General features: G+C 68.1%; 37 protein-coding genes and 3 pseudogenes. 27 read left to right on the forward strand and 13 right to left on the reverse strand.

Annotated elements, in window-relative coordinates; translation table 11 throughout:
- From H3O04_RS11575 to H3O04_RS11585, 3 genes and pseudogenes are all read left to right on the forward strand, one after another.
- A pseudogene (locus H3O04_RS11575) lies at window positions 1-139 on the forward strand (AzlC family ABC transporter permease); the annotation flags it as partial.
- Window positions 136-459 carry an AzlD domain-containing protein gene (locus tag H3O04_RS11580; RefSeq protein ID WP_006477942.1) on the forward strand — a complete coding sequence of 108 codons (324 nt, stop codon included), beginning with the start codon at window positions 136-138 and terminating at the stop codon, window positions 457-459. The pseudogene H3O04_RS11575 and the gene H3O04_RS11580, both read left to right, overlap by 4 nt.
- A gap of 281 nt (window positions 460-740) precedes the next feature.
- Complete coding sequence (locus tag H3O04_RS11585) at window positions 741-1,937, forward strand: phosphoglycerate kinase (RefSeq protein ID WP_006481732.1); 1,197 nt, start codon at window positions 741-743, stop codon at window positions 1,935-1,937.
- A gap of 157 nt (window positions 1,938-2,094) precedes the next feature.
- Here H3O04_RS11585 and H3O04_RS36540 read toward each other — a convergent pair whose 3' ends face one another.
- On the reverse strand, window positions 2,095-2,223 hold the full coding sequence (locus tag H3O04_RS36540; protein ID WP_023476234.1) for a hypothetical protein: 129 nt from the start codon (window positions 2,221-2,223) through the stop codon (window positions 2,095-2,097).
- On the opposite strand from H3O04_RS36540, the gene pyk reads away from it, so the two are divergent.
- The 6 genes from pyk (at window position 2,222) to H3O04_RS11615 (ending at window position 9,030) form a co-directional block, all read left to right on the forward strand.
- The gene (gene pyk / locus H3O04_RS11590) at window positions 2,222-3,658 is read left to right on the forward strand and encodes a pyruvate kinase (protein WP_202587725.1); all 1,437 of its coding nucleotides are present in this window, start codon (window positions 2,222-2,224) and stop codon (window positions 3,656-3,658) included. The genes H3O04_RS36540 and pyk overlap by 2 nt on opposite strands.
- A 317-nt stretch (window positions 3,659-3,975) precedes the next feature.
- Window positions 3,976-5,040 carry a class II fructose-bisphosphate aldolase gene (fba, locus tag H3O04_RS11595; RefSeq protein ID WP_006481730.1) on the forward strand — a complete coding sequence of 355 codons (1,065 nt, stop codon included), beginning with the start codon at window positions 3,976-3,978 and terminating at the stop codon, window positions 5,038-5,040.
- Between the two features lie 234 nt (window positions 5,041-5,274).
- Entirely contained in the window at window positions 5,275-6,165 is an 891-nt protein-coding gene (locus H3O04_RS11600) for a phosphoribosylaminoimidazolesuccinocarboxamide synthase (protein WP_006477945.1), read from the forward strand.
- A gap of 16 nt (window positions 6,166-6,181) precedes the next feature.
- A complete protein-coding gene (gene purE / locus H3O04_RS11605; RefSeq protein WP_006477946.1) occupies window positions 6,182-6,703 on the forward strand; it encodes a 5-(carboxyamino)imidazole ribonucleotide mutase in 522 nt (173 codons plus the stop codon).
- Window positions 6,704-6,793: 90 nt separating this feature from the next.
- A complete protein-coding gene (locus H3O04_RS11610) occupies window positions 6,794-7,990 on the forward strand; it encodes a 5-(carboxyamino)imidazole ribonucleotide synthase (protein ID WP_006477947.1) in 1,197 nt (398 codons plus the stop codon).
- 11 nt (window positions 7,991-8,001) lie between these two features.
- Window positions 8,002-9,030: an L-threonylcarbamoyladenylate synthase gene (locus H3O04_RS11615; protein WP_202587726.1), complete on the forward strand. Its 1,029-nt coding sequence runs from the start codon at window positions 8,002-8,004 to the stop codon at window positions 9,028-9,030.
- Window positions 9,031-9,128: 98 nt separating this feature from the next.
- Here H3O04_RS11615 and H3O04_RS11620 read toward each other — a convergent pair whose 3' ends face one another.
- The 3 genes from H3O04_RS11620 to dacB all read right to left on the reverse strand — a co-directional run bounded on the left by H3O04_RS11620 (window position 9,129) and on the right by dacB (window position 13,144).
- The gene (locus H3O04_RS11620; RefSeq protein WP_006477949.1) at window positions 9,129-10,268 is read right to left on the reverse strand and encodes an SGNH/GDSL hydrolase family protein; all 1,140 of its coding nucleotides are present in this window, start codon (window positions 10,266-10,268) and stop codon (window positions 9,129-9,131) included.
- Window positions 10,269-10,363: 95 nt separating this feature from the next.
- Entirely contained in the window at window positions 10,364-11,278 is a 915-nt protein-coding gene (locus H3O04_RS11625) for a sterol desaturase family protein (protein ID WP_023476233.1), read from the reverse strand.
- 333 nt (window positions 11,279-11,611) lie between these two features.
- Window positions 11,612-13,144 carry a D-alanyl-D-alanine carboxypeptidase/D-alanyl-D-alanine endopeptidase gene (gene dacB / locus H3O04_RS11630; RefSeq protein WP_077221001.1) on the reverse strand — a complete coding sequence of 511 codons (1,533 nt, stop codon included), beginning with the start codon at window positions 13,142-13,144 and terminating at the stop codon, window positions 11,612-11,614.
- A 183-nt stretch (window positions 13,145-13,327) separates the two neighbouring features.
- Between dacB and H3O04_RS11635 the strand changes: the two genes are divergently transcribed.
- The 6 genes from H3O04_RS11635 (at window position 13,328) to H3O04_RS11660 (ending at window position 18,702) form a co-directional block, all read left to right on the forward strand.
- Window positions 13,328-13,990 (forward strand): response regulator, encoded by a 663-nt coding sequence (locus tag H3O04_RS11635; RefSeq protein ID WP_006481728.1) that lies wholly within the window; start codon window positions 13,328-13,330, stop codon window positions 13,988-13,990.
- Window positions 13,991-13,993: 3 nt separating this feature from the next.
- Window positions 13,994-15,340 (forward strand): ATP-binding protein, encoded by a 1,347-nt coding sequence (locus H3O04_RS11640; RefSeq protein ID WP_011546100.1) that lies wholly within the window; start codon window positions 13,994-13,996, stop codon window positions 15,338-15,340.
- 113 nt (window positions 15,341-15,453) lie between these two features.
- Entirely contained in the window at window positions 15,454-16,935 is a 1,482-nt protein-coding gene (locus H3O04_RS11645) for a DegQ family serine endoprotease (RefSeq protein ID WP_006477953.1), read from the forward strand.
- Window positions 16,936-17,039: 104 nt separating this feature from the next.
- Window positions 17,040-17,477 carry a carboxypeptidase-like regulatory domain-containing protein gene (locus H3O04_RS11650; RefSeq protein ID WP_202587727.1) on the forward strand — a complete coding sequence of 146 codons (438 nt, stop codon included), beginning with the start codon at window positions 17,040-17,042 and terminating at the stop codon, window positions 17,475-17,477.
- 129 nt (window positions 17,478-17,606) lie between these two features.
- A complete protein-coding gene (locus H3O04_RS11655) occupies window positions 17,607-17,966 on the forward strand; it encodes a DUF427 domain-containing protein (RefSeq protein WP_006477955.1) in 360 nt (119 codons plus the stop codon).
- Window positions 17,967-17,994: 28 nt separating this feature from the next.
- Window positions 17,995-18,702 (forward strand): CoxG family protein, encoded by a 708-nt coding sequence (locus tag H3O04_RS11660; protein ID WP_011546097.1) that lies wholly within the window; start codon window positions 17,995-17,997, stop codon window positions 18,700-18,702.
- A gap of 58 nt (window positions 18,703-18,760) precedes the next feature.
- On the opposite strand, the gene H3O04_RS11665 is transcribed toward H3O04_RS11660, so the two are convergent.
- Window positions 18,761-19,777, reverse strand: coding sequence for a helix-turn-helix domain-containing protein (locus H3O04_RS11665; RefSeq protein ID WP_202587728.1), 1,017 nt, complete (start codon window positions 19,775-19,777; stop codon window positions 18,761-18,763).
- Window positions 19,778-19,929: 152 nt separating this feature from the next.
- Here H3O04_RS11665 and H3O04_RS11670 point away from each other — a divergent pair, with 152 nt between their 5' ends.
- Window positions 19,930-20,595 carry a cysteine hydrolase family protein gene (locus H3O04_RS11670; RefSeq protein WP_011546095.1) on the forward strand — a complete coding sequence of 222 codons (666 nt, stop codon included), beginning with the start codon at window positions 19,930-19,932 and terminating at the stop codon, window positions 20,593-20,595.
- Window positions 20,596-20,638: 43 nt separating this feature from the next.
- Here H3O04_RS11670 and H3O04_RS11675 read toward each other — a convergent pair whose 3' ends face one another.
- Window positions 20,639-21,280, reverse strand: coding sequence for a TetR family transcriptional regulator (locus tag H3O04_RS11675; RefSeq protein ID WP_006486802.1), 642 nt, complete (start codon window positions 21,278-21,280; stop codon window positions 20,639-20,641).
- A 400-nt stretch (window positions 21,281-21,680) separates the two neighbouring features.
- On the opposite strand from H3O04_RS11675, the gene H3O04_RS11680 reads away from it, so the two are divergent.
- From H3O04_RS11680 to H3O04_RS11690, 3 genes are read left to right on the forward strand one after another with little or no spacing between them, the layout of a single operon-like run.
- On the forward strand, window positions 21,681-22,919 hold the full coding sequence (locus H3O04_RS11680; protein ID WP_202587729.1) for an efflux RND transporter periplasmic adaptor subunit: 1,239 nt from the start codon (window positions 21,681-21,683) through the stop codon (window positions 22,917-22,919).
- A 15-nt stretch (window positions 22,920-22,934) separates the two neighbouring features.
- Window positions 22,935-26,126 (forward strand): efflux RND transporter permease subunit, encoded by a 3,192-nt coding sequence (locus H3O04_RS11685; RefSeq protein ID WP_202587730.1) that lies wholly within the window; start codon window positions 22,935-22,937, stop codon window positions 26,124-26,126.
- A 2-nt stretch (window positions 26,127-26,128) separates the two neighbouring features.
- Entirely contained in the window at window positions 26,129-27,655 is a 1,527-nt protein-coding gene (locus H3O04_RS11690) for an efflux transporter outer membrane subunit (RefSeq protein WP_124591838.1), read from the forward strand.
- A 106-nt stretch (window positions 27,656-27,761) separates the two neighbouring features.
- Here the strand turns inward: H3O04_RS11690 and H3O04_RS11695 are convergent, their stop codons facing one another.
- The 3 genes from H3O04_RS11695 to H3O04_RS11705 form a co-directional block, all read right to left on the reverse strand.
- A complete protein-coding gene (locus H3O04_RS11695) occupies window positions 27,762-28,475 on the reverse strand; it encodes a dienelactone hydrolase family protein (protein WP_027809700.1) in 714 nt (237 codons plus the stop codon).
- A gap of 287 nt (window positions 28,476-28,762) precedes the next feature.
- The gene (locus H3O04_RS11700; protein WP_011549372.1) at window positions 28,763-29,074 is read right to left on the reverse strand and encodes a DUF4148 domain-containing protein; all 312 of its coding nucleotides are present in this window, start codon (window positions 29,072-29,074) and stop codon (window positions 28,763-28,765) included.
- 288 nt (window positions 29,075-29,362) lie between these two features.
- A complete protein-coding gene (locus tag H3O04_RS11705) occupies window positions 29,363-30,328 on the reverse strand; it encodes a GlxA family transcriptional regulator (RefSeq protein WP_202587731.1) in 966 nt (321 codons plus the stop codon).
- Window positions 30,329-30,501: 173 nt separating this feature from the next.
- Here H3O04_RS11705 and H3O04_RS11710 point away from each other — a divergent pair, with 173 nt between their 5' ends.
- From H3O04_RS11710 to H3O04_RS11725, 4 genes are all read left to right on the forward strand, one after another.
- A complete protein-coding gene (locus H3O04_RS11710; RefSeq protein ID WP_202587732.1) occupies window positions 30,502-31,143 on the forward strand; it encodes an HD domain-containing protein in 642 nt (213 codons plus the stop codon).
- Window positions 31,144-31,313: 170 nt separating this feature from the next.
- Window positions 31,314-31,496, forward strand: a complete 183-nt coding sequence (locus H3O04_RS11715; RefSeq protein ID WP_023477650.1) for a hypothetical protein — start codon at window positions 31,314-31,316, stop codon at window positions 31,494-31,496.
- Between the two features lie 411 nt (window positions 31,497-31,907).
- On the forward strand, window positions 31,908-32,363 hold the full coding sequence (gene parS / locus H3O04_RS11720) for a type II RES/Xre toxin-antitoxin system antitoxin (RefSeq protein ID WP_027809696.1): 456 nt from the start codon (window positions 31,908-31,910) through the stop codon (window positions 32,361-32,363).
- Window positions 32,360-32,839: an RES family NAD+ phosphorylase gene (locus tag H3O04_RS11725; RefSeq protein ID WP_023477652.1), complete on the forward strand. Its 480-nt coding sequence runs from the start codon at window positions 32,360-32,362 to the stop codon at window positions 32,837-32,839. Before parS ends, H3O04_RS11725 begins: the two co-directional genes overlap by 4 nt.
- 47 nt (window positions 32,840-32,886) lie before the next feature.
- Here the strand turns inward: H3O04_RS11725 and H3O04_RS11730 are convergent, their stop codons facing one another.
- The 4 genes and pseudogenes from H3O04_RS11730 to H3O04_RS11745 form a co-directional block, all read right to left on the reverse strand.
- The gene (locus tag H3O04_RS11730; RefSeq protein WP_043888525.1) at window positions 32,887-33,822 is read right to left on the reverse strand and encodes a tyrosine-type recombinase/integrase; all 936 of its coding nucleotides are present in this window, start codon (window positions 33,820-33,822) and stop codon (window positions 32,887-32,889) included.
- A 79-nt stretch (window positions 33,823-33,901) separates the two neighbouring features.
- Window positions 33,902-34,216, reverse strand: a pseudogene (locus H3O04_RS11735) (DUF2165 family protein); the annotation flags it as partial.
- Window positions 34,189-35,562: a solute carrier family 23 protein gene (locus tag H3O04_RS11740; RefSeq protein WP_202587733.1), complete on the reverse strand. Its 1,374-nt coding sequence runs from the start codon at window positions 35,560-35,562 to the stop codon at window positions 34,189-34,191. The gene H3O04_RS11740 and the pseudogene H3O04_RS11735, both read right to left, overlap by 28 nt.
- Window positions 35,563-35,620: 58 nt before the next feature.
- The gene (locus tag H3O04_RS11745) at window positions 35,621-36,745 is read right to left on the reverse strand and encodes an aryl-sulfate sulfotransferase (RefSeq protein ID WP_006480976.1); all 1,125 of its coding nucleotides are present in this window, start codon (window positions 36,743-36,745) and stop codon (window positions 35,621-35,623) included.
- A 102-nt stretch (window positions 36,746-36,847) separates the two neighbouring features.
- Between H3O04_RS11745 and H3O04_RS11750 the strand changes: the two genes are divergently transcribed.
- From H3O04_RS11750 to H3O04_RS11765, 4 genes and pseudogenes are all read left to right on the forward strand, one after another.
- Complete coding sequence (locus H3O04_RS11750) at window positions 36,848-37,813, forward strand: LysR family transcriptional regulator (RefSeq protein WP_202587736.1); 966 nt, start codon at window positions 36,848-36,850, stop codon at window positions 37,811-37,813.
- Between the two features lie 223 nt (window positions 37,814-38,036).
- On the forward strand, window positions 38,037-40,022 hold the full coding sequence (locus H3O04_RS11755; protein WP_202587734.1) for a gamma-glutamyltransferase family protein: 1,986 nt from the start codon (window positions 38,037-38,039) through the stop codon (window positions 40,020-40,022).
- 414 nt (window positions 40,023-40,436) lie between these two features.
- A complete protein-coding gene (locus tag H3O04_RS11760; RefSeq protein ID WP_202587735.1) occupies window positions 40,437-40,979 on the forward strand; it encodes a hypothetical protein in 543 nt (180 codons plus the stop codon).
- A 637-nt stretch (window positions 40,980-41,616) separates the two neighbouring features.
- A pseudogene (locus H3O04_RS11765) lies at window positions 41,617-41,747 on the forward strand (DNA repair exonuclease); the annotation flags it as partial.

A 41,747-nucleotide genomic window follows, 5' to 3' on the forward strand; every position in this document is an offset into this window, starting at 1 on the left:
CGACCTGCCGTACCGGCTCGCGCTGCCGATCGCGGTGCTCGCCGCGCTCGCGGCCGGCTGCACGGCCGATTTCTTCGTCGAGCGGGCCGACTGGCGACGTATCCGTACCGAAACCGTGCACGAAAAGGACATGGAATGAGCGCGACCGAGATCTGGATCGTCATCGTCGGGATGACGATCGTCACGGCCGTCACGCGCGCGCTGTTCCTGATCGGCGGCGAGCGCACGGTATTGCCCGAACGCGCGCAGCGCGCGCTGCGCTACGCGCCGGCCGCCGCGCTGGTCGCCGTCGTGCTGCCCGACGTGCTCGAAACGCCGGCCGGGCTGTCGTTCGCGCTGTCCAACCATCCGTTCTACGCGGCGCTCGCCGGCCTCGGCTGGTTTTTGTGGCGGCGCAGCATGCTCGGCACGATCGTCGTCGGCATGCTCGTGTTCACCGCGCTCCGCCTGATCTTCTGATGGGCCGCCGCTCCGGCGCGGCCGGCGCCGCCCGGCTGCGCGCGCGCATTGCTGCGTTGCAGCAGTGCTTCGGTTCCGGCGCGCAATCCCAAATAGGCGGAATTCGCCGCCGCACGGGTCAGTCTGCCGGATGGATCGGCTAGAATGCCCGTTCGAGATTTTTTACCCGTGCGCGTCATGCGAACCGCCAGCCACGGCCGCATCCGGCGCCCTTTCGCGGCAGCCCGCGCACGTCCAGCGTGAACCCCCTTTTCCCCATCCACTACTTCAATCTGTCCAACATGAGCCAAGTCAAGCGTCTTACCGACCTGATCGCCGCCGGCCAGCTCGCCGGCAAGCGGGTGTTCATCCGCGCCGACCTGAACGTCCCGCAGGACGATCACGGCAACATCACCGAGGACACCCGCGTGCGCGCGTCCGTGCCGGCCATCCAGGCCGCGCTCGACGCCGGCGCGGCCGTGATGGTCACGTCGCACCTCGGCCGTCCGACCGAAGGCGAATTCAAGCCGGAAGATTCGCTCGCGCCGGTCGCCAAGCGTCTCGCCGAACTGCTCGGCCGCGACGTGCCGCTGGTGTCGAACTGGGTCGAGAACGGCGTGAACGTCGCGCCGGGTCAGGTCGTGCTGCTCGAGAACTGCCGCGTGAACAAGGGCGAGAAGAAGAATTCGGACGAGCTCGCCCAGAAGATGGCCAAGCTCTGCGACGTGTACGTGAACGACGCGTTCGGCACCGCGCACCGCGCGGAAGCGACCACCCACGGGATCGCGAAATACGCGCCGGTCGCATGCGCGGGCCCGCTGCTGGCGGCCGAACTCGACGCGCTCGGCAAGGCGCTCGGCAACCCGGCCCGCCCGCTGGTGGCGATCGTCGCCGGCTCGAAGGTGTCGACCAAGCTGACCATCCTGAAGTCGCTGGCCGGCAAGGTCGACCAGCTGATCGTCGGCGGCGGCATCGCGAACACGTTCATGCTCGCGGCCGGCCTGTCGATCGGCAAGTCGCTCGCGGAAGCCGATCTCGTCGCCGAGGCGAAGGCGATCATCGACGAAGCACGCGAGCGCGGCGCATCGGTGCCGATCCCGACCGACGTCGTCACCGCCAAGGAATTCTCGCCGACGGCCGCGGCCACGGTGAAGCAGGTCGCCGACATCGAAGCGGACGACATGATCCTCGACATCGGCCCCGATACGGCCAAGGCGCTCGCGAGCCAGCTCGAGAAGGCCGGCACGATCGTGTGGAACGGCCCGGTCGGCGTGTTCGAGTTCGACCAGTTCGGCAACGGCACCAAGACGCTCGCCGAAGCGATCGCCAAATCGTCCGCGTTCTCGATCGCGGGCGGCGGCGACACGCTCGCGGCCATCGCGAAGTACGGCATCCACGACCAGGTCAGCTACATCTCGACGGGCGGCGGCGCCTTCCTCGAGTTCCTCGAGGGGAAGAAGCTGCCGGCGGTGGAAGTGCTCGAAACGCGGGCGGCCTGAGCGTGGCGGCGCGCGCAGGGGTGACGAAGGCCGCGCGCTCCGCGAAAGCGGAGCAGCCGGCCGGCGCGGGCAAGCGCAAACGCGCGCCCGCGCGGGCGAACACCGCCCCGCGCGCACCGGCGGCCGCCGGCGACGCGGCCGTGCAGCACCACGAATTTCAGAACAAAGCGATGCCGGGCGCCAGCACCGGCACGCTCCCCGGAGCGGCGGCCGCTGGGCCTGCCGCTTCCGGCTCTCGCAGCGTTTCACCCAGCGCATCCACCTTGATCCAGATGAGGAGTTTCATGCAGCGCGCCACCAAGATAGTCGCCACGATCGGCCCGGCATCCAGTTCGCCGGAGATTCTGCTGCAGATGATGCAGGCGGGCCTCGACGTCGTGCGGCTCAATTTTTCGCACGGCACGGCCGACGATCACCGCCAGCGCGCCGAAATGGTGCGCGAGGCCGCCCGCAAGGTCGGGCGCGAGATCGCGATCATGGCCGACCTCCAGGGCCCGAAGATCCGCGTCGGCAAGTTCGAGAACGGCAAGACCACGCTCGTGCCCGGGCAGCCGTTCATCCTCGATGCAGGCTGCGAACTCGGCAACGACGAGCGCGTCGGCCTCGACTACAAGGAACTGCCGCGCGACCTGAAGCCGGGCGACCTGCTGCTGCTGAACGACGGCCTGATCGTGCTGACCGTCGAGCGCGTGCTCGGCGACGAAATCCACACGATCGTCAAGGTGGGCGGCGAGCTGTCGAACAACAAGGGGATCAACCGCCAGGGCGGCGGCCTGTCGGCGCCGGCGCTGACCGCGAAGGACATGGAAGACATCCGCACCGCGATGTCGCTCGGCGCGGACCTCGTCGCGGTGTCGTTCCCGAAGAACGCGACCGACATGGAAATGGCGCGCCAGCTCGCGAACATCGCGGGCGCGCCGTACGGCATCAAGCCGAAGATGATCGCGAAGATCGAGCGCGCGGAGGCGATTCCGGCGCTGCAGAGCATCCTCGACGCGTCCGACGGCATCATGGTCGCGCGCGGCGACCTCGCGGTGGAAGTCGGCAACGCGGCCGTGCCGGCGCTGCAGAAGCGGATGATCCGGATGGCGCGCGAGTCGAACAAGCTCGTGATCACCGCAACGCAGATGATGGAATCGATGATCTACGCGCCGGTGCCGACCCGTGCGGAGGTATCGGACGTCGCGAACGCGGTGCTCGACGGCACCGACGCGGTGATGCTGTCGGCCGAGACGGCCGCCGGCAAGTATCCGGTCGTCACGATCGAGACGATGGCGGCCGTGTGCGTCGAGGCGGAAAAGTCGGAAGAAGTCGAGCTGGACAAGGATTTCCTCGACCGCACGTTCACGCGGATCGACCAGTCGATCGCGATGGGCGCGCTGTTCACCGCGTACCACCTGGGCGCGAAGGCGATCGTCGCGCTGACCGAATCGGGCGCGACCGCGCTATGGATGTCGCGTCACTACACGCACGTGCCGATCTTCGCGCTGACGCCGCGCGTCGGCAGCGAGCGCACGATGGCGCTGTACCGCAACGTGACGCCGCTGCACGTCGACTTCAACAGCGACCGCGATTCGGCGCTGCAGGCGGCGCTCGAGATCGTCGTCAAGCAGGGTTACGTGCAGCATGGCGACATGGTCGTGCTGACCGTCGGCGAGCCGATGGGGCAGGCGGGCGGCACCAACACGCTGAAGATCGTGCGGGTCGGCGAGCACTATTGAGCGCCGGCTGAGCCGCATCGAGCCGGCCCGGTGGCCGGCAGCCCGGATCGGCCGAGGCTGATTTGGCACCTTTTTTTGCGCAAAAGCCGCGCGGGGTCCGAAGCCCCGCGCGGCTTTTTTTCTCCTTTTTGGCCGCATTGTGCCGTGCGAACGTAACAAATTGCGAGCGGGGTCCTCCGGGCGGTCGGAATCGGAGGCGCTTCGCGATAAAATGCGGCTATTCGACGCTCAGCCGCGCCGCGCCGTCCCGGTTCAGAGGGAAGCGAGCGCCGCGCCGGCGTCAGGGCGCACCGGTTTTCATTCCAAGGAGTTCCACAATGCCTCTCGTATCAATGCGTCAATTGCTGGACCACGCGGCAGAGCACGGTTACGGCCTGCCGGCCTTCAACGTGAACAACCTGGAGCAGGTCCAGGCGATCATGGCGGCGGCGGATCAGGTCGGCGCGCCCGTGATCATGCAGGCATCGGCCGGCGCACGTAAGTATGCGGGCGAGCCGTTCCTGCGCCACCTGATCGAAGCGGCGGTCGAATCGTATCCGCACATCCCGGTCGTGATGCACCAGGATCACGGCCAGTCGCCGGCGGTCTGCACGGCCGCGATCCGCAGCGGCTTCACGAGCGTGATGATGGACGGTTCGCTCGAAGCTGACGGCAAGACGGTCGCATCGTACGAGTACAACGTCGACGTATCGCGCAAGGTCGTCGAGATGGCGCACTCGATCGGCGTGACGGTCGAAGCCGAACTCGGCGTGCTCGGCTCGCTCGAGACGATGAAGGGCGACAAGGAAGACGGCCACGGCGCGGAAGGCACGATGACCCGCGAGCAGCTGCTGACCGATCCGGAGCAGGCCGCCGACTTCGTGAAGCTCACGCAGTGCGACGCGCTGGCGATCGCGATCGGTACGTCGCACGGCGCGTACAAGTTTTCGAAGAAGCCGACGGGCGACATCCTGTCGATCCAGCGCATCAAGGAAATCCACGCGCGCATCCCGAACACGCACCTGGTGATGCACGGTTCGTCGTCGGTGCCGCAGGAGCTGCTGGCCGAGATCCGCGAATTCGGCGGCGACATGAAGGAAACCTACGGCGTGCCGGTCGAGGAAATCCAGGAAGGCATCAAGCACGGCGTGCGCAAGATCAACATCGACACCGACCTGCGTCTGGCGATCACCGGCGCGATCCGCCGCTACCTGTTCGAGAACCCGGGCAAGTTCGATCCGCGCGACTACCTGAAGCCCGCGCGCGAAGCCGCGAAGAAGGTGTGCGTCGACCGTTACCTCGCGTTCGGCTGCGAAGGCCAGGCCGGCAAGATCAAGCCGGTGTCGCTCGACAAGATCGCCGAGCAGTACAAGTCGGGCGCGCTCGCACAGGTCGTGCGCTGAGACTGTAGTACGATTTGCCCCGCCCGGTTCTGCCGCCGGGCACGGGCTGGCCGCCCGGTTGGCCGGATTCGATCCGGCCCCGGCAGCCGTTTCGTCCGGCCGAACAAGGGCCGGCCGGCAGCCGCCCGGGCGTTGCGCCCGCCGGTTCGCCGACGTATTGCAAGACCGCCGTTCCCGCCTGCCGCGGGGAACGGCGTTTCCCTTTTTGTTTGGCTCCTTATCTGCGAAAAGACGATGTCTACCCTTTACGAATCCACGCTCCGCTCGCTGCCGCTCCTCGGTCGCGGCAAGGTTCGCGATAACTACGCGGTCGGCAACGACAAGCTCCTGATCGTCACGACTGATCGCCTGTCGGCCTTCGACGTGGTGATGGGCGAGCCGATTCCGAACAAGGGCCGCGTGCTGAACCAGATGGCGAACTTCTGGTTCGACAAACTCGCGCACATCGTGCCGAACCACCTGACGGGCGACGCGCCGGAAGCGGTCGTCGCGGCCGACGAGGTCGAGCAGGTGAAGGGCCGCGGCGTGGTCGTCAAGCGCCTCGAGCCGATCATGATCGAAGCGGTCGTGCGCGGCTACCTGGCCGGCAGCGGCTGGAAGGAATACCAGGCGTCGGGCGCCGTGTGCGGCGTGCAGCTGCCGGCAGGCCTGCAGAACGCGCAGAAGCTGCCCGAGCCGATCTTCACGCCGGCCGCGAAGGCCGAGATGGGCGAGCACGACGAGAACATCACGTTCGAGGAAACCGAGCGCCGCATCGGCACCGAGCTGGCCGCGACGATCCGCGACATCTCGATCAAGCTGTACAAGGAAGCGGCCGACTACGCAGCGACGCGCGGCATCATCATCGCCGACACGAAATTCGAATTCGGCCTCGACAACCACGGCAAGCTGTACCTGATGGACGAAGTGCTGACCGCCGATTCGTCGCGCTTCTGGCCGGCCGACCAGTACGAAGTCGGCACCAATCCGCCGTCGTTCGACAAGCAGTTCGTGCGCGACTGGCTCGAGGCGCAGCCGTGGGGCAAGACGGCGCCGGCGCCGGCGCTGCCGGCCGACGTCGTCGAGAAGACGGCCGCGAAGTACCAGGAAGCGCTCGAGCGCATCACCGGCCAGTCGCTCGCCTGATCGAGGTACCGACGACATGAGCGAAATCCAGACTGCCCACACGCACAGCGCGCCGCTCATCGGCGTGCTGATGGGTTCGAGTTCCGACTGGGACGTGATGAAGCACGCGGTCGCCATCCTGCAGGAATTCGGCGTGCCGTACGAAGCGAAGGTCGTGTCCGCGCACCGGATGCCCGACGAGATGTTCGACTATGCGGAGAAGGCGCGCGAGCGCGGGCTGCGCGCGATCATCGCGGGCGCCGGCGGCGCCGCGCACCTGCCCGGCATGCTGGCCGCGAAGACCACGGTGCCCGTGCTCGGCGTGCCGGTCGCGAGCAAGTACCTGAAGGGAGTCGATTCGCTGCACTCGATCGTGCAGATGCCGAAGGGCGTGCCGGTCGCGACGTTCGCGATCGGCGAGGCCGGCGCCGCGAATGCCGCGTTGTTCGCGGTGTCGATCCTGTCCGGCAACTCGGTCGACTACGCGAACCGGCTCGCCGCGTTCCGCGTGCGCCAGAACGAAGCCGCGCACGCGATGGTGCTGCCGCCGCTGGAATGACGGCATGGCGCGCGGCCGCACGACGCGGCCGGCGCCGGATTTTCCCACTGCGGCGGGCCGTTCCGCGTTCCGCCGCAACCGACCACTGACATGACCGCAACTCCTGATTCCGTTTCCCCGATCCTGCCCGGCGCGTGGCTGGGCATGGTCGGCGGCGGCCAGCTCGGCCGCATGTTCTGCTTTGCCGCCCAGTCGATGGGCTATCGCGTCGCCGTGCTCGATCCCGATCCGGCGAGCCCCGCCGGCGCGGTCGCCGATCGGCACCTGCGCGCGGCGTACGACGACGAAGCCGCGCTTGCCGAACTGGCCGACCTGTGCGAGGCCGTATCGACGGAGTTCGAGAACGTGCCGGCCGCGAGCCTCGATTTCCTCGCGCGCACGACGTTCGTCGCCCCGGCTGGCCGCTGCGTCGCGGTCGCGCAGGACCGGATCGCGGAGAAGCGTTTCATCGAGGCGTCGGGCGTGCCGGTCGCGCCGCACGTCGTGATCGAATCGGCGGCGGCGCTCGCCGCGCTCGACGATGCGGCGCTTGACGCGGTGCTGCCGGGCATCCTGAAGACCGCCCGCCTCGGTTACGACGGCAAGGGCCAGGTGCGCGTCGCCACCGCGCAGGAAGCGCGCGACGCGCATGCCGCGCTCGGCGGCGTGCCGTGCGTGCTGGAGAAGCGCCTGCCGCTGAAATACGAAGTGTCGGCGCTGATCGCGCGCGGCGCGGACGGCCGCTCGGCCGCGTTCCCGCTCGCGCAGAACGTGCACCACAACGGCATCCTGGCGCTGACGGTCGTGCCGGCGCCGGCCGCCGATGCGGCCCGCGTCGAGGAAGCGCAGCAGGCGGCGATCCGGATCGCCGATACGCTCGGCTACGTCGGCGTGCTGTGTGTCGAGTTCTTCGTGCTGGAGGACGGCTCGTTCGTCGCGAACGAAATGGCGCCGCGTCCGCACAACTCCGGCCACTACACGGTCGATGCGTGCGCAACGAGCCAGTTCGAGCAGCAGGTGCGCGCGATGACGCGCATGCCGCTCGGCAATCCGCGCCAGCATTCGCCGGCCGCGATGCTGAACATCCTCGGCGACGTGTGGTTCCCCAGCGGTGCGGCGACTGACGCCGTCACGCCGCCGTGGGACACGGTCGCCGCGATGCCGGCCGCGCACCTGCACCTGTACGGCAAGGAAGAGGCGCGCGTCGGCCGCAAGATGGGCCACGTGAACTTCACGGCCGAGACGCGCGACGAAGCCGTCGCGGCGGCTACCGCATGCGCGCAGCTGCTGCGCGTGCCGCTCGACTGAGGCGCCGGCCGATGTCCATCGATCTCCCGAAGCACGTGACGTCCGCGCAGATCGACGCGGCCGCCGCGCTGCTCGACGCGGGCCAGCTCGTCGCGTTTCCGACCGAAACCGTCTACGGGCTCGGCGGCGACGCGGCGAACCCCGAGGCCGTCGCGCGCATCTACGCGGCGAAGGGGCGGCCCGCGAATCATCCGGTGATCGTGCATCTGCCGCCCGGTGGCGATCCGGGTTACTGGGCCGACGACTTGCCGGCCGACGCGCACGCGCTGATCGATGCATTCTGGCCGGGGCCGCTCACGCTGATCCTGAAGCGCCACGCGCGCATTCCGGATGCCGTGAGCGGCGGGCAGGATTCGGTCGGGCTGCGCTGTCCGTCGCATCCGGTCGCGCAGGCGCTGCTGGCCGCGTTCAGCGCGCGGCGCGGCGGCCACGGCGGCGTGGCCGCGCCGTCCGCGAACCGGTTCGGTCACGTGAGCCCGACGACCGCGCAACACGTGCGCGACGAATTCGGCGATACCGTGCACGTGCTCGACGGCGGCGCATCCGAAGTCGGCATCGAATCGACGATTCTCGACCTGTCGCGCGGCTTCCCGGCGCTGCTGCGCCCGGGCCACGTGACGCCGCAACAGCTCGCCGACGTGCTCGGCCGCGCGCCGAAGCTGCCGGACGGCAGCGATGCGACCGCGCCGCGCGCATCGGGCACGCTGAAAGCGCATTACGCGCCGCGTACGCCGCTCGCGCTGCTGCCGTTCGACGCGCTCGAGCCGTTGCTCGCGGCCGCGCAAACCGACGGCGAACGCGTCGCGCTCGTCGCCCGCGCGTCGCGGGCCGCGCACTGGGCGCAGGCCGACGGCGTGCATTTCATCGCGGCGCCGGAAGATCCGCAGGCCTATGCACGCGACCTGTACGGGATGCTGCGGGCGCTCGACCGCGCGCAGGTCGCGCGCATCCTCGTCGAGAAGCTGCCCGAGACCGTGGAATGGATCGCGGTCAACGATCGCCTCGGCCGCGCGGCGGCCGCGTTCGAAGCGCGCGACTGACCACTCCGTTCGCATCCGTTCACATCCATCCGCACCAACGAAAAACGCCCGACCGGCGAACCGGTCGGGCGTTTTCGTTTGGGCGCGTCGCCGGCGGCTTACTTGCCGACGCCGGACTTCGCGATCTGCTGCTGGACGTACTGCGCGAACAGCGCATGCAGGTGCGTCGACGGGTGGACCGTGTCGGCGAACATGTAGGTCTGGTCCGCGTTCGCGACCGTGTAGGTCTGCGGCGAGCAGAACAGCGACGAGCCGAACGCGGTCGCGTTCGCGACGCCGTACTGCGTGGCGGCCTGGACCATCGCCTTCAGGTTGCACGCGGTGTCGGTATTCGACACGCTGAAGCCGTTCGCCTGGTAGTTGGCCGCGATGCCGTCCTGCCACGTGAACGCATCGACCACCACGTACTTCGTCGGGTCGACCTTCAGCGCGGCGAGCGTGCCGACCAGCGTCTTGTTGAACAGCCCCGACAGTTGCGTGAACGCGGCCTGCGTGCCGCCCTGCAGCGCGAGCGGCGTGCCGCCGATGTCCGGCACGTTCGAGACGAACACGTGCGTCGCGCCCGCGGCGACGATCTGCTGGACGATCCCGCCGAGCTGCTGCGCGGCCAGGCCGATCGCCTGTGCGGCCGCGAGTTGCGCGGCCGGCGTGTTGCCTTGCGCCTGCGCGACCTGGGCCTGGTAGAAGATGTCGTTCGCGCCGCCGTTGATCAGCACGATCTGGCCGGCGTTGAAGCTGCCGTGCTGCGTCAGGTACTGCTTGACCTGGTCCGCGATCGGCGTGGTGGTCGCCTGTGCGTAGTCGGGGTTCGGCACGCTGGCGTCCGCATGGCCGATGCCCGGCTGCAGCGTCACGCGCGAGCCGCCCTGCGCGTAGCCGAGGCCGCCGGTGGCCTGCAGCGGAATGCCGAAGCCGCCCTGGTTCGCGGGCTGCAGCGTGTCGCCGTAGTACTGCGCGACGTCCTGCGTCCAGACCTGGCCCGGGTTGGTCGTGAAGCGGCCGCCGCCGAAGCCGAGCTTGATCTGCGAGTAGGTGCCGACGTCGGACAGGCTGTCGCCGAACGACACGACCTGCATCTTCACGCCCGACGGCGGCGTGTTCGACGCGCTGCTGCCGTTGTTGTCGTCACCGCCGCCGCATGCGGCGAGCAGCGCGAGCGCGGCGCCGGCGATCGCGACCTGCGCGGTGCGCAGCATACGCAGCCGGCTGCGGAAAGGTGCGTGTTGTTGTGTCTGCATCGTTCGATCTCCTCGTAGATATGGCCTGATGTGTTTCTCATCTGCCGCGTGCCTGCTCGGTTCCGGGCTGCGCGGCGGCCGTTGGCTGAAACGGTTTATCGATCGCGCGCAGCCGCCAGCGGCTCGGTGCGCGGATCCTGGTTCGCGGCCTCGGCAATCTGCGCATGATAAGCGCTCGCCCATTCGGGCGGGCCGAAAATCGCGCGCAGCTTGTTGCGCCATCCGTCGACGCGCAACGCGTCGGACGCCATCGACACCCACTCGTGGAACGTCGCGACGAACGGGTTGTTCGAGCCGAGCCGCTCGACGATGCCGTACTGCGGCGGATCGTCGGGCGCCTCCTCGACATAGCTGCCGAACAGGCGATCCCAGATCACCAGGACGCCTGCGTAATTGCGGTCGATGTAGCGCGCGTTGCGCGCATGGTGCGCACGGTGGATCGACGGCGTGTTGAGCACGTATTCGAGCCAGCCGAGCTTGCCGATCGCCTGCGTGTGCACGAAGAACTGGAACGCGAGGTTGATCAGCACGATGCCGACGACCTGTTGCGGCGGAAAGCCGGCGAACGCGAGCGGCAGCCAGAACAGCCACATGCCCGCGACCGGGTACATCAGGCTCTGGCGGAAGGCGGTCGAGAAATTCATCCGCTCGGACGAGTGGTGCACGACGTGCGCGGCCCACAGCCAGCGCACGCGATGGCTCGCGCGATGGAATACGTAGTAGAGGAAGTCCTGCGCGACGAACAGCACCGCGAACGACAGCCAGCCGTCGTGCCACGTGTAGACGCGATAGTGCCGGTAGCAGTACGCATAGACGGGAATCACGAACAGCCACGCGAGCTTGTCGGCGCCCTGGTGCATCAGCGCGAGCGCCGCGTTGCACAGCGTGTCGCGCCACGCATAGATGCGGTCCTGCGCACGGGTGCGGGCGAGGTGCCAGGCCTCCCACGCGATGCAGAGCAGGAAGACGGGCGCCAGCGCGAGCAGAAGCAATTCGACGTCGAATCGCATGGGCGTGTGTCTCCTTCGTTCCCCTGCAAGCCATCAGGCCGGGCGTGTGGCCCGTTGTAGATATCGTCAGGCCAACAGCCTACGCAATCGCTACGCGCTAGGCGAGGGGGCAGCGTAGAGGGTTCCCTCTGAGGACAGGGTTTCTACGGAATCCGTACTGCACGGGGCCGGGCGGTGCGGCCCTGTTTTGAGGGAAGGGTGCGCGCGCGGCGCGGCGCGCGAAAGTGACGGGGGCGTTTCAAACCGCGCGGCGCGGGATTTCGCGGGCGGCGCGGTGCGGGAAGTCGCACGGGCCGCCCTGTCAGAGCGGCCCGATGCACGGTGCGCGGACCGTCAGTGCGCGCCCGCGTAGACCCACTCGAGCAGCGTGTCGTGCGCGGCGCGCGCGCCTTCCGCGTGATCGTTATTGATGAAGCTGACGACGATGTAGCTCTGGCCGTCGGCGCCGGCGACGTAGCCGGCGATCGCGCGCACGTCGCGCAGCGTGCCGGTCTTGATGTGCGCGTTGCCGAGCACGCCCGCGTTGGTGAGGCGGTTCTTCATCGTGCCGTCGATGCCGGCGATCGGCAGCGAATCGACGAACGCCTGCGCGACCGGGCTCGCATTCGCGGCCTGCAGCAGCGCGGCGAGCGACAGCGCGCTCACGTGCTCTTCGCGCGACAGCCCCGAGCCGTTCTCGATCACGAGATCGGGCATCGCGATGCCGTTCTTCTGCAGGAACGCCTGGATCGCGCGGCTCGACTGCTCGGGCGTCGCGGGCGGCTTGCCGCTGACCGCGCCGATCGTCAGGAACAGGTTGCGCGCCATCACGTTGTTGCTGAACTTGTTGATGTCGTAGACGATGCTGCCGAGCACCGGGCTGTGATGCACGGCGAGCGGCCGCGCGGTGGTCGGCACCTTGCCTTCGCTCACGGGCCCCGCGATCGTGCCGCCGTCCTGCTGCCACAGCGCGAGGAAGCCGCGCGCGAAGAAGGTCGTGTGATCGAGGATCGCGAGGTTGGTCGTGTGCGCGCCGCAGCGCAGCGGGTAGTCGCCGGCGAACGACGCGGTCATGATCCCGCCGCCGGCCGTCAGCGTCGGGCGCGCGGCCGCCGCGGCCGCGCTGCACGAGCCCGAGCCTTCGACGAGCTGGTTGTCGATCGACAGATCCGCGAGCGGCGGCAGCACGTCGACGGCGACCTTGCCGTCTTCGCCCGGCGTGACCGTGAACGACACGGCCTTGAACGCGTACAGCAGCGGATCGGGGCCGACGTTGTACGGCGCGCTGGCATCGTCGTCGAACGACGGCAGGTCGCGCGTCGACGCCGCGAAATAGCTCTTGTCGAGCACGAGGCCGCCGGCCACGCGCTTGACGCCGGCCTTGCGCAGCTTGTCGACGAGGTCGATCAGCTCCTCGGGCACGAGCTTCGGATCGCCGGTGCCCTTGATGTACAGGTTGCCCTGCAGCGTGCCGTCGGGGTCGATCGTGCCGTCCGTGTACGCGGTGGTGCGCCAGCGGTAGTCGGGGCCGAGGATCGACAGGCCCGAGAAGGTCGTCACGAGTTTCATCGTCGAGGCCGGCAGCATCGGCCGGCTCGCATTCCATGCGATCAGCGGTTGCGGATCGCCGACGCGCTCGACCACGACGCTCATCGCCGATGCCGGCACCTTCGCGCGCTGCAGCGCGACGAGCACGGAGGCCGGCAGCCCGGCCGCGCGCGCGGCCGGCGACACGACGGCGGTCTTGCGCGCTTCCTTGTGGGATTTCTTGCGGGCCTGCGCGGACGGCGCGAACGCGAGGGCCGTGCAGGTGGCGACGACGGCGGCCGCCCGCAGGCAGGCGCGGGTGCGGGGGGCGAACCGGGCGGAAAGATCGGAAATCGGCATGGGCGAATACGGGAAAAGCAGGGGCTCGGGCAGGACGCGCGGGGGCGCCGAAGCGCACATTGTAGAGACAAGTCGGGGCAGGCCCCTTGCAATCCGCCTTACTGTTGCATTGCACGCCGCGCACGCGATTCGCGGCGCTACAATGGTCGCCGTGTTTGACTCGCCCCATGGATGCGTGGCCCGATGCGGATTCTGCTTGTCGAAGATGATCGAATGATTGCCGAGGGCGTGCGCAAGGCGCTGCGCTCGGACGGCTTTGCGGTCGACTGGGTGCAGGACGGCGACGCCGCGCTCACCGCGCTCGGCGGCGAGACGTACGATCTGCTGCTGCTCGATCTCGGTCTGCCGAAGCGCGACGGCATCGACGTGCTGCGCACGCTGCGCGGGCGCGGGCTCGCTCTGCCGGTGCTGATCGTCACCGCCCGCGATGCCGTCGCCGATCGCGTGAAGGGGCTCGACGCGGGCGCCGACGACTACCTCGTCAAGCCGTTCGATCTCGACGAGCTGGGCGCGCGGATGCGCGCGCTGATCCGCCGCCAGGCCGGGCGCAGCGAGTCGCTGATCCGCCACGGCGCGCTGACGCTCGATCCCGCGTCGCACCAGGTGACGCTCGACGGCGCGCCCGTCGCGCTGTCCGCACGCGAGTTCGCGCTGCTCGAGGCGCTGCTCGCGCGGCCGGGCGCGGTGCTGTCGAAGAGCCAGCTCGAGGAGAAGATGTACGGCTGGGGCGAGGAGATCGGCAGCAACACGGTCGAGGTCTACATCCACGCGCTGCGCAAGAAGCTCGGCTCGGACCTGATCCGCAACGTGCGCGGGCTCGGCTACATGGTCGTCAAGGAAAGCTGACGCGTGCGGTCGATTCGTCATCAATTGCTGATCTGGCTGCTCGCGATCGTCGTCGCGGGCGTGGGCATGGCGGGCTGGCTCATCTACCGGCAGGCGCTCGCGGAAGCGAACGAGCTGTTCGACTACCAGTTGCAGGAAATCGCCGCGGCGCTGCCGTCCGAACCGTTCTCGCAGGTGTTCGGCTCGCGCACCAACGGCGACGAAGGCATCGTGATCCAGATCTGGAACCGCAACGGCGTGCTGATGTACTTCTCGCATCCGCGCGCGCCGATCGCGCCGCGTGCGGAGCTCGGCTTCTCGACCGAGCGCACCGATCGCGGCGAATGGCGCGTGTACGGCGCGATCGTCGGCGACAACGTCGTGCAGCTCGCGCAGCCGCTGTCGGTGCGCAACCGGCTGGCGGCGAACGTCGCGCTGCGCACGCTGTGGCCGCTGATCGTGCTGCTGCCGTTCCTCGGCGCGGCCGTGTGGGGAATCGTCGGGCGCGGGCTCGCGCCGCTCGGCCGCGTGACGCGCGCGGTCGAGGCGCGCCGGCCGGAAGCGCTCGATTCGCTGCCCGACGCGCGCCTGCCGCTCGAGGTGCAGCCGCTCGTGCGGGCGCTGAACGGGCTGCTCGCGCGGCTGGCGGCGGCGCTCGACACGCAGAAGGCGTTCGTCGCCGATGCAGCGCACGAGTTGCGCACGCCGCTCGCGGCCGTGCAGATCCAGGCGCAGCTCGTCGCCCGCGCGAAGGACGACGCATCGCGCCGCGAGGCGATCGCGGATCTCCAGGACGGCGTGTCGCGCGCGACGCGTCTCACCGAGCAACTGCTCGCGCTCGCGCGCGCCGAGCCGGACGGCGCGACGATGCGCGAACCGGTCGACCTGCAGGCGCTGCTCGCCGAATGCGTGGCCGCGCATGCGCCGCTCGCGCAGCGGCACGACATCGATCTCGGCTTCGAGGAAACGCGCGCGGCGAGCGTCGTCGCGGACGTCGGCGCGCTGCGCGTGATGTTCGGCAACCTGCTCGACAACGCGGTGAAGTACACGCCGGACGGCGGCCGCATCGACGTGTCGCTGACGCGCGACGCGGCCGGCCGCGCGTGCGTGCAGATCGCCGACAGCGGGCCGGGCATTCCGGCCGACGAGCGCGAGCGCGTGTTCGACCGCTTCTATCGCGACAGCTCGGCGCGGGCACGCACCGACGTGTCGGGCAGCGGGCTCGGACTCGCGATCGTCAAGCGCGTGGCGGCGCAGCAGGGCGCGACGGTGTCGCTCGGCGATGCAGCCGCGGGCGGCCTGCTCGTCAGCGTCGTGTTCCGCGATGCCGAGATGCCGGCCCCGGCCCCGCAGCCTTCCGAATCTGCCTGAAGGGCGGTGTGCCGGCCGGATGCCGGCAGCCGCTTAAGCCCCGCTTAAGGCTGATTAAGCCTCCTTTAAGTCAGGGTCGTTACGCTGCGTCCTAACAACGAGGAGGTCCTACGATGAACACCCGATTCCTTGCGCGCGGCACCGTCGCGGTCGCCGTGGCGGCCGCCCTGTCGGCAGGCTATTTCGCCGGTACCCGCCGCGCCGATCCGCAGATCATCACGCCCGCGCAGGCCGCGATGATGCCGGCCGAAGCCGCGGCCAAGACCGGCATTCCCGATTTCTCCGGGCTCGTCGAGACGTACGGCCCGGCGGTCGTGAACATCAGCGCGAAGCACGTCGTGAAGCAGGTGTCGCGGCGCGCGCCGCAGCCGCAACTGCCGATCGATCCGAGCGATCCGTTCTACCAGTTCTTCAAGCACTTCTACGGCCAGGTGCCGGGCATGGGCGGCGACGCGCAGCCGGACGACCAGCCGAGCGCGAGCCTCGGGTCGGGCTTCATCGTCAGCGCCGACGGGTACATCCTCACCAATGCGCACGTGATCGACGGCGCGAACGTCGTCACGGTCAAGCTGACCGACAAGCGCGAATACAAGGCGAAGGTCGTCGGTTCCGACAAGCAGTCCGACGTCGCCGTGCTGAAGATCGACGCGAGCGGCCTGCCGACCGTGAAGATCGGCGACCCGGCGCAGAGCAAGGTCGGCCAGTGGGTCGTCGCGATCGGCTCGCCGTACGGCTTCGACAACACGGTCACGTCGGGCATCATCAGCGCGAAGTCGCGCGCGCTGCCGGACGAGAACTACACGCCGTTCATCCAGACCGACGTGCCGGTGAACCCCGGCAACTCGGGCGGCCCGCTGTTCAACCTGCAGGGCGAGGTGATCGGCATCAACTCGATGATCTACTCGCAGACGGGCGGCTTCCAGGGCCTGTCGTTCGCGATCCCGATCAACGAGGCGATCAAGGTGAAGGACGAGCTCGTGAAGACGGGCCACGTGAGCCGCGGCCGTCTCGGCGTGGCCGTGCAGGGGCTGAACCAGACGCTTGCGAGCTCGTTCGGGCTGCAGAAGCCGGACGGGGCGCTCGTCAGCTCGGTCGACCCCAACGGCCCGGCCGCGAAGGCCGGCCTGCAGCCGGGCGACGTGATTCTGTCGGTCAACGGTTCGCCGGTCGCCGACTCGACGTCGCTGCCCGCGCAGATCGCGAACCTGAAACCGGGTTCGAAGGCCGACCTGCAGATCTGGCGCGACAAGTCGAAGAAGTCGATCAGCGTGACGCTCGGCGCGATGGCCGATGCGAAGCTCGCGTCGAACGACGGCGGGCCGGTGGAGCAGGGCCGTCTGGGTGTCGCGGTGCGGCCGCTGTCGCCTCAGGAGCGCACCGCGGACAACCTGTCGCACGGCCTGATCGTGCAGCAGGCCGGCGGGCCGGCCGCCAACGCGGGCATCCAGCCGGGCGACGTGATTCTCGCGGTCAACGGCCGCCCGGTCACGAGCCCGGAGCAATTGCGCGACGCGGTGAAGGGCGCGGGCAACAGTCTTGCTCTGCTGATCCAGCGCGATAATGCACAGATCTTCGTGCCGGTCGACCTGAGCTGACCGGCCACGGCCGACGGCCGGCGTGGCCGGCCGCGGCGGGCGCCGCCGCCGTTCGATCGCGCGACGCCGCGCCCCGTATGTGTTCCGACCCCAAGGAGAGAGCCATGCAATATCTACGCAACGTGTCCCGATTTGCCGTCGCCGCGGCGTTGACCGGCGGCCTCGCAGCCGGTGCGACCGGCGCGTACGCGCAGTCGGACGGCTTGCCGGCCGCGCGCCAGCAAGGCGACGTCACCTTCGTGTCCGGCGGCGTCGGGCAGGACGAATCGACGGCGTTCCAGCGCAGCGAGTCGCAGTGGCCGCTGGCGCTGCGCTTCACCGGCAAGGGCGGCGAGTTCCTGGCCGACGTGCATGTCCGGATCGTCGACGGCAAGGGCGCCGAAGTGCTGAAAACCGATGCGCGCGGGCCGTACATGCTCGTGAAGGTGCCGCCGGGGCGCTATACGGTGCATGCGTCGTACCAGGGCAGCGACGAATCGCGCGCCGTCACGGTCGGCGCGAAGGGCGGCGCGAAAGCCGCGTTCCAGTGGAGTGCGCAGTAGCCCGCCGCGTGCGGCCGGGCCCCCGGTCGCGCAATCGGACGAAGTTTCGCCCATAATGAAAGCCACGGCATGCGTGCCGTGGCTTTTTCGTTTCCTGCCCCGGCCAGGCGGCCGCCCGAAGGAGAAACGATGTCCGATGCAGCCGACCCTCGACTCGAAATCGTGCCGAACCGTCATCGCGTGCGCGTGATCCATCGCGGCATCACCTATGCCGATTCGCATGGTGCGCTGACCGTGCGCGAGGCGGGGCTGCCGGACATCCATTACCTGCCGCGCGGCGACGTCAACATGCGCCGGCTCGTGAAATCGGGCGTCACGACGGCTTGCCCGTTCAGGGGGCAAGCCGTGCATTTCGACTTGCAGACGGAAGACGGCGTGATCGAGAACGCCGCATGGAGTTACGAAGAACCGAAGGAGGCGGCGGCCGTGCTTGCGCACTACGTCGCGTTCGATGTCGCGCGGGTCGACAGTCTCGTCGAGACGTCCTGATGCGGCGCGTGTTCATCGGGGAGGCGTCATGGAACTGAACGACACGTTACGCGTACCGCTCGCGCCGCCTGTCGTGCGGGATGCGCTGGAGGATCTCGCGCTGCTGCGGGCGAGTTTCGACCATTGCGAATCGTTCGTGAAACTCGCGCACGGCGAGTTCGCGCTGACCATCACGGTGCCGCTCGGCCCGCTGCGCGCCCGCTACGACGTGCGCGCGCATGCGGCCGCCGAGCAGGGCGACGCCGAAGGTCAGCCGCGCCGCGTGCTCAACTTCAAGGCGCGGGCCGACGGCCTCGGCGCGCTGCGCGGCCAGGTCGAACTCGTGCTGATGCCGGATGGCGACGCGAGCGCCACGCGAATCGAGTACGTGGTCTGGGCGACGGCGAGCGGGCCGCTCGCCGAACTGCCGGGGCGGCAGATCGACAATGCGCTGCGCGAATGGACCGACACGTTCTTCCGCGAGTTCTGCGCGGTCGTGCAGGCGAAACACGGTCTCGCGCCGAATCGCGCGAGCGCCGCCGCGCCGCGCCGCCAGCATGTATTTCTGCGGCCGGCATCGCTGGTGGCCGCGACGAAGCGTTCGCTGCCGCATCATCTCGGCGGCGCGCTGAGCGGACGTGCCGCGAGCGCGCTCCCGCATCGCGATTCCGGCACGGTGCCCGTGTGGGCCTGGGCGGCGATGATCGTGTTCGTCGCGCTGCTGCTGTACGCGGCGCGCTGGATCAACGGCGGCTGATCGGCGTTCGGCCGCCCGGTTCCGCTTCCCGGCCTGTTCGCGGCCCGCACGGCGGGCGTCACTGCGCCGCGTCGGCCCCGACTCCGGCGCCGCGAAATTCCCTTCGATACGCAGACGGCGACGTGCCGAGCGCGCCCGCGAAATGCTGGCGCAGCGACACGCTCGAGCCGTAGCCGGCCGCCTGCGCGATCGCGTCGATCGATTGTCCGGTGGTTTCGAGCAGATGCTGCGCGCGCGCGAGCCGCTCGGCCTGCAGCCATGCGGTGACGGTCGTGCCCGTCGCCTGGCGGAAGTGGCGCGTGAACGTGCGCCGGCTCATGAGCACGCGTTCGGCGAGCGAATCGACGCTGTGCGCGGCGTCGAGATGGGCGCGCACCCAGTCGAGCAACCCCGCGAGCCGCGCGTCGCGCGGATGCGCGGCGACCGGCTGCGGCACGTACTGGGCCTGTCCGCCCTGACGGTGCGGCGGGATCACGAGGCGGCGCGCGATCCGGTTCGCGGCGTCCGAGCCGAAGCGCCGCCGCACGACGTGCAGGCAGCAGTCGAGGCCTGCCGCCGTGCCGGCCGACGTCATCAGGTTGCCGTCGTTCACGTACAGCACGTCGGGGTCGAGTTTCACGCGCGGAAAGCGCCGGGCGAAATCGTCGGCCCACGCCCAGTGCGTGGTGGCCGGGCGGCCGTCGAGCAGGCCGGCCGCGGCGAGCACGTAGGCGCCGAGGCACAGGCCGACGAGCTCCGCGCCGCGCGCGGCGACCGCGCGGACCGCATCGAGCAGCGCGTCGGGCGGCACTTCGTCCGGGTCGCGCCAGGAAGGCACGATGACGATGTCCGCATCGTCGAGCGCATCGAGCCCGTACGGTGCGGTAATCGTGAAGCCACCCGTCGTCGCGAGCGGGCCGCGCTCGGCCGAGCAGACGCGGAACTCGAACGCGGGCGACGCGGCCGCGTCGCGTTCCTTGCCGAACACGACCGACGGCACCGACAGGTGGAACGGGCTGATGCCGTCGTACGCGATCACGGCGACGACGGTCGGAACGGACGGGGCGAATGGGGTGGGCGCGGCGGTGGCGAGCATGACGGGCTCCGGCAAGGCGATGGCCCGATTCTATCGAAGAATGGCTATCGGGCCACTATCGGCACAGGCCGCCCGGCTCGACAATGCATCGCATCGCACTGCTGGCCGCCCCGCTCCGGGGCGGGGCAGCGCCTCCCGACCAGGAGCCCGCCATGTCGACCGCCGTCCCGCATTCCACTTCCCGTCCTGTTGCCCGCCGTGCACTGATCGTGATCGACGTGCAGAACGAATACGTGACGGGCAACCTGCCGATCGAATATCCGCCGCTCGACGTGTCGCTCGCGAACATCGGCCGCGCGATCGACGCCGCGCACGCGACCGGCGTGCCGGTGATCGTGGTTCAGCACGTCGCGCCGGCCGGCGCGCCGATCTTCGCGCCCGGTAGCGATGGCGTCGCGCTGCACGCGGTGGTGGCCAGCCGGCCGTACGCGCACCTGATCGAGAAGGCGCAGGCGAGCTCGTTCGCCGGCACCGATCTCGCCGCGTGGCTCGACGCGCACGGAATCGACACGCTCGCGGTGGCCGGCTACATGACGCACAACTGCAATGCGTCGACGGTCTATCACGCGGCGCATGCGGGGCTGAAGGTCGAATACCTGAACGACGCGACGGGCGCGCTGCCTTACGAGAACGAAGCGGGAGCGGTAAGCGCCGAAGAGATTCACCGCGCGTATGGCGTGGTGTTCCAGTCGAATTTCGCGGCGGTGATGTCGACCGACACGTGGATCGCGGGGCTGGCCGGCGCGCCGATGCCGGCGCGCGATTCGGTGGCCGCGTCGAACCGGCGGGCCCGCGCGCAGCGCGCGAAGGCTGCCTGACGCGGCACGGTGACGGCGGCGGGGCGCGCCATGCGCCGCGTGGTCAGTCGCGATCCTTCAGCATCGCCGGGCTGTAGCGCAGCATGTCGAAGCAGCCGTCGACGAGTTTTTCCGCATGCTGCTCGGCGTCGATCTCGTCGGGCAGCATCAGCATGTCGCGCACGAACCCGCTGACGAGCGTGTGCAGCATCAGCGTCGCGCGCCACGTGTCGAGCCGCTCGGGCAGCAGCTTGAGCCCCACGGCCACCGCGAGATCGGCGTCGATCATGTGCAGCGCCTCGCTCATCCCCGCGCGGTTGCGCTGCAGCAGCGGCTCCATGTCCGCGACGTATTCGCACTTCATGAACAGGATGCTGAACACGCGGCGCAGCTGCGGGTCGCGCTGCACGCCGAGCAGGCACCAGATCAGGATCTGGCGCACCTTCTCGAGCGGATTGCCGCCCGGCGCGTCGAGCGGCATCCGTTTCAGTTCGTCGATCGGCAGGAACACGCGGTCGAACATCGCATCGAACAGTTCGCTCTTGTTCGCGAAATGCCAGTAGATCGCGCCGCGCGTCACGCCGGCGTGCTGGGCGATGTCCGCGAGCGACGTGTGCGACACGCCTTTCTCGAAGAACACGTGTTCGGCGGCGTCGAGAATGCGGTTGCGCGTCTCGAGCGCCTCCTCCTTGGTACGTCTGACCATGTGCAGGCCTGATTGGATCGATCTTGAGTGAATATGGGGTCCGCAACCCCTCGTCACCGTCATGCAGACAGGCTATGCTTGCTGCGGGTAACAATCTGTAAGACTGGGCCGCGGGCGGAATACAAACGGGCTTTTTACATACATTCGTGAATGTATATACAATACCACCCTACGATCGAATGACCCAAGTGGCAATCAGTTAATATCCCACTCTGCTGATTCCCGCCCTAGTACCAGTCCGCAGTTCGCGGCATCCCCGTCGGCACGGAGGTCTCGTGCCGACGTGCTGTATCTGGCAGTCCAGTAATTCAGGTGTTCGATCAGCGCCGCGAGGCGCATCCGTGTTGCGCTCGGGTCGGGCGCGGCACTTATTCCATTGGTTATACACAGAGGTCGCTCCATGCGCGTCGAACGGGTTCCATACCGCTTAATCACTGTCGCGACGGCCGCCGTTTTCCTGGCCGCGTGCGGGAAAAAAGAATCGGCACCGCCGCCGCAAACGCCGGAAGTCGGCGTCGTCACCGTCCAGCCGCAAGCCGTACCGGTCTTCACCGACCTGCCGGGCCGCACCAGTGCATTCCTCGTCGCGCAAGTGCGTGCGCGGGTCGACGGCATCGTGCTGCGCCGTGAATTCACCGAAGGCACCGACGTCAAGGCCGGTCAGCGCCTCTACAAGATCGATCCGGCGCCGTACATCGCGGCCCTGAACAGCGCGAAGGCGACGCTCGCGAAGGCGCAGGCGAACCTCGTCACGCAGAACGCGCTGGTCGCGCGCTACAAGGTGCTGGTGGCCGCGAACGCGGTCAGCAAGCAGGACTACGACAACGCGGTCGCCACGCAAGGCCAGGCCGCGGCGGACGTCGCGGCCGGCAAGGCGGCGGTCGATACCGCGCAGATCAACCTCGGCTATACGGACGTCGTGTCGCCGATCAGCGGCCGCGTCGGCATTTCGCAAGTGACGCCGGGCGCATACGTGCAGGCGAGCCAGGCGACGCTGATGTCGACCGTGCAGCAGCTCGATCCGGTGTACGTCGACCTCACGCAGTCGAGCCTCGAAGGGCTGAAGCTGCGTCAGGACGTGCAGAGCGGCCGTCTGAAGACGAGCGGCCCGGGCGCGGCCAAGGTGTCGCTGATCCTCGAGGACGGCAAGACCTACTCGGAGCCGGGCAAGCTGCAGTTCTCGGACGTGACGGTCGACCAGACCACCGGCTCGGTGACGATCCGCGCGGTGTTCCCGAACCCGGGCCGCGTGCTGCTGCCTGGCATGTTCGTGCGCGCACGGATCGAGGAAGGCGTGAACGAGAACGCGTTCCTGGTGCCGCAGATCGGCGTCACGCATGACCAGAAGGGCCAGGCGATCGCGCTCGTCGTGACCGCGGCCAACAAGGTCGAGCCGCGTCCGCTGAAGACCACCGGCATGCAAGGCCAGAACTGGATCGTCGAAGGCGGTCTGCAGGCGGGCGATCACGTGATCGTACAAGGCGTCGACAAGGTGCGCCCGGGCGCGACCGTGAAGACCGTCGCCGCGCAGCTCGCCCCGGCGCCGGACGCCGCATCCGCCACATCGGCAGGCGCCGCGCCGGTGAGTATCGCGACGAGTGCCGCAGCGAGTTCGGCCGCCGCGTCGAGCGCGCAATAACAGGGAGTCCTTTTCATGGCCAAGTTCTTTATCGATCGCCCGATCTTCGCGTGGGTGATCGCGATCGTGCTGATGCTGGCCGGCGTTGCATCGATCTTCAAGATGCCGATCGCGCAGTATCCGACGATCGCACCGCCGACGATCCAGATCCAGGCGAACTATCCGGGCGCTTCCGCGAAGACGGTGGAAGACACGGTGACGCAGGTGATCGAGCAGCAGATGAGCGGGCTCGACAACTTCCTGTACATGTCGTCGACGAGCGACGATTCGGGCAACGCGACGATCACGCTGACCTTCTCGCCGGGTACGAATCCGGATGTCGCGCAGGTCCAGGTGCAGAACAAGCTGTCGCTCGCGACGCCGAACCTGCCGCAGGTCGTGCAGCAGCTCGGCATGCAGGTCACGAAGTCGAGCAGCAACTGGCTGATGTGGTTCGCGTTCAACTCCGAGGACGGCCGGATGTCGAAGGAGGACCTGACGAACTACGTGGCCTCGCACGTGCTCGATCCGCTGAGCCGCGTGAACGGCGTCGGCCAGACGCTGCTGCTCGGTTCGCAGTTCTCGATGCGGATCTGGCTCGACCCGATCAAGCTGACCAACTACAGCCTCACGCCGACCGACGTGACGGCCGCGATCACGCAGCAGAACGTGCAGATCGCGGGCGGCCAGATCGGCGGCACGCCGGCGAAGCCGGGCACCGTGCTGCAGGCGACGATCACCGAATCGACGCTGCTGCGCACGCCGGAGCAATTCGGCAACATCCTGCTGAAGGTCAACCAGGACGGCTCGCAGGTTCGCCTGAAGGACGTCGGCCGCGCGGCGCTGGGTTCGGAGAACTACACGTTCGACACGAAGTACATGGGACAGCCGACAGCCGGCCTCGGTATCCAGCTCGCGACCGGTGCGAACGCGCTGGCGACCGCCAACGCGCTGCGGGCCAAGATCGACGAGCTGTCGAAGTACTTCCCGCACGGTCTCGTCGTGCACTACCCGTACGACACGACGCCGTTCGTGCGCCTGTCGATCGAGGAAGTGGTCAAGACGCTGATCGAGGGCATCGTGCTCGTGTTCCTCGTGATGTACCTGTTCCTGCAGAACCTGCGCGCGACGATCATCCCGACGATCGCGGTGCCGGTCGTGCTGCTCGGTACGTTCGCGATCATGGGCCTCGCCGGGTTCTCGATCAACACGCTGTCGATGTTCGGCCTCGTGCTCGCGATCGGCCTGCTGGTCGACGATGCGATCGTGGTGGTGGAGAACGTCGAACGCGTGATGGCGGAGGAGGGGCTGTCGCCGAAGGAGGCGACCCGCAAGGCGATGAGCCAGATCACCGGCGCGCTCGTCGGCGTGGCGCTCGTGCTGTCGGCGGTGTTCGTGCCGGTGGCGTTCTCCGGCGGCTCGGTCGGTGCGATCTATCGTCAGTTCTCGCTGACGATCGTGTCGGCGATGGTGCTGTCGGTGCTGGTCGCGTTGATTCTGACGCCGGCACTGTGCGCGACGATCCTGAAGCCGATCGAGAAGGGTCATCACGAAGAGAAGAAGGGTTTCTTCGGCTGGTTCAACCGGACGTTCGATCGCAGCCGCGATCGCTACACGAGCGGCGTGAACCACGTGATCAAGCGCTCGGGCCGCTGGCTCGTGATCTATCTCGCCGTGTTCCTCGCGGTCGGCGTGATGTTCGCGCGGCTGCCGAAGTCGTTCCTGCCCGATGAAGACCAGGGCTACATGTTCATGATCGTGCAGACGCCCTCCGGCTCCACGCAGGAAACGACCGGCAAGACGCTCGACAACATCAACACGTACCTGACCACCGCCGAGAAGGACGTGGTCGACTCGGTGTTCACGGTCAACGGCTTCAGCTTCGCGGGCCGTGGTCAGAATGCGGGCCTCGTGTTCGTGAAGCTGAAACCGTACGAGCAGCGCCAGCGTTCGGACCAGAAGGTGCAGGCGCTGATCGGCCGGACCTTCGCGCATTATTCGACGTACAAGGACGGGATGGTGATTCCGTTCAATCCGCCGTCGATTCCCGAACTCGGCACGGCTGCCGGTTTCGACTTCGAGCTGACGAACAACGCCGGCCTCGGTCACGAAGCGCTGATGGCCGCGCGCGGCCAGTTGCTCGGGCTGGCCGCGAAGGATCCGGCGCTGGCGCTGGTGCGCCCGAACGGCCTGAACGACACGCCGCAGTACAAGGTCGACATCGATCGTGAGAAGGCGAACGCGCTCGGCGTGACGGCCGCGGCGATCGACCAGACGTTCTCGATCGCATGGGCGTCGCAGTACGTGAACAACTTCCTCGATACCGACGGCCGGATCAAGAAGGTGTACGTACAGTCGGACGCGCCGTTCCGGATGACGCCGGAGGACATGAACATCTGGTACGTGCGCAACAGCGCGGGCGGGATGGTGCCGTTCAGCGCGTTCTCGACCGGCCACTGGATCTACGGGTCGCCGAAGCTCGAGCGTTACAACGGTGTGTCGTCGATCGAGATCCAGGGGCAGGCCGCGGAAGGCAAGTCGACCGGCCAGGCGATGGCCGCGATGGAAGCGCTCGCGAGCAAGCTGCCGGAAGGCATCGGCTATTCGTGGACGGGCCTGTCGTTCCAGGAAATCCAGTCCGGCTCGCAGGCGCCGATCCTGTACGCGATCTCGATTCTCGTCGTGTTCCTGTGTCTCGCGGCGCTGTATGAAAGCTGGTCGATTCCGTTCTCGGTGATCATGGTCGTGCCGCTCGGCGTGGTCGGCGCGCTGCTCGCGACGATGCTGCGCGGTCTCGAGAACGACGTGTTCTTCCAGGTCGGTCTGCTGACGACCGTGGGCTTGTCTGCAAAGAACGCGATCCTGATCGTCGAGTTCGCGCGCGAGCTGCAGACGGGCGGGAACATGGGGCCGGTGCGTGCGGCGATCGAGGCGGCGCGCCTGCGGCTGCGTCCGATCCTGATGACGTCGCTCGCGTTCATGCTGGGCGTGCTGCCGCTCGCGATCAGCAACGGCGCGGGCTCGGCCAGCCAGCATGCGATCGGTACGGGCGTGATCGGCGGGATGATCACGGCGACGTTCCTCGCCATTTTCATGATCCCGATGTTCTTCGTGCGGGTTCGCGCGATCTTCAGCGGCGAGACGGAAAACGTCGACGACGCATGGCGTCTCGTGCAGGGCGACCTGCAGCGCGGTCACGACGACGCACACGATTCGAAGGGGCAGTAACGATGCAAAAACATGCTTTGACTGCAACCGCGGTCGCACTGGCTGCCGCGCTGTTTGCCACGGGATGCACGATGGCGCCGCACTACAAGCGGCCCGACGCACCCGTCGCGCAGGCGTACCCGGCCGGCGGCGTCTACGCGACGCAGCCGGGTGCGGCCGGCGCGCACAGTGCGAACGGCCAGGCGGCGACTGCCATCGGCTGGCGCGAGTTCTTCGTCGATCCGCGCCTGCAGCGGCTGATCGAGATCGCGCTGAAAAACAACCGCGACCTGCGCGTGTCGGTGCTGAATATCGAGGCGGCGCGCGCGCAGTACCAGATCACGCGTGCGGGGCTGTTTCCGACGCTCGACGGTACGGGCACGGGCAACATCCAGCGCTATCCGCAAGGTGTCTCGCCGACCAACCAGGCCTATATTTCGCGCGTCTACAACGTCGGGCTGTCCGCATCTTGGGAGCTCGACCTGTTCGGCCGCGTGCAGAGCCTGAAGGATCAGGCGCTCGCGCAATACCTGTCGACCGCATACGCACGGCAGGCGTCGGAGATCTCGCTGGTGTCGCAGGTGGCGGATCAATACCTGACGCTGCTGTCGACCGATGACCTGCTGAAGGTCACGGAAGACACGCTGAAGACCGCGCAGGCATCGTACGACCTGACCAAGCTGCAGTTCGACAACGGTACGGGCTCGGAGCTCGAGCTGCGTCAGGCGCAGACGGTCGTCGAGACGGCGCTCGCGAACCAGCAGGCGCAGGCCCGTGCCCGCGCGCAGGCGTTGAACGCGCTGGTGCTGCTGATCGGTGAGCCGCTGCCGGACGATCTGCCGGCGGGCATGCCGCTCGACGCGCAGAACCTGCTGACGGACGTGCCGGCTGGCCTGCCGTCGGATCTGCTCACGCGTCGTCCGGACGTGATGCAGGCCGAGCAGACGCTGCTGGCCGCGAACGCGAACATCGGCGCGGCGCGCGCGGCGTTCTTCCCGCGTATCTCGCTGACAGCGGCGTTCGGTACCGCGAGCCCGACGCTCGGCGGCCTGTTCAAGGCCGGCACGGCGGCGTGGTCGTTCGCGCCGAACATCGCGCTGCCGATCTTCGAGGGCGGGCAGAACATCGCGAACCTCGATCTCGCGAACGTGCAGAAGCGCATTGAAATCGCGAACTACGAGAAGGCGATCCAGTCGGCATTCCGCGAAGTATCGGACGGCCTCGCCGCACGCGGCACGTACGACCAGCAGATCGCGGCGCTCGAGCGCAACGAGCACGCGCAGCAACGTCGCTTCGACCTGTCGGACCTGCGTTACAAGAACGGCGTCGACAGCTACCTGTCGGTGCTGACCGCGCAGACGGATCTGTACTCCGCGCAGCAGTCGCTGATCAGCGCACGCCTGGCACGCTGGACGAACCTGGTCGACCTGTACCGCGCGCTCGGCGGCGGCTGGATCCAGCACGCCGGTGAAGCGCCGCGCGCGCCGGATGCACCGGTCGACTACGGCAAGGCGGCAGCACCGGCGCCTGCGTCGGCCGCGAACGGGTAAGCCGCCTGTCAGCACGTCCGAAGGGATGTGAAAACGAAAACGCCACGGACGATAAATCCGTGGCGTTTTCTTTTGTACCGTCGCCCGCGCGGCGAGCGGCGTTACGTCAGGCCTGCTTCGTCCAGAGCGTCCGGCCGAAGAACGTGAGCGTGCGGTCCCACGCCGTTTCCGACCACACCGGATCGAACTGCGTGCCGGCGATGCGGCCGGGGCCGACGGCCGTTTCGTTCGCGAACGCATGGTGCGCGAGATAGCGATGGAATTCGAAACCGACCTTCGCATCGGTCAACTTCTTTTCCAGTGCGTCGACCTGGTCGATCTTGAAGAACGCATCCTGCGTCGCCCAGTGTCCCATCAGCGGCACCTTGAGCTTGGCCGGATCGATATAGTCGAGCGGCGGCAGGCCGTACCACGTGACGCCGGCGTCCGCCTCGGCGTACTGCAGCGACAGCAGCGTGAGGGCGCCGCCCATGCAGTAGCCCGTCACCGCGACCCGCGGCGCCAGCGTCTTGAGGTACGCGACCGCGCCGGGAATGTCCTGCGACGCGGCGTCGCCGAAATCGAGGCCCGTCATCAGGTGGTGTGCTTCCTCTTCCTCGACCGTCGACTTGCCGCGATACAGGTCGGGCACGAGCGCGAAGTAGCCGCAGCGCGCGAGGCGATCCGCGACGCCGCGGATCTGGTCGTTCAGCCCCCACCATTCCTGGATGACGACGACCGCGGGCGCGCCTTCGGTTCGTGCCGGCGTGGCGAGATAGCCCTGCAGCTCCTGGCCGTCGGGGCGGCGAAACGTGATCGTGGAACCGGATGTTTGAGACATGAAACCGCTCCTTTTCGAAAAATACGCCGAGTGCGACATCGGGCCGGCCCGCGGGCGTCGTGATACCGCTCGCGTTCGTTCTGGCCGGCACCGACCACGCGGCCATTCTATGCGCAAACACCGGACGCTTGCGTGAACGGTGCCGCGCGGCGCGCGACCGGCGAAGGGAGCGGCCGACCGGAAAGCAAACACCCCGCCCCGATGAACGGAGGCGGGGTGTCGCGGGTACGTCGTGCGGATCGGAATGCGCCGGGAATGTGCCGGGAATACGCCGGCGCGTATCAGGCTTACTGGCCGAAATAGACGGAGTCGCGGCCTTCCTGTTTGACCGCGATCGCGCGGCCGGCACGCGTGCCGGCGGCCGCTTGCGCGCCGTAGCCGGCTTCCTCGGCATTCGTCACGCGGGCCTGCGCCGTCTGCAGCGCACGCGGGTAGTACTGGTCGGAGACTTCGGGCTTGTAGCCGGCCTGTTCGAGCTGGACGAGTTCCGCACGCACCTGCGCGCGTGTCAACTGGCCGGACGGGTTCGACTGGGCGAATGCGCCGTACGACGCGCAGAGCGCAGTTGCGGCGACGACAGCGGTGATGAACGATTTCATGGTGACCTCCGGTTCTGTTGATTTCGCGCTTCGCACGTTGCGTTCAGCGGTTGATTGCATCGTAACGATCGCGTTACCGGCCGGAAATACGCGTTGCGGCGAATCATTATTGCAACGGAGTAAACGATTCGCGCGGCACGCAATTTCATCCGAAGATTGCCGCGGGCCGGAGCAGGAGCGTGGCTTTCCGTGGGCGACAGGGGCGATCGGCGCAGCAGCAGCGGGAGGGACAGTTGAGTCGGATTCCGAATTATTTTTTGTGAGGCCGCCGGTGTCGCTCGTTCCACATCACGCAGCCAGCGTCACCTGCCGTTTCCGGTATTCGGCGGGGGTGATGCCGACATGCCGGGTGAACGCCCGCCTGAGCGTATCGACGTTCGCGAAGCCGCATTTCGCGGCGACCTGCTTCGGCGTGTCGCGGCCGTCCTCGAGTAGCTGGCGGGCAACCGAGATGCGCGTCGCCTCCACCCATGCGGCCGGCGTCATGCCGACTTCCGCGCGAAACAGCCGTGCGAAGTGGCGCGGGCTCATGCCCGCATGCTTCGCCATGTCGGCCACCGAATGCTCGAGTTCCGGATGCGCCGCGATCCAGCGCTGGACTTCCTGCAGCACCGAACGCCCGGCGGGGCGCGCCTCGCCCTTGCGGCTGAACTGGAGCTGCCCGCCCGGGCGCTTGAAGAACATCACCAGTTGCGCGGCGACGCGTCGTGCGATCTCGCGGCCGAGATCCTCCTCGACCAGCGCGAGCGCGAGATCGAGCCCGGCCGTGACGCCGGCGCCGGTGCGCAGCTTGCCGTCGCGCACGTACAGCGCGTCGGCGTCGATGGCGACGGACGGATACGCTTGCGCGAATGCATCGGCTGCGGCCCAGTGCGTGGTCAGGTGACGCCCTTTCAGCAGGCCGGTGGCCGCAAGGATGAACGCGCCGGTGCAGATCGAGCCGTAGCGCCTGCTTTGCACGGCCGCCGAGCGCAGCCATGCGAGGACGTCGGTGCGCAGCAAGATCTGGCCGGCGTGCGGCGCGCCGGCGACCAGCAGCGTGTCGATGCGCTCGGGGATGTCGGGCGCGATCCAGTCGGGCAGCAGCCGTGCGCCGGACGAACTGCGGACCGGCCCGGGCCCGCTCGCGATGATCCGCGGCGTATAGAACGGCTTCCCGCATTCGACGTTCGCTTGCGCGAACACGTCGAGCGGCGCGGAGACGTCGAGCAGTTGCACACCCGGAACGGCGAAAATACCCACGACCTTCGGCATGATCGATTGCGTGTCGTATCGAACCTGATGCGCAGCAGTATAGGGGCGCTGGCTTGGCCGCGCAGGCACCGTGTCCGTTCGTCGCGCGAAATGGCAGGATTCGTCGTGACACGTCCATTGGAGACACCTGTCGGACTCCGGAGAATCGAGGCTGTCTTCCATGGAGGTCGATCATGACTGTGAACGTTGCCGGCATCACCCTTCCCGATACGCGTCTGACGCGCGAGATCACCGAGCTCGTACGCGATACCGAGTCCGAGCTGCTGTTCCACCACTCGAGCCGCGTGTTCTATTTCGCGGCGCTGGCGGGCCGGCGCCGCGGGCTCGAGTACGACCCGGAGCTGCTCTATTGCGGCTGCATGTTCCATGACATGGGGCTCACGCACCGGCACAGCAGCGCATGCGAGCGCTTCGAAGTGGACGGCGCGAACGCCGCGCGCGATTTTCTGAAGGGCAACGGGATTTCGCAACAGGACATCGATGTCGTGTGGACCTCGATCGCACTGCACACCACGCCCGGTATTCCGCAACACATGCATCCGGTCGTCGCGTTGGTCACCGCGGGCGTCGAGATGGACGTGCTGGGGCTCGCTTACCCGGAATACAGCGACGTCGAGCGGGAAGCGGTCGTGCGCGCGCATCCGCGCACGCCGCATTTCAAGGAGGACATCATCCAGGCGTTCTACGACGGCATCAAGCACAAGCCCGGCACGACGTTCGGCAACGTGAAGGCCGACGTGCTCGCGGACAAGGATCCGCGTTTCCATGCGGGCAATTTCTGCAGCGTGATCCGGTCGTCCGCGTGGGCCGGCTGAGCGCGGGCGGGCGGCCGCGCATCAGCCTACGTCGATCGGTTGCCCGAGGTGCAGCAGGTTCGGCGCCGACGTCACGCTTGGGCCTTTGCGCAGCCGCTGAGCGCGGTGATCGTCTTGCCGAAGACTTCCGAGCCCGCGAATCTCGCCGCGCCGGCCGTACCATCGGCACGATGGTTGAGCCAGTTGCCGCGCGCGTCGGCGTTGATGCTCCGGTTGCGTTCCAGCGCAAGCCGATATCGGGCGGGGATTTCATCGTGCTCGAGCCGATCGCCGTGTCCATCATCACCGCGCCCGCGAAGTTCAGCGCGCTGTTGGCTAGTGCGCTGACGCCGGTTGTGTCGAACAGTAAGTAGGCCGTCCGGTGCGAGGCGCGATTTCGAATGTACGGAAGCGGTTGGAGCGGGCACGGGAGCGATTCGTCACGCGCGACGAGGGTGAGTCGACTGGTTCGGCTTGCTGGAGCGGTCGAAGGGTAATCCGTAGAACCCTGCGTGTTGCCGGGGACGATGAGGAATTGGACAGGGAAAAGAGGCGATTCCACCAATTCGCGTATTACCGTTGGAAATTTGTTACGTGACAACTTCACATCATCGCGGATGAGGACTTTATATACTGAATTATTACACCCCCTCACCGAGACGAATCTCCGATTCGCGTGCGCCCGAATACCGTCTCCCAGCCCTGATCGGCAAGCCCTCGCTCAACGACCCGCATGCTCTCGGCAAAACGCCTATAATGATTGGGCAAATTGCCGGAGAGAGGTCATGAGCACCATCGCTTTTCATCCTTCGGGCGTCGCCCATCCGCGTCAGGCCGAATTCACGATTCTCGAGCAGCTGCTGGCGGTTCGCGTCCGGTCGGGCGCCGATCTTGCCGAGCTGGCGAGCGCGCGCGTCGACGTGTCGGTGATCGACCGGCTGTCGGAGCGCGGGCTGAAATCGGACGAGCTGGCCTTCATCATTCCGCGCCGCACGCTGAGCCATCGCCGCCAGGCGCACGAACGCCTGTCGCCGGAAGAGTCGGACAAGGCGATTCGCCTCGCCCGCATCGTCGCGCAGGCCACGGCCACCTTCGGCGATCAGGACAAGGCGATGGCGTGGCTGCGCAACGGGCTCCAGCGCTTCGGCGGCCGCACGTCGCTCGACATGGCGAGCACCGAGCATGGCGCGCGGCTCGTCGAAGAAGCCCTTACGCAGATCGACGAGGGGTACTTCGCTTGACGACGCTGTGGCGGATCAGCAATTACGCCGATCTGAGAGGCATCGGCGGGTTGCGGGCCGGCGGGCGCTGGCATTTCGCCGGGCAGCCCGTCGTGTATCTCGCCGAGCATCCGGCGCTCGCGTTGCTCGAGACGCTCGTGCATTTCGAAATCGCCACCGTCGCGCAATTGCCGAGCGGATATCAGTTGCTGCGTATCGAGGTGCCCGAGTCGGTGGATGTCGCCGAAATCGCGGAAGGCGATGCGCCGGACGACTGGCGCACGAACGTCGACTGGACCCGCAGCGCCGGCACCGAGTGGCTGCACACGCAGCCGAGCGCGCTGCTGCGCGTGCCGAGCGTCGTCGTGCCGCACGCGCACAACTTCCTGTTGAATCCGCTGCATCCGGCCGCGTCCGAGATCCACATCGCGGAAGTGATGCAATCGCCGTACGACACGCGGATCTTGCGGCTGGTTCAGTCGAAGCCGGGCGAGTAACGAACCGGAACGAGCACGATGCGCGCAGGGCGGCGCGCGACGCGCGATCAATGCTCGTGGGCAGCGCGATCCGCGGCCGCGTCGGGCGGCAGTGTCTGCCGAATGCGCGTGATCGTCCGCATGCTGGCCAGGCCGAGCATCGCCGTGACGTCGGCATGCGCGTGGCCGGCGAGCAACTGGCGGCGCGCATACGTATTGCGCAGTACGCGCGGGCTCATGTCCGCTGCGCGAAAGCCGATCGCGTTCAGCGCGTCACGTACCACGAGCAGCAGGAACATGTCGTTCATTGCGCCTCCGCGCGGCGCGGGAAACAGCAGCGCCGACGGCGGCACGTGGGTCGAGCGCGCACGCCATGCGGCGAGCGGCGCTATCGCGAACGTGGCGAGCTCGATCCGGCGCGCCGGCCGCGCGCGATCGCGCGGCACGGACAACACCGGCGGTCGCGCGTCGAGCTCGGCGGCATCGGCGGTCGCCGCGCGAATTTCGGCCGACGTGATACCGCTCGCGAGCAGCAGCGCGACGATCGCGCGATTCCGGCAGTCGGCCGGCGTATCGTCCGTTCGCGGCTGCACATGGCGCTGCAGCGCCGCGTCGGCATCGGGCGGCAGGTAGCACGGCTCGGGCTCGCCGTCTGGCCAGGCGAGATCGCGCGTCGATCGGCCGGCCGGATGGATCGTCCGCACGCCGGCGTCGACCAGATGCCGGCCGAGCCGGTCGATCAGCTTCGCATAGCGCACGCGCGTCGACGTGCCGGGCGTGCAGGTGCGGTCGAGTTCCGCGAGGAAGGCCGCGACGTGGTCGGGCCCGAACGTGGCGAGCGATACGCGCTGCGCGCTCAGGTGGCGCAGGAATCGCTCGAACATCGCGACGTGCTGCACGACCGAGCGCGGCGCGAACGGCCGGCGGCCGGCGCCGGTCGCGGCGGTTTCCTGCCAGGCGCGAAACGCACCGACGGGGTCGTGAATCCAGCGAGCCGTGTCCATCTCCGCTTTATAGCCGGACGCAGCGACGCCGGCAATCGTCCCGATGTCCGGTCGGTCGGCGCGCAACGAAGCTAGCTCGTCAGTGCGCGGTATGCGTGTCGTCGACGCCGTCGTTGTTCATCGTCAGGTAGACGAGCACGAGCAGCAGCGTGATGAAGAACCGGAACGCGTCCGGCACGCCGTTCCATTGCTTCGACATCCACATCCCGAACCATTCGCCGCCGACCGACATGAACGCGACCTGCCACGTCAGGAAGCCGAGCGTCAGGCCGGCGACCGCATGGCCCTTCGCCGCACGGAATCCCGCATCGCCGGCGCGCCGCGCGCGCAGCAGCCGGGCACCGCCGATCCAGCACAGCACGGCCGTCAGCGTTTCCATCGAAATGATGCCGATGTCGAAGGCGCCGCAGTTGCGCCCGCATGCGCTTGACCGCCCAGCCGCGCGAGCGCGGTGAACGCGAGTTGCGTCGCGATGGCCGCGAGCGTGCCGCCCGCCATGCCGTTGCCGAGCACGATCTGCACGGGTGCGCCGAAATGGCGATACAGGTTCGGCACCAGGATCGGCGCGAGGCCGACCACCAGTGCGGCCGCGAGCGTGTACTGGTTTGCGCGCGCATGCAGGTCGACGCCCGCGAGCAGCCGGATGCCCATCACGCCGATCATCGCGAACACGACCAGCGCGGTGCCGCCGACCACCGCGGCCGGAATCGCATACGCGAGCCGCGCGAGCGGCGCGAACAGCGCGATGACGATCAGGATCGCGCCGGCGGCGGCCGTCACGTAGCGCGATCGTACGCCGGTCGTCTGCACGACGCCGATGTTCTCGGCGCTCGTCACGATCAGCGGCGTGCCGAAAAGCGCGCCGGCCAGCGACGCGAGCGCATCGCCGCGTATCGTCTTCGGCACGTCGCGCGGCAGCGAAATCGACTTGCCGCACGTTTCGCCGACGGCGACCGTCTGCGCGGTGGCCTCGGCCATCGAGATCGCGGTGAAAATCAGCAGCGGTAGCGCCGCCAGCACGTCGAAACGCGGCATCCCGAACGGCAGCCACACCGGATGCGTGAAGAGCGGCCCGTGCCACATGTCGGCGAGCGCCGGCATCGCGCCGAGCGCCCAGCCGAGCGTCGCGCCGGCCATCAGCCCGACCAGCACCGCGAGGCGCCCGGCCGTGCCGCGGAACGCGCCCGCGACGACGACGGTGGCGACGATCGTCGCGAGCGCGAGACCGAGCGCGCGCGGCTGCGCGAAGTCGGCCGAGCCGGACTGACCGACGACGATCGTCGCGTAGATCCGGATCAGGTTGATCGACACGAGCAACAGCATCGCGCCGACGACGATACGCGGAAAGAGCCGCAGGCAGCGCGTGAAGACGGGCAGCAGCACCCAGTAGAACGCGCTGGCGAGCAGCGCCGCCCCGGCCGCGGTCGGCAGGCCCGATTGCGCGGCGATGCCCGCGAACAACATCGTCGGTGCGCCGCCGGGCACCATCACGAACGGCATGCGCGCGCCGATCGGGCCGGCGCCGAGCGATTGCAGCAGCGTGCCGATGCCGCATGCGAAGAACGTCGCGCCGATCAGCTGGACCGTCAGGTCGGCCGGCAGCGCGAGCACTTTCGCGATCAGGAAGACGGCCGTGATCGGCGACGCGGCCATCGACAGCACGTGCTGCAGCCCGAACAGCGCGAGCTGCCACGCGGGCAGCCGGGCATCGACGGGCGGGGAAATCGGATCGTGCGACACGGCAGGCCCCTCGGAAGCGAACGGCGACGATGGCCGGAAACCGGCGATGAACGGACGCTCAGGTCCGTAGCCAGGGCAACTGGGCGGCGCTGTAGCGGAACGTCTGGAATACGCTGTTCAACTGGCCGGGGCCGGTCTTGCGCGCCGCTTCGTCCGGGTATTCGGCGAACCACGGGATCACGTATTCCCAGACGACCTCGCCGGCCGGCGTCACTTCGAACAGCCGGCCTGTCGACGATTCGGTGATGTGCGTGTTGCCGTTCGGCAAGCGTTGCGCGTTGCCCATGAACGGCGTGTAGAACAGGTTCACGACGTCGTCCGCATACGACCATACGACGCGCTGCGTCGCCGGATCGATTTCCACGACGCGCGAGAACACGACGTGCGCACCGTGACGGAAATTGCCGTTGTCGAACGCGAGGATGTGGCCGTTCGGGAGCGGCACCGGCGCATGCTGGTGCGACACGACGTCGGGCCCGATGTGCAGGTCGACGCGGCCAGTTGCGCGGTTCACGCCGATGATCCCCGACGTCGTGCGCAGGCTCATCAGCACGCGGCCGTTCGCATCGACCGCGAGACCGTTGACGAGCGGCCAGTGATAGCGGCCGAAGCCTGCCGCGATCGGGAAATCCTCCGGCCGCAGATGCTCGCGCGCATGCCATTCCCAGACGATCTGGCCGGCGCGGTTCACTTCGCGGATCACGTCCGCATACATCACCTCGTCGTCGCCGTGCGCGGTGCCGCCCGGCACGCGCCGCGCGAACGCCGCGTCGACCGGTTCGCACGCGGCATACAGCAGGTTGCCGTTCGGCAGCCACTGCGCGTCGTGGTGATGCGCGGGGTCCTCGTAGCGCCACACCGTTTCGCCCTGCGGCGTGACCTCGTAGAAGTCGCCGCCATGCCACATCGACCACGGCGCGTAGCGCGAATCGGAACGCGGATGATTGCCGTTGTAGCCGAGGTTGCCGTTCGCGAGGATGACCGCGTGGCGCCCGGGGCGCACGGGCATCTTCCACTGGTGGACGACCTCGCCGTCGATGCCGACGAGATAGACGTTGCCGTCGGCCGTTTGCGGCGCGATGAGCGTATAGCCGCCCGCGGACAGCGCGGGATCGTGGGCGATGAGGCCGACGCCGCGGCGCCGCTGGGTAATCTGGTCGACGGTCGTCACTGCGGTCTCCATTCGAATCGGATACGGGGATGCAGCGGAATCTAGACGATTCGTCCGGTCAGTAAAATCGGATTATTCTTGACGCCCTGTTCGAAAAAATCTAACGGCCCCTCCATGCGTTCGATATCGCAGACATTCCGCTGTTTCGACGAGGTCGCGCGACGCGGCTCGATTCGCAAGGCGGCCGACGCGCTGCATCTCACCGCCGCGGCGGTGCACCAGCAGATCCGCAATCTCGAGGAGCAGGTCGGCGTGCCGCTGTTCGACCGGCTGCCGCGCGGCATGCAGCTGACGCTCGCCGGTGAGATCGTGATCGCGGCCGTGCGGCGCGGCCAGCGCGATTTCGACAACGCGCTGACGCAGGTCGAGGACCTGCGCGCGCTGCGGCGCGGTCACGTGAATCTCGCGGTACCGGCATCGACGGCCGAAAAGCTCGTGCCCGACGCGATCCTCGCCGCGATGCAGCGCTACCCCGGCGTCACGTACAGCGTGCGCTCGGGAAACGGCGAGAGCATCGTGCGCTGGGTCGAGACGGGCGAGGTGGACATCGGTTACGCGCTGCGCCGGCGCACCGCGCCGGGCGTCGTCGAGGTGCGCGCGTTCGCGCAGCCGCTGGGTGTCGTCACGGCGCCCGGCCATCCACTGGCGTCGACGGGCGGCAAGGTGCGCATGCGCGACTGCTTCGCGCATCCGCTGATCCTGATGACGCCCGACACGGAGCTGCGCGCGATGTTCGACCAGATCGATGCGCGGCAGCCGCGCGGCGTGCGGCCGATGGTCGAAACCGGGTCGGTGTCGATGGTGCGGCGTCTCGCGGCCGAAGGCGCCGGCGTTGGTTTCCTGATCGCGGAAAACGTCGCGGACGACGTGGCCGCCGGCCGGCTCGCGTGGACGCCGCTGGCCGATGCGGGCGCGCGCTCGTTCAGTTGCATCTACCAGCGGGCGGACATGAGCGCGACGGTCGCGATGGCGATGTTTCTCGCGCTCTTTTCGGAGGCGATCGACGCGATGGAGCACGGTTTCGCACGCGGCGGCCCGGCGAGCGGCACGCGTCGCCGGGCGAAAAAGGCAACGACGTGACGATGCGAGCCGCATGGGCGTCTCGGGATGCGCTGCAATGCAGCAGGCAAACCCGCATGCCGGTTCGGTGACGTCGCGCAACGGGCGTCCGCCGGCATGCCGTCATTTCCTTATTGCGGGAAAAATTTTGTTCATGGGACTATCGAACGCGTTGCCCGTGCACCGAGGGGGTTGCAGGCAACGGGATGTCCATCGCAACGATCGACAAGAACATCGGCAGACAATGAACAGAACAGCGATTTTTCCGTATGCGTCCGCGTTGCTCGCGGCTGCCCTGTTGACCGCCTGCGGCGGCGACGTCGAAAACGAGGCGGCCCGCACGACCGCACCGTCCACCGATGCGAGCTGCCTCGCGGTCGACAACAGCGGCGCGACGGTCGTGGTGGGCTCGAACCAGCCGGGCGACCCGTCGCTGCCGGAAGCGTCGTCGGGCTATCGCACCGGGATGAAGCCCGTCTATGCGAAAACGTACCTGGTGGCCACGTCGAACGCGTACGCGAGCGCGGCCGGTTGCGCGGTGCTGAAGAAGGGCGGCACGGCCGCCGACGCGGCGGTCGCCGTGCAGGCCGTGCTCGGCCTGACCGTCCCCGAGGCGACGGGTCTCGGGTCGGGCGGCGTGCTGCTCTACTACGATGCGCGCGGCAAGACGGTGCAGGCATACGACGGGCGCGAAACCGCGCCAGCCGCCGCCACCGAGAACTACCTGCGCTACGTCGACGACGCCACCGATCATTCGGCGCCGCTGCCGAACGCGCGCGCGAGCGGCCGCTCGATCGGCACGATCGGCGTGCCGCGGCTCATCGAGGCGCTGCAACAGGATCACGGTCGCCTGCCGTGGCAGAGCCTGTTCGGCGACGCGATCACGCTGGCGACCAACGGTTTCCCGATCAGCGGCCGGCTGGCCGACGCGATCGCGGCGAACGCCGCGAACCTGAAGCGCGACCCCGAAGCCGCCGCGTATTTCCTGAACGCCGATGGGTCGCCGAAGACGCTCGGCACCGTACTGAAGAATCCCGCCTACGCACGCACGCTGTCGCTGATGGCGCAGTCGGGCGCGAATGCGCTGTACACCGGGCAGATCGCGCAGGACATCGTCGCGAAGATCGCGGCGACCAAGGGCGCGGACGGCTCGACGCTCACGCCGGGCAAGACGACCGTCGCCGATCTGGCCGCGTATCAGGCGAAGCGCCGCGAACCGGTGTGCACGACCTATCGCAGCTACTGGGTGTGCGGGATGCCGCCGCCGTCGTCGGGCGGTATCGCGGTCGCGTCGGCGCTCGGCATTCTCGAGAACTTCGACCTGAAGTCGCTGAAGCCGACGGCGATCGATCTCGAAGGCGGCAAGCCGACCGTCGCGGGCGTTCACCTCGTCACCGAGGCCGAACGGCTCGCGTATGCCGACCGCGACAAGTACGTGGCCGATACCGACTTCGTGCCGCTGCCGGGCGGCACGTGGGACACGTTGCTGAACAAGCCGTACCTGAAATCGCGCGCGGCGCTGATCGACACGACCAAGAGCATGGGCACCGCGCAGCCCGGCAATCTCGGCGCGGTGCCGCTCGGCGTCGACACGACGCTGATCGAGCACGGCACGAACCAGTTCACGATCGTGGACGGCGACGGCAACGTGCTGAGCGCGACGACGACGGTCGAGTCGAGCATGGGCTCCTTCCACATGACCAACGGCTTCCTGCTGAACAACCAGTTGACCGACTTCTCCGCGAATCCGCTCGACACGTCCGGCAATCCGGTGGCCAACCGGCTGCAGCCGGGCAAGCGGCCGCGCAGCTCGATGGCGCCGACGATCGTGTTCGGGCAGGCCGCCGACGGTTCGCGCGGCGACTTCGTGATGGCGACCGGTTCGCCGGGCGGCGGCACGATTCCGCAATACGTGGTCAAGACGCTGGTCGGCGCGCTCGACTGGGGGCTCGACGCGCAGCAGTCGGCGGGCCTCGTCGACTTCGGCGCGAGCAACAGCCCGACCACCACGATCGGCGGCGAGCATCCGAACGTCAACGCGGCGAACAACGGCGCGAACGATTCGCTGATCACGGGGCTGCTCGCGCTCGGGCACAAGGTGTCGACGTCCGCGCAGGCGAGCGGCGTCAACACGGTGATACGCGTGACGGTCGGCCAGTCGCCGGCGTTGCAGGGCGGCACCGATCCGCGTCGCGAAGGCGTCGTGCTCGGCGATACGTTCCGACCGTAACCGGGCAGCATGCGCACGGCTCCGGTCGCTTGTCGGCGGCGGGGACCGTGCATCATGACGAGGCCGCATCGACGGCCGAGCAAGCCTTATCCCTTAGGAATGCAAATAAAGACTACCAATTTCGCCGATACACGACGATCGGACGAATCGTCGGCGTGAAGCCGTCTGCCGTACCAGCTCACGGTTCATGCATGCCCGTTGTCAAATACGGCGTTCACCCCGCCGCAAGCCCCCGATTGTCAAACAGTGTGAGTCAATCGTCAGCATTTGCAACGGAAGTAACAGTCCCCGCAATTCAATCGTTTTGCCCGGCGGCGCCGCTACATTAGCTTCACCTGCCGCATGTCGCGGTGAGGCATGCGACAAGCCGCTCGAAGGCGGCCCGCAGCAACAACGTCTTTGGGGAGAATGACCATGAACAAGATCCATACGATTCTGCTGGGTGCCGCTCTGACGGCGATGGCGACGTCGGCTGCATTTGCACAGACGGCCCAGACCGGCGCGCAGGGTTCCGCAGGGGTTGGCGCCCAGGTTCAGACGCCGCTGCTCGGCGGCGGCGTGGGCGTGCAGGCCGGCGCTGGCGCGAATGTGGCAGGCTCGGGTGCGGGTGCGGGCAATGTAGTCGGCGGCGCGCTGAGCGGTGTCGGCAAGACGGTCGGCGGCGTGGGCTCGGCAGCCGGCACGGCGGTGGGCGGCGCGACGCAGGCAGTCGGTTCGGCGGCCGGCGCGACGAAGGATGCGGCGGCATCGACCGTGCACGCGACGAAGTCGCACGTGAAGCACGTCGCAAGCTCGACGAAGAGCCATGCGCAAGGCGCGGTGTCGACGGCAGGCGACGTCGCGGGCGGTGCGAAGGCGAAGGCCGGCGAAGCGCTCGAAGGCGCGACGAACTCGGTGCAGGGCGGCGCATCGGTCGGCGTGAAGGGTTCGGCGTCGGCGCAAGGCGGCGCGCTGTAACAAGCGGCACCATTCCGTCACGGCCCGGCCCGCTTCGATGCGGGCCGGGCTTTTTTATCGGCGCGCGGCCACTGCCCATTGCTCGCGCGTCATGCTTAAATAGCAGGGGTTCCGACCACCGGCCGCCACGATGACGGGGCCGGCCGGCATGGGCCAGCATGTCCGATCGATACCGTGACGCGGCGAGTGACAGCAGGTAGCCGGATGCCTGCGTGTGGTGCGACGCACGCGGGGTGATCGGGCGTGTTTTCCTGAATCCCGTTCAACGCCTTGCCGGCTTCCTTCGTTGCGCTCGAAACCGGATTTCGAACCCAACCGCCATATCGAGCGATTGCTGGCCGTCGTTTCGTGAACCGCTCGTTCTTCAGTGGCGCGGTTTCGTTGTCTCGCGATCGCACTGCGGCACAATGGCGATTCGCATCGGTATCGCGTGCTTCCCCACCGTCCGGACCGACGCAGAACGCATGTCGTTATCCGCTTTCAGGTACCATCCCGACCCGCTTGCAACGGGCGGCGCGACCCGGTTCGGCACGCGCCGCGCGTGCCGCGGCAAGTCCGGCGGCTACCGGGATGACGCTTGACGGCACGGGCCCGTGCGAGCGTCGTCGTCCCTTCGCCATGAAACAGAGGAACCTTCGTGAAGTTCATCCACGCGGCAGACATTCACCTTGACAGCCCGTTGCACGGCCTGAGCGCGTATCCCGACGCGCCGGCCGCGCAGTTGCGCAACGCGTCGCGCGAGGCGCTGCGGCAACTCGTGGATCGTGC

This window comes from Burkholderia sp. KCJ3K979, assembly GCF_016759955.1.
Taxonomy (GTDB): domain Bacteria; phylum Pseudomonadota; class Gammaproteobacteria; order Burkholderiales; family Burkholderiaceae; genus Burkholderia; species Burkholderia orbicola.

Coding starts and splice junctions, on each gene's coding strand:
- H3O04_RS11700 (WP_011549372.1), bottom strand. CDS start 29,074: ATGAAATCGTTCATCACCGCTGTCGTCGCCGCAACTGCGCTCTGCGCG.
- H3O04_RS11585 (WP_006481732.1), top strand. CDS start 741: ATGAGCCAAGTCAAGCGTCTTACCGACCTGATCGCCGCCGGCCAGCTC.
- purE (WP_006477946.1), top strand. CDS start 6,182: ATGAGCGAAATCCAGACTGCCCACACGCACAGCGCGCCGCTCATCGGC.
- H3O04_RS11625 (WP_023476233.1), bottom strand. CDS start 11,278: ATGCGATTCGACGTCGAATTGCTTCTGCTCGCGCTGGCGCCCGTCTTC.
- H3O04_RS11760 (WP_202587735.1), top strand. CDS start 40,437: ATGAACAAGATCCATACGATTCTGCTGGGTGCCGCTCTGACGGCGATG.
- H3O04_RS11695 (WP_027809700.1), bottom strand. CDS start 28,475: ATGTCTCAAACATCCGGTTCCACGATCACGTTTCGCCGCCCCGACGGC.
- H3O04_RS11645 (WP_006477953.1), top strand. CDS start 15,454: ATGAACACCCGATTCCTTGCGCGCGGCACCGTCGCGGTCGCCGTGGCG.
- H3O04_RS11710 (WP_202587732.1), top strand. CDS start 30,502: ATGACTGTGAACGTTGCCGGCATCACCCTTCCCGATACGCGTCTGACG.
- H3O04_RS11655 (WP_006477955.1), top strand. CDS start 17,607: ATGTCCGATGCAGCCGACCCTCGACTCGAAATCGTGCCGAACCGTCAT.
- H3O04_RS11675 (WP_006486802.1), bottom strand. CDS start 21,280: ATGGTCAGACGTACCAAGGAGGAGGCGCTCGAGACGCGCAACCGCATT.
- H3O04_RS11685 (WP_202587730.1), top strand. CDS start 22,935: ATGGCCAAGTTCTTTATCGATCGCCCGATCTTCGCGTGGGTGATCGCG.
- dacB (WP_077221001.1), bottom strand. CDS start 13,144: ATGCCGATTTCCGATCTTTCCGCCCGGTTCGCCCCCCGCACCCGCGCC.
- H3O04_RS11745 (WP_006480976.1), bottom strand. CDS start 36,745: ATGGAGACCGCAGTGACGACCGTCGACCAGATTACCCAGCGGCGCCGC.
- pyk (WP_202587725.1), top strand. CDS start 2,222: ATGCAGCGCGCCACCAAGATAGTCGCCACGATCGGCCCGGCATCCAGT.
- H3O04_RS11670 (WP_011546095.1), top strand. CDS start 19,930: ATGTCGACCGCCGTCCCGCATTCCACTTCCCGTCCTGTTGCCCGCCGT.
- H3O04_RS11615 (WP_202587726.1), top strand. CDS start 8,002: ATGTCCATCGATCTCCCGAAGCACGTGACGTCCGCGCAGATCGACGCG.
- H3O04_RS11690 (WP_124591838.1), top strand. CDS start 26,129: ATGCAAAAACATGCTTTGACTGCAACCGCGGTCGCACTGGCTGCCGCG.
- H3O04_RS11730 (WP_043888525.1), bottom strand. CDS start 33,822: ATGGACACGGCTCGCTGGATTCACGACCCCGTCGGTGCGTTTCGCGCC.
- H3O04_RS11600 (WP_006477945.1), top strand. CDS start 5,275: ATGTCTACCCTTTACGAATCCACGCTCCGCTCGCTGCCGCTCCTCGGT.
- H3O04_RS11680 (WP_202587729.1), top strand. CDS start 21,681: ATGCGCGTCGAACGGGTTCCATACCGCTTAATCACTGTCGCGACGGCC.
- H3O04_RS11755 (WP_202587734.1), top strand. CDS start 38,037: ATGAACAGAACAGCGATTTTTCCGTATGCGTCCGCGTTGCTCGCGGCT.
- H3O04_RS11620 (WP_006477949.1), bottom strand. CDS start 10,268: ATGCAGACACAACAACACGCACCTTTCCGCAGCCGGCTGCGTATGCTG.
- H3O04_RS11665 (WP_202587728.1), bottom strand. CDS start 19,777: ATGCTCGCCACCGCCGCGCCCACCCCATTCGCCCCGTCCGTTCCGACC.
- fba (WP_006481730.1), top strand. CDS start 3,976: ATGCCTCTCGTATCAATGCGTCAATTGCTGGACCACGCGGCAGAGCAC.
- H3O04_RS36540 (WP_023476234.1), bottom strand. CDS start 2,223: ATGAAACTCCTCATCTGGATCAAGGTGGATGCGCTGGGTGAAACGCTG.
- H3O04_RS11635 (WP_006481728.1), top strand. CDS start 13,328: ATGCGGATTCTGCTTGTCGAAGATGATCGAATGATTGCCGAGGGCGTG.
- parS (WP_027809696.1), top strand. CDS start 31,908: ATGAGCACCATCGCTTTTCATCCTTCGGGCGTCGCCCATCCGCGTCAG.
- H3O04_RS11580 (WP_006477942.1), top strand. CDS start 136: ATGAGCGCGACCGAGATCTGGATCGTCATCGTCGGGATGACGATCGTC.
- H3O04_RS11610 (WP_006477947.1), top strand. CDS start 6,794: ATGACCGCAACTCCTGATTCCGTTTCCCCGATCCTGCCCGGCGCGTGG.
- H3O04_RS11660 (WP_011546097.1), top strand. CDS start 17,995: ATGGAACTGAACGACACGTTACGCGTACCGCTCGCGCCGCCTGTCGTG.
- H3O04_RS11750 (WP_202587736.1), top strand. CDS start 36,848: ATGCGTTCGATATCGCAGACATTCCGCTGTTTCGACGAGGTCGCGCGA.
- H3O04_RS11715 (WP_023477650.1), top strand. CDS start 31,314: ATGGTTGAGCCAGTTGCCGCGCGCGTCGGCGTTGATGCTCCGGTTGCG.
- H3O04_RS11650 (WP_202587727.1), top strand. CDS start 17,040: ATGCAATATCTACGCAACGTGTCCCGATTTGCCGTCGCCGCGGCGTTG.
- H3O04_RS11705 (WP_202587731.1), bottom strand. CDS start 30,328: ATGCCGAAGGTCGTGGGTATTTTCGCCGTTCCGGGTGTGCAACTGCTC.